The organism is Rhizobium sp. BR 314 (assembly GCF_047445805.1).
GTDB classification, from domain to species: Bacteria; Pseudomonadota; Alphaproteobacteria; order Rhizobiales; family Rhizobiaceae; genus Rhizobium; species Rhizobium lusitanum_B.
Window position 1 is genome coordinate 57,672 of the sequence record NZ_JARWLA010000008.1, and the last position, 54,889, is coordinate 112,560.

General features: G+C 60.9%; 58 protein-coding genes and 2 pseudogenes (2 of these 60 only partly in view). 20 read left to right on the forward strand and 40 right to left on the reverse strand.

The annotated features are described in order from the left end of the window. Positions 1 to 537, reverse strand: partial view of a GlxA family transcriptional regulator gene (locus tag QD461_RS13255; protein WP_414088182.1) — the 5' portion only. It extends 462 nt beyond the left edge of the window; the window shows 537 of its 999 coding nt (coding positions 1-537); it begins with the start codon at positions 535 to 537; its stop codon lies beyond the left edge, outside the window. Next, complete coding sequence (locus tag QD461_RS13260) at positions 534 to 1,103, reverse strand: cysteine hydrolase family protein (RefSeq protein WP_414088183.1); 570 nt, start codon at positions 1,101 to 1,103, stop codon at positions 534 to 536. Before QD461_RS13260 ends, QD461_RS13255 begins: the two co-directional genes overlap by 4 nt. 317 nt (positions 1,104 to 1,420) lie before the next feature. Here QD461_RS13260 and QD461_RS13265 point away from each other — a divergent pair, with 317 nt between their 5' ends. Continuing rightward, positions 1,421 to 2,407 carry a Gfo/Idh/MocA family protein gene (locus QD461_RS13265; protein ID WP_414088184.1) on the forward strand — a complete coding sequence of 329 codons (987 nt, stop codon included), beginning with the start codon at positions 1,421 to 1,423 and terminating at the stop codon, positions 2,405 to 2,407. 64 nt (positions 2,408 to 2,471) lie between these two features. On the opposite strand, the gene QD461_RS13270 is transcribed toward QD461_RS13265, so the two are convergent. Together QD461_RS13270 and QD461_RS13275 are read right to left on the reverse strand one after the other, a co-directional pair. Continuing rightward, entirely contained in the window at positions 2,472 to 2,858 is a 387-nt protein-coding gene (locus QD461_RS13270; protein WP_414088185.1) for a GtrA family protein, read from the reverse strand. Next, positions 2,855 to 3,868, reverse strand: coding sequence for a glycosyltransferase (locus QD461_RS13275; RefSeq protein ID WP_414088186.1), 1,014 nt, complete (start codon positions 3,866 to 3,868; stop codon positions 2,855 to 2,857). The genes QD461_RS13270 and QD461_RS13275 overlap by 4 nt, the downstream gene beginning before the upstream one ends. A 240-nt stretch (positions 3,869 to 4,108) precedes the next feature. Between QD461_RS13275 and QD461_RS13280 the strand changes: the two genes are divergently transcribed. Continuing rightward, entirely contained in the window at positions 4,109 to 5,938 is a 1,830-nt protein-coding gene (locus QD461_RS13280) for a hypothetical protein (RefSeq protein WP_414088187.1), read from the forward strand. A gap of 78 nt (positions 5,939 to 6,016) precedes the next feature. On the opposite strand, the gene QD461_RS13285 is transcribed toward QD461_RS13280, so the two are convergent. Then, a complete protein-coding gene (locus QD461_RS13285) occupies positions 6,017 to 6,247 on the reverse strand; it encodes a homogentisate export protein (RefSeq protein ID WP_414088188.1) in 231 nt (76 codons plus the stop codon). A gap of 235 nt (positions 6,248 to 6,482) precedes the next feature. Here QD461_RS13285 and xseA point away from each other — a divergent pair, with 235 nt between their 5' ends. The 3 genes from xseA (at position 6,483) to QD461_RS13300 (ending at position 9,333) form a co-directional block, all read left to right on the forward strand. Then, a complete protein-coding gene (xseA, locus tag QD461_RS13290; RefSeq protein ID WP_414088189.1) occupies positions 6,483 to 8,099 on the forward strand; it encodes an exodeoxyribonuclease VII large subunit in 1,617 nt (538 codons plus the stop codon). Beyond that, positions 8,099 to 8,692: an NAD(P)H-dependent oxidoreductase gene (locus tag QD461_RS13295; RefSeq protein ID WP_414088190.1), complete on the forward strand. Its 594-nt coding sequence runs from the start codon at positions 8,099 to 8,101 to the stop codon at positions 8,690 to 8,692. Before xseA ends, QD461_RS13295 begins: the two co-directional genes overlap by 1 nt. 218 nt (positions 8,693 to 8,910) lie before the next feature. After that, the gene (locus tag QD461_RS13300; protein WP_414088191.1) at positions 8,911 to 9,333 is read left to right on the forward strand and encodes a VOC family protein; all 423 of its coding nucleotides are present in this window, start codon (positions 8,911 to 8,913) and stop codon (positions 9,331 to 9,333) included. 60 nt (positions 9,334 to 9,393) lie between these two features. Here QD461_RS13300 and QD461_RS13305 read toward each other — a convergent pair whose 3' ends face one another. The 3 genes from QD461_RS13305 to QD461_RS13315 all read right to left on the reverse strand — a co-directional run bounded on the left by QD461_RS13305 (position 9,394) and on the right by QD461_RS13315 (position 11,580). Beyond that, on the reverse strand, positions 9,394 to 10,647 hold the full coding sequence (locus QD461_RS13305) for an aminopeptidase (protein ID WP_414088192.1): 1,254 nt from the start codon (positions 10,645 to 10,647) through the stop codon (positions 9,394 to 9,396). A gap of 93 nt (positions 10,648 to 10,740) precedes the next feature. Beyond that, entirely contained in the window at positions 10,741 to 11,214 is a 474-nt protein-coding gene (ybaK, locus tag QD461_RS13310) for a Cys-tRNA(Pro) deacylase (protein ID WP_199089700.1), read from the reverse strand. Positions 11,215 to 11,223: 9 nt separating this feature from the next. Continuing rightward, entirely contained in the window at positions 11,224 to 11,580 is a 357-nt protein-coding gene (locus tag QD461_RS13315) for an ArsC family reductase (protein ID WP_414088193.1), read from the reverse strand. 152 nt (positions 11,581 to 11,732) lie between these two features. Here QD461_RS13315 and QD461_RS13320 point away from each other — a divergent pair, with 152 nt between their 5' ends. Continuing rightward, positions 11,733 to 12,254 carry a MarR family winged helix-turn-helix transcriptional regulator gene (locus QD461_RS13320; protein WP_414088194.1) on the forward strand — a complete coding sequence of 174 codons (522 nt, stop codon included), beginning with the start codon at positions 11,733 to 11,735 and terminating at the stop codon, positions 12,252 to 12,254. Positions 12,255 to 12,386: 132 nt separating this feature from the next. Beyond that, positions 12,387 to 12,539: a hypothetical protein gene (locus QD461_RS13325; RefSeq protein ID WP_414088195.1), complete on the forward strand. Its 153-nt coding sequence runs from the start codon at positions 12,387 to 12,389 to the stop codon at positions 12,537 to 12,539. A gap of 5 nt (positions 12,540 to 12,544) precedes the next feature. Here QD461_RS13325 and QD461_RS13330 read toward each other — a convergent pair whose 3' ends face one another. The 3 genes from QD461_RS13330 to QD461_RS13340 form a co-directional block, all read right to left on the reverse strand. Then, positions 12,545 to 13,606 (reverse strand): succinylglutamate desuccinylase/aspartoacylase family protein, encoded by a 1,062-nt coding sequence (locus QD461_RS13330; RefSeq protein ID WP_414088196.1) that lies wholly within the window; start codon positions 13,604 to 13,606, stop codon positions 12,545 to 12,547. Between the two features lie 95 nt (positions 13,607 to 13,701). Continuing rightward, positions 13,702 to 14,883 carry an MFS transporter gene (locus QD461_RS13335; RefSeq protein WP_414088197.1) on the reverse strand — a complete coding sequence of 394 codons (1,182 nt, stop codon included), beginning with the start codon at positions 14,881 to 14,883 and terminating at the stop codon, positions 13,702 to 13,704. A 262-nt stretch (positions 14,884 to 15,145) separates the two neighbouring features. Beyond that, positions 15,146 to 16,120, reverse strand: a complete 975-nt coding sequence (locus tag QD461_RS13340) for a quinone oxidoreductase family protein (protein ID WP_414088198.1) — start codon at positions 16,118 to 16,120, stop codon at positions 15,146 to 15,148. Positions 16,121 to 16,211: 91 nt separating this feature from the next. Here QD461_RS13340 and QD461_RS13345 point away from each other — a divergent pair, with 91 nt between their 5' ends. Continuing rightward, entirely contained in the window at positions 16,212 to 17,093 is an 882-nt protein-coding gene (locus QD461_RS13345; RefSeq protein ID WP_414088199.1) for a LysR family transcriptional regulator, read from the forward strand. 90 nt (positions 17,094 to 17,183) lie between these two features. After that, positions 17,184 to 18,827, forward strand: coding sequence for a SulP family inorganic anion transporter (locus QD461_RS13350; protein ID WP_414088200.1), 1,644 nt, complete (start codon positions 17,184 to 17,186; stop codon positions 18,825 to 18,827). A gap of 7 nt (positions 18,828 to 18,834) precedes the next feature. Here the strand turns inward: QD461_RS13350 and QD461_RS13355 are convergent, their stop codons facing one another. Next, positions 18,835 to 19,482, reverse strand: coding sequence for a 2'-5' RNA ligase family protein (locus tag QD461_RS13355; protein WP_414088201.1), 648 nt, complete (start codon positions 19,480 to 19,482; stop codon positions 18,835 to 18,837). A gap of 189 nt (positions 19,483 to 19,671) precedes the next feature. Between QD461_RS13355 and QD461_RS13360 the strand changes: the two genes are divergently transcribed. Continuing rightward, positions 19,672 to 19,809 (forward strand): hypothetical protein, encoded by a 138-nt coding sequence (locus QD461_RS13360; protein WP_414088202.1) that lies wholly within the window; start codon positions 19,672 to 19,674, stop codon positions 19,807 to 19,809. A gap of 137 nt (positions 19,810 to 19,946) precedes the next feature. Next, positions 19,947 to 20,510 (forward strand): methylated-DNA--[protein]-cysteine S-methyltransferase, encoded by a 564-nt coding sequence (locus QD461_RS13365; RefSeq protein ID WP_414088203.1) that lies wholly within the window; start codon positions 19,947 to 19,949, stop codon positions 20,508 to 20,510. 30 nt (positions 20,511 to 20,540) lie between these two features. Here QD461_RS13365 and QD461_RS13370 read toward each other — a convergent pair whose 3' ends face one another. The 3 genes from QD461_RS13370 to QD461_RS13380 all read right to left on the reverse strand — a co-directional run bounded on the left by QD461_RS13370 (position 20,541) and on the right by QD461_RS13380 (position 22,172). Then, positions 20,541 to 21,092, reverse strand: a complete 552-nt coding sequence (locus tag QD461_RS13370; RefSeq protein WP_414088204.1) for a GNAT family N-acetyltransferase — start codon at positions 21,090 to 21,092, stop codon at positions 20,541 to 20,543. An 18-nt stretch (positions 21,093 to 21,110) separates the two neighbouring features. Then, positions 21,111 to 21,485 carry a DUF4180 domain-containing protein gene (locus QD461_RS13375; RefSeq protein WP_414088205.1) on the reverse strand — a complete coding sequence of 125 codons (375 nt, stop codon included), beginning with the start codon at positions 21,483 to 21,485 and terminating at the stop codon, positions 21,111 to 21,113. 72 nt (positions 21,486 to 21,557) lie between these two features. Beyond that, a complete protein-coding gene (locus QD461_RS13380; protein ID WP_414088206.1) occupies positions 21,558 to 22,172 on the reverse strand; it encodes a TetR/AcrR family transcriptional regulator in 615 nt (204 codons plus the stop codon). 54 nt (positions 22,173 to 22,226) lie between these two features. On the opposite strand from QD461_RS13380, the gene QD461_RS13385 reads away from it, so the two are divergent. Further along, entirely contained in the window at positions 22,227 to 22,763 is a 537-nt protein-coding gene (locus QD461_RS13385; protein ID WP_414088305.1) for a DUF6622 family protein, read from the forward strand. Positions 22,764 to 22,775: 12 nt separating this feature from the next. Here QD461_RS13385 and QD461_RS13390 read toward each other — a convergent pair whose 3' ends face one another. Beyond that, on the reverse strand, positions 22,776 to 23,252 hold the full coding sequence (locus tag QD461_RS13390; protein ID WP_414088207.1) for a MarR family winged helix-turn-helix transcriptional regulator: 477 nt from the start codon (positions 23,250 to 23,252) through the stop codon (positions 22,776 to 22,778). A gap of 65 nt (positions 23,253 to 23,317) precedes the next feature. Here QD461_RS13390 and QD461_RS13395 point away from each other — a divergent pair, with 65 nt between their 5' ends. Beyond that, positions 23,318 to 23,866, forward strand: coding sequence for an NADPH-dependent FMN reductase (locus tag QD461_RS13395; protein WP_414088208.1), 549 nt, complete (start codon positions 23,318 to 23,320; stop codon positions 23,864 to 23,866). 196 nt (positions 23,867 to 24,062) lie between these two features. Here the strand turns inward: QD461_RS13395 and mug are convergent. The 15 genes and pseudogenes from mug to QD461_RS13470 all read right to left on the reverse strand — a co-directional run bounded on the left by mug (position 24,063) and on the right by QD461_RS13470 (position 41,049). Continuing rightward, a pseudogene (gene mug, locus QD461_RS13400) lies at positions 24,063 to 24,561 on the reverse strand (G/U mismatch-specific DNA glycosylase). A 115-nt stretch (positions 24,562 to 24,676) separates the two neighbouring features. After that, entirely contained in the window at positions 24,677 to 26,656 is a 1,980-nt protein-coding gene (locus tag QD461_RS13405; protein ID WP_414088209.1) for an oleate hydratase, read from the reverse strand. A gap of 235 nt (positions 26,657 to 26,891) precedes the next feature. Further along, on the reverse strand, positions 26,892 to 27,518 hold the full coding sequence (locus tag QD461_RS13410; RefSeq protein WP_414088210.1) for a dihydrofolate reductase family protein: 627 nt from the start codon (positions 27,516 to 27,518) through the stop codon (positions 26,892 to 26,894). Between the two features lie 188 nt (positions 27,519 to 27,706). Continuing rightward, positions 27,707 to 29,269 carry a glutamine-hydrolyzing GMP synthase gene (gene guaA / locus QD461_RS13415; RefSeq protein WP_414088211.1) on the reverse strand — a complete coding sequence of 521 codons (1,563 nt, stop codon included), beginning with the start codon at positions 29,267 to 29,269 and terminating at the stop codon, positions 27,707 to 27,709. A gap of 103 nt (positions 29,270 to 29,372) precedes the next feature. Then, the gene (locus QD461_RS13420; protein ID WP_414088212.1) at positions 29,373 to 30,014 is read right to left on the reverse strand and encodes a 5'-methylthioadenosine/S-adenosylhomocysteine nucleosidase; all 642 of its coding nucleotides are present in this window, start codon (positions 30,012 to 30,014) and stop codon (positions 29,373 to 29,375) included. Then, a complete protein-coding gene (locus tag QD461_RS13425) occupies positions 30,011 to 30,460 on the reverse strand; it encodes a PaaI family thioesterase (RefSeq protein WP_184706304.1) in 450 nt (149 codons plus the stop codon). The genes QD461_RS13420 and QD461_RS13425 overlap by 4 nt, the downstream gene beginning before the upstream one ends. 124 nt (positions 30,461 to 30,584) lie before the next feature. Beyond that, positions 30,585 to 31,673 carry a DUF1513 domain-containing protein gene (locus QD461_RS13430; RefSeq protein WP_414088213.1) on the reverse strand — a complete coding sequence of 363 codons (1,089 nt, stop codon included), beginning with the start codon at positions 31,671 to 31,673 and terminating at the stop codon, positions 30,585 to 30,587. A gap of 5 nt (positions 31,674 to 31,678) precedes the next feature. Further along, on the reverse strand, positions 31,679 to 32,788 hold the full coding sequence (locus tag QD461_RS13435) for an imelysin family protein (RefSeq protein WP_414088214.1): 1,110 nt from the start codon (positions 32,786 to 32,788) through the stop codon (positions 31,679 to 31,681). Beyond that, positions 32,788 to 34,347: a di-heme oxidoredictase family protein gene (locus tag QD461_RS13440; RefSeq protein ID WP_414088215.1), complete on the reverse strand. Its 1,560-nt coding sequence runs from the start codon at positions 34,345 to 34,347 to the stop codon at positions 32,788 to 32,790. Before QD461_RS13440 ends, QD461_RS13435 begins: the two co-directional genes overlap by 1 nt. Positions 34,348 to 34,392: 45 nt before the next feature. Beyond that, a complete protein-coding gene (locus QD461_RS13445) occupies positions 34,393 to 35,679 on the reverse strand; it encodes an imelysin family protein (RefSeq protein ID WP_414088216.1) in 1,287 nt (428 codons plus the stop codon). A 263-nt stretch (positions 35,680 to 35,942) separates the two neighbouring features. Next, complete coding sequence (locus tag QD461_RS13450) at positions 35,943 to 37,232, reverse strand: RsmB/NOP family class I SAM-dependent RNA methyltransferase (protein WP_414088217.1); 1,290 nt, start codon at positions 37,230 to 37,232, stop codon at positions 35,943 to 35,945. 214 nt (positions 37,233 to 37,446) lie between these two features. Further along, the gene (locus QD461_RS13455; RefSeq protein WP_414088218.1) at positions 37,447 to 37,815 is read right to left on the reverse strand and encodes a septal ring lytic transglycosylase RlpA family protein; all 369 of its coding nucleotides are present in this window, start codon (positions 37,813 to 37,815) and stop codon (positions 37,447 to 37,449) included. A gap of 397 nt (positions 37,816 to 38,212) precedes the next feature. After that, positions 38,213 to 39,085, reverse strand: coding sequence for an SDR family oxidoreductase (locus tag QD461_RS13460; RefSeq protein WP_414088219.1), 873 nt, complete (start codon positions 39,083 to 39,085; stop codon positions 38,213 to 38,215). Continuing rightward, entirely contained in the window at positions 39,085 to 40,242 is a 1,158-nt protein-coding gene (gene queG, locus QD461_RS13465) for a tRNA epoxyqueuosine(34) reductase QueG (RefSeq protein WP_414088220.1), read from the reverse strand. Before queG ends, QD461_RS13460 begins: the two co-directional genes overlap by 1 nt. A gap of 114 nt (positions 40,243 to 40,356) precedes the next feature. Continuing rightward, positions 40,357 to 41,049, reverse strand: a complete 693-nt coding sequence (locus tag QD461_RS13470; RefSeq protein ID WP_184706319.1) for a glutathione S-transferase family protein — start codon at positions 41,047 to 41,049, stop codon at positions 40,357 to 40,359. A gap of 149 nt (positions 41,050 to 41,198) precedes the next feature. Here QD461_RS13470 and QD461_RS13475 point away from each other — a divergent pair, with 149 nt between their 5' ends. Further along, the gene (locus QD461_RS13475; RefSeq protein WP_414088221.1) at positions 41,199 to 41,996 is read left to right on the forward strand and encodes an undecaprenyl-diphosphate phosphatase; all 798 of its coding nucleotides are present in this window, start codon (positions 41,199 to 41,201) and stop codon (positions 41,994 to 41,996) included. 69 nt (positions 41,997 to 42,065) lie between these two features. On the opposite strand, the gene QD461_RS13480 is transcribed toward QD461_RS13475, so the two are convergent. The 7 genes from QD461_RS13480 to dnaN all read right to left on the reverse strand — a co-directional run bounded on the left by QD461_RS13480 (position 42,066) and on the right by dnaN (position 47,194). Then, on the reverse strand, positions 42,066 to 42,227 hold the full coding sequence (locus QD461_RS13480; protein WP_037149170.1) for a hypothetical protein: 162 nt from the start codon (positions 42,225 to 42,227) through the stop codon (positions 42,066 to 42,068). A gap of 287 nt (positions 42,228 to 42,514) precedes the next feature. Continuing rightward, on the reverse strand, positions 42,515 to 43,495 hold the full coding sequence (locus QD461_RS13485; protein ID WP_414088222.1) for a complex I NDUFA9 subunit family protein: 981 nt from the start codon (positions 43,493 to 43,495) through the stop codon (positions 42,515 to 42,517). A 111-nt stretch (positions 43,496 to 43,606) separates the two neighbouring features. Beyond that, positions 43,607 to 43,894: a DUF1330 domain-containing protein gene (locus tag QD461_RS13490; RefSeq protein ID WP_199096487.1), complete on the reverse strand. Its 288-nt coding sequence runs from the start codon at positions 43,892 to 43,894 to the stop codon at positions 43,607 to 43,609. 28 nt (positions 43,895 to 43,922) lie between these two features. Then, entirely contained in the window at positions 43,923 to 44,615 is a 693-nt protein-coding gene (gene pyrF, locus QD461_RS13495; RefSeq protein WP_414088223.1) for an orotidine-5'-phosphate decarboxylase, read from the reverse strand. Between the two features lies 1 nt (position 44,616). Further along, positions 44,617 to 45,204 carry a histidine phosphatase family protein gene (locus tag QD461_RS13500; protein ID WP_414088224.1) on the reverse strand — a complete coding sequence of 196 codons (588 nt, stop codon included), beginning with the start codon at positions 45,202 to 45,204 and terminating at the stop codon, positions 44,617 to 44,619. A gap of 8 nt (positions 45,205 to 45,212) precedes the next feature. Then, positions 45,213 to 45,806: a phospholipid N-methyltransferase PmtA gene (pmtA, locus tag QD461_RS13505; protein WP_184706331.1), complete on the reverse strand. Its 594-nt coding sequence runs from the start codon at positions 45,804 to 45,806 to the stop codon at positions 45,213 to 45,215. Between the two features lie 269 nt (positions 45,807 to 46,075). Further along, a complete protein-coding gene (gene dnaN, locus QD461_RS13510) occupies positions 46,076 to 47,194 on the reverse strand; it encodes a DNA polymerase III subunit beta (protein ID WP_414088225.1) in 1,119 nt (372 codons plus the stop codon). 252 nt (positions 47,195 to 47,446) lie between these two features. Here dnaN and rsmI point away from each other — a divergent pair, with 252 nt between their 5' ends. The 6 genes and pseudogenes from rsmI to QD461_RS13540 all read left to right on the forward strand — a co-directional run bounded on the left by rsmI (position 47,447) and on the right by QD461_RS13540 (position 53,206). Further along, a complete protein-coding gene (rsmI, locus tag QD461_RS13515; protein ID WP_414088226.1) occupies positions 47,447 to 48,355 on the forward strand; it encodes a 16S rRNA (cytidine(1402)-2'-O)-methyltransferase in 909 nt (302 codons plus the stop codon). Further along, on the forward strand, positions 48,348 to 48,728 hold the full coding sequence (locus QD461_RS13520) for a YraN family protein (protein ID WP_414088227.1): 381 nt from the start codon (positions 48,348 to 48,350) through the stop codon (positions 48,726 to 48,728). The genes rsmI and QD461_RS13520 overlap by 8 nt, the downstream gene beginning before the upstream one ends. Positions 48,729 to 48,829: 101 nt before the next feature. Further along, on the forward strand, positions 48,830 to 49,825 hold the full coding sequence (locus tag QD461_RS13525; protein ID WP_414088228.1) for an endonuclease/exonuclease/phosphatase family protein: 996 nt from the start codon (positions 48,830 to 48,832) through the stop codon (positions 49,823 to 49,825). Positions 49,826 to 49,924: 99 nt separating this feature from the next. After that, positions 49,925 to 50,428, forward strand: coding sequence for a cupin domain-containing protein (locus QD461_RS13530; protein ID WP_414088229.1), 504 nt, complete (start codon positions 49,925 to 49,927; stop codon positions 50,426 to 50,428). A gap of 111 nt (positions 50,429 to 50,539) precedes the next feature. Beyond that, positions 50,540 to 51,487, forward strand: a complete 948-nt coding sequence (gene gshB, locus QD461_RS13535) for a glutathione synthase (protein ID WP_414088230.1) — start codon at positions 50,540 to 50,542, stop codon at positions 51,485 to 51,487. A gap of 188 nt (positions 51,488 to 51,675) precedes the next feature. Continuing rightward, positions 51,676 to 53,206, forward strand: a pseudogene (locus tag QD461_RS13540) (YifB family Mg chelatase-like AAA ATPase). Positions 53,207 to 53,273: 67 nt separating this feature from the next. Here the strand turns inward: QD461_RS13540 and cysK are convergent. Continuing rightward, a complete protein-coding gene (gene cysK / locus QD461_RS13545; RefSeq protein ID WP_184706347.1) occupies positions 53,274 to 54,242 on the reverse strand; it encodes a cysteine synthase A in 969 nt (322 codons plus the stop codon). Positions 54,243 to 54,376: 134 nt separating this feature from the next. Continuing rightward, positions 54,377 to 54,889 carry the 3' portion of a LysE family translocator gene (locus QD461_RS13550; protein ID WP_414088231.1) on the reverse strand. 105 nt of this gene lie beyond the right edge of the window, so only the last 513 of its 618 coding nucleotides appear in the window; its start codon lies off the right edge, out of view — the gene reads right to left on this strand; it ends in the stop codon at positions 54,377 to 54,379.

Here is a 54,889-nt window from a genome sequence, read left to right on the forward strand (position 1 = left end):
GCCTGTGGTGATGCCGGCACTGGAATAGCGATCGCGATCCTCGACATAGAGCCGGTTGTCGAGAACCCTGGCAGTCGGCGCATGTTCCCTGACCTCGTCGAGGCAGGCGGCATGCGTGGTGCAGGCATAGCCGTCCATCAGGCCCGCACGGGCGGCGAGCACAGCTCCCGAGCAAACGGTGACGAGGGTGATGCCCGGCCGGATCGCGCCTCTCAGCCAGGTCGAAAGCCTGGCGAGCTCAGGCTCTATATCTTCGGCATCGTCAGGCGGCGTGACATTGCCGGACAGGATGACATAGGCGCCATCGGGAATGTGATCCGGAAGCGGCTTCAGATCGGCAAGCATCAGCCCCACCGAGGTGGTTTGCGACGGCTGAGCGGCGATGAAACGATAATCGAACAGGACATCGTCCTGTTCGATATTGGCGCGGCGCAACACCTCCACCGGCCCCGCCACGTCCATCAGCAGCGTATAGGGCGGCAGAAGCACGTAGACGGGAATGATCCGCCGATAGGGGCGTCGGTCGCCTTGTGTCATGCGGCACTCCGGATCGATGCGCCGGCGAGAGCCTCCTCGACCGTTGCGATGCGGGCAAAACGGCCGGCCAGCACCAGCTCGCTGCGCCTCTTGATATCGTCGACGCTGAAAACGGTGCCCGAAGCATGCGTCATCGGGAAGGTTAGCGTCGCCTCGGTGACGTAGTCGACCTCATAGCCGAGATCGGATGCGTGCCGGGTCGTGGTTTCGCAGCATTGCTCGGTGCGAATGCCGGAGACGATGACCTTGCGGATGCCGTTGGCCACCAGCCAGACATCGAGGCCGGAGCCGACGAGGGCCGAATGACGGCGCTTGTGAAACACGGCATCGGCCTCGAGCGAGATTTCGTCGAGCTTGCGCACATAGCCGCTCTTCAGGCTGAAATGCGCGTCGCTATCCTCGACGTGGAAAATCTGGACGACGGGAAAGCCTTTCGCCTTGGCTCCGTCGATCAGCGCCTGCAGGCGGTTGGTGAATTCAGGCAGGTCGTCGGCTCGCCAGTAGGGGCGCTGACGAAAGGATTCCTGAACATCGATGACGAGTAGCGCGGTATCCATATGGGACATTTTCGTATCTCCTGAGCTTGAAGGATAGCCGAAACTAGGTTCACCTTGAAAGCTTCGAAAGCCATCTGGCAGACAGAAAGGGGACAAATACGGCCACAACGCATGCACTGTTGCGCAGCCATGTTTGCCTGCGCTTTCAGCGCAAGGCGTTGCGCCTTGGCCTATGGCCGAATAAGATTGTCGCCGGTTTCGTCCAAAGCGGAATGGCCTCGTTTCGCTTTACCCACCGTGTTCACAAATGGATCCCGCCGGATGTGCAGCATCGCGAATATCGCCATGCGACCCTCCGCTTCGGGTGATACTTCAGGAGAGACATCATGCTGCGTTTCGGAATTCTATCGACGGCGAAGATCGGCCGCGACGTGGTGGTGCCGGCCATTCAGGATGCGGAGAATTGCGTCGTCACCGCAATCGCCAGCCGCGATCTCGGTCGCGCCCGGCAGATGGCGGATCGCTTCTCCGTGCCGCATGCTTTCGGCTCCTATGAGGAGATGCTCGCCTCCGACAAGATCGACGCCGTCTATATTCCCTTGCCGACTTCGCAGCATGCCGAATGGACCATCAAGGCGGCCGATGCCGGCAAGCATGTACTCTGCGAAAAGCCCATCGTGCTGAAGGCCGAGCAAATCGACAGTCTGATCGCTGCTCGCGACCGCAACAAGGTCGTGGTGACGGAAGCCTACATGCTCACCTATACTCCGCTTTGGCGGAAGGTTCGTTCGCTGCTTGCCGACGGCGCCATCGGCCGCCTGCGCCATGTCCAGGGCGTCTTCACCTATTTCAACCGGGATGCCGGCAACATGCGCAATATCCCGGCGCTTGGCGGCGGCGGTCTGCCCGATATCGGCGTCTACCCGACGATCGGCACTCGTTTCGTCACGGGCCGCGAACCCCTACGCGTTCAGGCGACGACCGAGCGCGACCCGGAATTCGGCACCGATATCTATTCCAGCGTCAAGGCCGATTTCGGAGACTTCGATCTCAGCTTCTACGTCTCGACGCAGATGGCGAACCGGCAGGCCATGGTCTTCCACGGCACCGAAGGCTTCATCGAGGTGAAGTCGCCCTTCAACGCCGACAGGTATGGCGCGGAAGAGCTGGAGCTGACCAATCGCAATCATCTGGAATCGCAGATATTCCGTTTTCCCGACAGCCGGCAGTACAGGCGCGAGGCGGAAGCGTTTGCTTCGGCAGCATTGGGCCAGGGCGCGGAAATCGTGTCGCTGGAGAGCTCGAAGCTCAACCAGAAGGTCATCGACGCCATTTACCGCGCCAGCGAAAAGGATGGTTGGGAGCCGGTCTGAAGCACTTCAAGGAAAGTGCTCGACACTTTTCCGTCCGGATACGTCGAAATAAGAGGACCGCGTCTCAGGGATTTTGCCGGTGGCGGAAGACGAAGCGTGAATAGCCGAAGAAGCTGAACGCCGTCGCCGCCGCCGAGGCAAGAGTCAGGGCTATGATTGGTCGAAGCGACGGCGCGGACATCAGGAGCGAGCTGAACAGGCCATAATTCAGCAGAGCTGATGTCAGTCCGACCGAACCGTAGCGGAAACCTTCCGCCGCCAGCGACCGGTTGGAGCGGCCGAAGGTGAAGTTGCGGTTAAGCACCCAGGTGGCGAGCAGCGCACTCGGGATGGAAATGGCCCGGCCGACGAAGGGGCCGAAGGGCGTGAACCAGAGCATGAGATGCAGCACGCCGGCATCGACCACGAAACCGACGCCGCCGGCGATCAGGAAGCGAAAGAGCTTCTTCATGCGGCTTTCGCCCTTTTCTTCCGGCTTGCCGGCTTTTCGAGTTCCGCCATGTAGACCGTCCGTTCATCGCCAGCCTCACGTGACGACGGTTTGGCGAGGCTCATGTAATGGATGCGCAGCTGTTCGGCGCGTGCGCGTGCGACCGAGTCGAGGATGAGGCCGGCCGTAAACAGCATACAGGCAATCATCGCCAGTGCCATGGCGAGGATCCAGCTCGGCAGACGGGACACCATCCCTGTTTCGAAAAATTCGATGAAGACAGGAATCGAGAAGCCGATGCTCATTTCGACGCAAATGACGCAGAGAAGGCCGAAGAAGGCGAAAGGCCGCGTTTCCTTCATCAGCATGGCGAACATCCAGAGGATCTTGCCACCGTCCCGGAAGGTGGAGAGCTTCGAGTGCGAGCCTTCCGGCCGCCGACCGTAATCGAGTTCCAGTTCGCTGACGGGCAGTTTCAGCCGCGAGGCGTGAACCGACATTTCCGTCTCGATCTCGAAACCGCCCGACACGGCGGGAAAGCTCTTGACGAAACGGCGCGAGAAGGCGCGATAGCCGGAGAAGATGTCCGTGAAGTCGGCGCCGAAGATCGAACGGTAGAGCCAGTTGAAAATTCGGTTGCCGAAGGCATGGCCCTGTCGGCCGGCGTCGTTATGAACGTTGCGCCGGGTGCCGACGACCATATCGGATCCCTCGGTCAAAAGCGTGCGGATCAGCTCCTCGGCGTCCTCTGGAGCATAGGTGCCGTCGCCATCGGCCATCAGATAGATATCGGCTTCGATGTCGGCGAACATGCGGCGCACCACATGACCCTTGCCCTGTCGGCGTTCACGCACCACGTTCGCGCCCGCAAGCATGGCCTGAAGCGCCGTGCCATCGGTGGAATTATTGTCATAGACATAGATGCTGGCTTGCGGAATGGTTTCGCGAAAACCGCGCACGACATTTCCGATCGTGGCTGCTTCGTTATAGCAGGGCAGCAGGACGGCGATGTTCAGCTTCTCATTCCACATGATCTTGGCCGCTTCCTAGGCGTGATATCAAGTTGTAACCCGATGGACGATCCGGACGAGAGCTTATCGCGCTGCCTGTTAATAAGACCCTATGGTTGCGAAGGAAAAATGGCCGGAGATTGCGTCGGAAAAAACATTATCGTGATGACGATCGCGGCCGATACGAGCTTTACTTTTTTTTGATGGGCGGCCGATACTGTGATCCCTCGAGCATTCTTCAAGTCCGGGGTTTATCCGTATATGACGCAGACGCTGACAATGTCGCCCGAAGCAGCGCCTGCACCAGGCAGGAAAGTGTCCACGCGCTGGTCGCACCCTGTTCTTGTGCCTTTGATCTATTGCATTCTGCTCATCGTTGCCCAGCTCGTCATTCACCGCAACCTTGCCGACTATGTCGGCCCCGACAATGACGATGCCATGCGCCTGGTCGAGGTGCGCGATTTCCTCGCGGGTCAGGGCTGGTTCGACATGATGCAATATCGGCTTGGCCTCGATGGCGGAACGCTGATGCATTGGTCGCGCTTCATCGATCTGCCGATTGCAGGTCTTATTCTCTTCTTCCGGATGTTCTTCTCGCCCGAAGGAGCCGAGGCGGCGGCACTGACCGTCTGGCCGCTGATGCTGATCGTGCCGTTGATGGCCTTCATGGGCCTCGCGGGCCGCCGCATTGCCGGCGTCGAAGGTATGCACTTCTCGCTGCTGCTGACCGCGCTCTTCGTCGTGCTCTCGCCGCGCTTCGTACCGGGATCCATCGATCACGACAATGTCCAGCTCGGTCTTGTCGCGTTGGCCGTCGCCATGCTGGTCGACGAAAGCTATAAGCCCCGCAATTTCGCCATCGCTGCCGTTGCTCTTGCCATCCAGCTCGGCATTGGCGCGGAAACGACGCCTTTCGTGGCCTTCGCCTGCGTGGCTGTCGCCTGCCTTTGGGCGTGGGATGGTGAGCTGTTCGCGCCGGCCGCAAAGGCTTTTGCGTTGACGTTGACGATTGCCGTCAGCGTCGCCTTTTTCTCGCTCGTGCCGCCGCGCTTCTATTCGATGGTCACCTGCGACAATCTCTCGCTCGGTTTCTACGGCATAATCAGCGCCGGCTGCGTCGGGCTGTTGTTGTCGGCGGTTTTCGCCAGCCGCATGTCGCGGCCCTGGCGCCTGGCGGTGCTTGCCGCCAATGGCGCATTTGTCTTGGCAACGACGGTTGCACTCGCGCCGCAATGCCTGCGCAATCCGCTTGCCGATCTGGATCCGATGCTGATGGATCTCTGGCTGAGCCGTGTAACGGAGGCGCAGTCGATCGTCTCCATCATCCATCGGCAGCCGGAGACGCTGGGCGCATTCTATGCGACAAGTTTGATCGCGATGATCGTCTGCGCGGTCCGCATACTGCGCGGCGAGCGGGCGCGCTTGCACACGGTTCTCATCGCTCTGATCGCCATCAATTGGATCATCACGCTCGTGCAGGTCCGCGGCGCGGAATTCGCCAATCTGCTGGCCATCCCGCCATTGGCGCTTTTGCTTGCGGAGCTGCGCCGGATTTCGGTGGCAGACACCAAGAACGTCCGGGCATCCCTGATCTATGTGGTTGCGGCACTGGTCTCGGTACCGGCGGTATGGGCCGTAGGCGGCACGCTGGCGTTCAAAGGTGTTGCTAACGCCTTTGTGGCGCCCAAGGCCGAGGAAACGGTGGATTGCGCGTCGAAGGGGGCGCTGACGCCCATCGCCGGTCTTGAGCCTGGCGTGATTGCAGCCTCCTCCAACATGGGGGCGCCGCTTCTGCGCTTCACGCCGCACCGCACGCTCTCCGGTCCCTATCATCGCGATCCCGATGGGATGCTGGCCGAGCTCAATATCGGACTTGCTCAACCGCCTGAGGCGGAAGCGCTGTTGCGCAAGGCGCATGTGACGCTGGTGGCCTTCTGCAAGGGAGATCCGCAGGTACAGCTATTGTCCGAGCGCAATCCCAAAGGGCTGTATGGCCGACTGAGTGCCGGCGATGTGCCTGCCTATCTGGAGCCGATGCCAGCCTCGCCCAAGTCGGACGTTCGGTTTTTCCGTTTCAAGCCGCAGGGTTGAGCAGGGGCAATTCCCAGAAAAGTATTCAGCGGCTTTCCAGCGGAACGGCCCGGAGAGCCTCGGAAGCGCGGATCCGCGTCAGGCGCGGCGGCGGTGTTCCATCACGTCGGCTGTCACGAGATAGCCGATGAAGCCTAGGTTGTAGCCGCCGAGTGCCATGAACAAAGTGGTTAGCGGCGGCGGAGTGACCGAAATCGCGACGGCCGCCATGAAGGCTATGCTCATCAGTGCCACGCCGAGCAAAGCGCAGACGGTCGAGCGCTGCAGGCCGGCGGCAATTCCGATGATCGTGGCGGTCGCGAATATCATCGCTCCATATCCTCTTTACCAAGAACCAGTTTGCACAGCTTTACGCCCGGATGGCTAAAAAAGCCTTTGTCCGTAGGGTTAACGCTTGCTGAAGTAATAAGCTCCGCGCGTTTATGGCGCACGCAACGGTCACCTGCGGTTCGAAACCACATGCGGTGCTTCCTTCGATCGATTCCGACGGAAGGAATGATGACCCGGGCTCCGCATTTTCCACGACTTGAGCTAGAAAGAAGCCATGAGCAGCTTTTTTGACAATGATTCGCCCTCGAACCTGACGGAATATTCCGTTTCGGAATTGTCCGGATCGATCAAGCGCACCGTCGAGAATGCGTTCGATCAGGTGCGCGTGCGCGGGGAAATCTCCGGCTATCGCGGGCCGCATTCATCGGGCCATGCCTATTTCTCTCTGAAGGACGACCGGTCCCGCATCGACGCGGTCATCTGGAAAGGTAGCTTTTCCAAGCTGAAATTCCGCCCTGAAGAGGGGATGGAGGTTATCGCGACCGGCAAGGTGACAACCTTCCCGGGCTCGTCGAAATATCAGATCGTCATCGAAAGCCTGGAGCCGGCCGGCGCCGGCGCGTTGATGGCGCTACTGGAGGAGCGCAAGCGCAAGCTCGGTGCCGAAGGCCTTTTCGATGCCGAGCGCAAGCGCAGGCTGCCCTTCATGCCGAAGGTGATCGGCGTTGTGACCTCGCCGACCGGCGCCGTCATCCGCGATATCCTGCACCGCATCTCCGATCGCTTCCCCGTGCATGTGCTGGTTTGGCCGGTCAAGGTGCAGGGGGAGGGCTCGGGTGACGAGGTGGCGAACGCCATTCGCGGCTTTAACGAGTTTGAGCCTGGCGGCCGGATCCCGCGTCCGGACGTGCTGATCGTTGCCCGCGGCGGCGGTAGCCTCGAAGATCTCTGGAGTTTCAACGACGAGGCCGTCGTTCGTGCTGCTGCTGCAAGTGAAATTCCGCTGATCTCGGCCGTGGGGCACGAGACGGACTGGACTTTGATCGACTACGCTGCCGACGTGCGCGCTCCGACGCCGACGGGTGCCGCCGAAATGGCCGTGCCTGTCAAAGCGGAACTTGAGGCGCAGCTTGCAAGCCTCGCCGCCCGGCTGCAGGGCGGAGTGGGTAGGCAGATGGATCAACGGCGGCAGGCGGTGCGCGCGTTGCTGCGCGCCCTGCCGTCGCTCGATCAGATCCTCGCTTTGCCGCGCCGCCGCTTCGATGAGGCAGCCGCCGGCCTCGGCCGCGGCTTGGAGCTGAACACGCTGAACAAGCGCCGATCCTTCGAGCGCATGGCCTCGCAGCTGCGGCCGGATATCCTGTCTAACCGGATTGCCGAGCGCCGCCAGCAGCTCAATGAGCGGATGACCCGGGCGGAGCGCACCATCGAGCGCATGCTCGACCGTTCGCGTGCCCGTATCGAACGAGCCGATGCCGTCTTCGCCACGCTGCCCTCGCGCCTCGAAGCGCAAACGGGTCGCGCCCGCGATCGTCTCGGCAATCTCGCCCGCCAGGCCGATACTGCCATCCGCCACCAGCTGACCCGCGCGCGCAGTGAACTGGTGGCACAGGAGCGTATCCTACAGTCTCTTTCCTACAAGAACGTCCTGAAGCGCGGCTATGCCGTCGTGCGTGATGAAGACGATCGCCCGGTTTCGCTGGCAGCAGCGCTTTCGACGGGTGCGGCCATCTCGATCGAATTCGCGGACGGCCGAATCGGTGCGGTCACGGGCGATGCTGCCATCCCTCCGCCTTCGTCCACGCCGCCATCAGGCACATCGCCTTCGAAGAAGCGTGCCGTCAAGCCGGCAGAGGCTACCGCCCCACCGAAGCAGGGAAGCCTGTTCTGATGCGCGTCCTGCTCGTTTTGGCTCACCCTCTTGAGGATAGCTATGCCGCGGCCGTAGCGAAGGTTGCGCAGGAAGCGCTTGTCGCCGGAGGGCACGAGGTCGACCTGCTAGATCTCTATCGCGAGGGCTTCGACCCGCGCCTGTCGCAGGCTGAGCGAGGCGGCTATTTCGATCAGCCCTATGATACGTCAGGTGTCGACGATATCGTCGCACGATTACGCGCTGCCGAAGGGTTGATCCTGGTTTTTCCGCAATGGTGGTTCAATTTTCCAGCCATTCTCAAGGGCTTCTTCGATCGCGCATTTGCGCCTGATGTCGCCTTCACCCATGATCCCGCGGGCGGTCGCATCGTGCCCAGGCTCACCAATATCCGCCTCTTCTGGGCGTTGACGACCACCGGCTCGCCCTGGTGGATCGTGCATCTCTACATGGGCAATCCGGTGCGGCGTCTGCTGAAACGCGGCATTGCCGCCTTCTGCGCCAAGCGGCTGAATTTCCGCATGTTGGCGCTCCACGACATGGATCGCGTCACCGTTGCCGGGCGGAAGGCGCATCTCGCGCGCATCAGGAAAGCGCTGGCGAGTATCCGATAGGAACTTCGAGACACACCACGGCGATGCGCAATGAGTCGACGTCATGGCGGACATCTTGATTCCACTTTCCAAATCTGAGAAGCTCGCGCCGTCTGAAACAGGTTAGGTTGGTGCGGTTGGCCCAACCCCCGCGTTCTGCGGGTCCTTCCACTACTTCGGTAGCGGCCCAAGACCCTCAACGGCTCGCAATCTCGCGAGGCGAACGAAAGGGCTTGGTTATGCAACAGCAGATTTCCGTTATCACCATCGGTGTTCTCGATCTCGATCGGTCCAAACGCTTCTATGCAGAAGGGTTCGGCTGGACGCCCGTCTTCGAGAATGAGGAGATCGTCTTCTACCAGATGAACGGCTTCGTTCTCGGCACCTTCAAGCTCTCGTCGCTGGAGCAGGATATGGGTCGATCAGGCCTGAAATCGCCCGGCGCCTTTTCGCTGGCGCATAATGTCGCGAGGCGTGAGGATGTCGACGCCGTCATGGATCAACTGGTGCTGGCAGGCGGGAGCATGCTTCGCAAGGCCGATGCACCACCGCATGGCGGCTTCCGCGGCTATGTGGCCGATCCGGACGATCACGCCTGGGAAATCGCCTGGAATCCCTTCTGGCCGATCGATGAAAACGGCCTGGTGACGTTTGGCATCTAAATGCAAGAAAGCGGGCTCATGGCCCGCTTTCTCTTCTCTGAGATTGCCGTCAGTTATGGCTCAGGCCCATTCGCCCTTGCGCATGACGGGCACGCGCGAGCCATCGGCATTGATGCCGTCGATATCGATCTTGTCGGAACCGATCATCCAGTCGATGTGGATCAGGCTGGAATTGCCGCCCTGCGCCTTGATCTGCTCCTGGCTGAGCTTGGCACCGTCAATGAAGCACTTGGAATAGCACTGGCCAAGCGCGATGTGGCAGGAGGCATTTTCGTCGAAAAGCGTGTTGTAGAACAGGATGCCGCTTGCCGAAATCGGCGAGGAATGCGGCACCAGCGCCACTTCGCCAAGCCGGCGGGCGCCTTCGTCGGTGTCGAGCACCTTGTTCAGCACTTCCTCGCCGCGCGTCGCCTTGGCCTCGATGATCCGGCCACCTTCGAAGCGCACCTGGATATTGTCGATCAGCGTGCCCTGGTGCGACAGCGGCTTGGTGGAGGAGACATGACCTTCGACACGCAGCGCATGCGGCGTGGTGAAAACCTCTTCCGTCGGAATGTTCGGGTTACAGGTGATGCCGTTCTTGGCGGTGGAAGAGCCGCCATGCCATTCATGACCGTCGGCAAGCCCAACCGTCAGATCGGTGCCCGGTCCCTGGAAATGCAGGGCGGCGAAGCGCTGACCGTTCATCCAGGCCGAACGCTTGTGCAGATTGGCATTGTGCTCCGCCCACGCAGCGACCGGATCTTCGACATCGACGCGCGAGGCCGAGAAGATCGCCTTGGCGAGCTTGGCGACGGCAATCGCTTCCGGATCGTTCGGGAAGACCAGCTTCGCCCAGGAGGGGTTCGGATAGGAGACGATGTTCCAGTTGGTGTCGAAATTCGAGATCTTTTCGAGCGCCGGCTTGTATGCGGCCGAGTTGGCGCGGTTGGCGCGCGCCACCTTGTTCGGATCCTGGCTCGATAGCAGCATCGGGTTGTCGCCGGAAATCGCGAGTCGCGCCGTGTTGTTGGAGAAGGCCTTGGCCATGCCCTCATAAAGCCAGTTCGCTGCGCGGTCGAAGCTCGCATCATGGCCGTATTCGTAGCGGGCGAGTGTCGTTTCCTCATCCGAATAGAAAGTGGAGACGAGGCCGGCGCCTGCCTTGTAGGCTTCGCGCGTGATCAATCGCACCAGCGGCATCGCGGCAACCGGCGCCGTCATCAGCAGATCCTGCCCGGCCTGCAGCTGCAACCCGACCTTTACGGCCACTTCCGCAAGCTTTTCCAGCTTGGCGTGATCGACGGGATGATTGTTGGGGGAAGCTGATGTCATGGCAAAACCTGCTTGGCTGATATCGAAGATGGTCTGAAGACTTAGACCGGTTTGCGGCGAAATTGAAGGCGCTTTGTCCGACCTTGAAGATCCTCAGGCAATCAGCGGCGCAGCCTTGGCCTTGAGCGCCGTCAAGGCATCCTGTGGGCTGAGGCGCACCTGCAGACCGCGCTGGCCGCCGTTGATATAGACATAGGCCTCGGTCATAGCCTGCGCCTCAATCGCTGTCGGCACGATCTTCTTCTGGCCGAAGGGGCTGATGCCGCCGACATGATATCCCGTCAGACGCTCTGCATCGACCGGCTTCATCATGGCGGCAGACTTGCCGCCGAAGGCCGCGGCGAGCTTCTTCATGCTGACTTCGTGGTCGGACGGCACGACGACGCAGACCGGCTTGCCATCCACCTCAGCCATCAGCGTCTTCAGGACGCGATGCGGCTCCTCGCCGAGCGCCTCTGCTGCCTGCAGGCCGACGCGTTCCGCATTCGGATCGTAATCATAGGCATGTACGGTGAAGGCGACTTTCGCCTGGGTCAGCACTTGCGTCGCGCGGGTGGTTTTGGACATGGCTTGCCTCTAAGCGGTCTTGCCGAATGCGGCCGCATAAACTTCGGGCTTGAAGCCGATGAGCAATTTGCCACTCGCTTCCAGCACCGGGCGCTTGATCATCGAAGGCTGCGCCATCATCAAAGCAATGGCCTTGTCCTTGGAAAGATCAGTGCGATCCGCTTCCGGCAAAGCCTTGAAGGTGGTGCCGGCGCGGTTGAGCACGATTTCCCAGCCGGCTTCCTTCGTCCAACCTTCGAGATGCTCCCGGTCTATGCCGACAGCCTTGTAGTCGTGGAAATTATAGGCGATGCCGTGGCCTTCCAGCCATGTGCGGGCCTTCTTCATCGTGTCGCAGTTCTTGATGCCGTAAATGGTAATCGTCATGGCGAATCCGTCTCTTGCTGTCCGACAGGGCATAGCATGCGAGCAAAGCCGGTTGAAAGCCGGACGAAGGCCGAAGCGGTTCTCTCGTCCATTGCAGTCACCGCCCATAATCCTGTAAATATGCAGCGTGCATATTTATGGCGCGGGTGAGCATGGCGACGGACAAGGAAACACTACGGCTGGAAAACCTCTTCGGCGCCATGAGCCTCGCTCTGGTGGACAAGATGGAAAGGGCCTTTGCCGATGAGACAGGCCTCGGCCCAAGCGCCGTTGCCGCCATCATCCAGATCGGCTCCGAGCCGGGTCTGACGATCGAGACATTGCGCCGAATGATCGGGCTCTCCCATTCCGCCACCGTGCGCCTCGTCGATCAGCTGGTGGCGTCCGATCTCGTGTTGCGTGCCGGAGGCATCGAAGGCGACAAGCGCGCCCGCTCGCTGCAGCTGACACTGGCCGGGCAGGTATTGTTTGACAAAAGCCTCACCGCTCGCCGCGTCGTTATCGAGCGCGCTTTCAAAACGCTCAAGCCCGAAGAGACCGAGCAGCTCGGCCGTCTGGTGGAGAAGTTGTTGCCGGCTTTGGTCGATCTCGGCGACGATCAAGATGTGGTCTGCCGCGTTTGCGATCAGGGTGTTTGCGATCAGGATCGCTGCCCCATCGCCTTCATGTCCTAATCCATGCGGAACTGCCTTGACGGGTTTCGAATATATATGCACTATGCATGCATATATCTGTGAGGGGCACAATTTGCACTTCTTAATGGTCTGAACACCGCCTGCATCGCTTCGATCGGAGGCATGATCTCAATGGAAAATCGTTCGATTCTTGCCCGGCTACCGGGCAGGGCGCGCGCGGCATTTGTCGGCGCGCTGGAATATATCCGCCGCCTTGGCACTCTTCTTCGGGAGGCAGCGGCGATCGCCTTTACCCTGCGCTGCAAGGTGATTGACCGCCGCTAACCACGTCAGTCTTCCAGCGTGCCCGGCTTGCGGGCGACAGAGCTTGGCTTGTCGGAGCCGATCTTCATCAGGTCGCCGCGCCGGCGCACGAGCCGATCCGAGACGCGGGTGACGATGAGGCCGGGTTGCGGCGCGCGAACCTCGATGGTTCCCTCAACCATTCCGGGGGCGGTGATGATTGTCGCCAGCAGATCGCCTTCCACGACGCGCTCACCGATGTTGCGATGGAAGAGCACCGTGCCCGCCTGCGGCGCGCGGATCATCTCGACATTGTCGAGCGGCACCGCAGGTCCGTTAAAGGCTGCGAGATGAACGCTGTCGTCGCGCACTGCGCCGCGCATAGCGAGGAAGCGCCAGAGCCCCTCCGCGTCTTGCTTGGCCATTTCAGGGTAAACATCGCGCGTGCCGCGCAGTTCGACCGTCACCGACAGCTTGCCCGGCAGCCCGGCCTTTTTCTCACCAGGCACTTCGTATTTCCAGGCAAAGCTGACGGCTTCCTCGAATGCCGAGCTTTCTCCATCCGAAAGCAGCACCGCGTCCATTTTCAGGGCTGCGGCGAGATCGGAAGCCTCGGGCCAGAATGCCTCGTCGATATAGGCATATTGCAGGGATTCGTCGTCGCAATGGAGATCGATCACCAGATCGGCGCCGAGCGCCATATGGATCAGCTGGCGCTTCAGCCGGTCGACCGCGGAATAGCGCTCGAGGTTTTCGACCAGCAGTTCGCGATCGCGCAGCGAGATCAGCGGGAAGTCACGGTTGAAATTCGTGCGCGATCCCAGATCGAAGCGGCCCTGCATCTCACCGAAATGCGATTGCGCTGCCCCGATCGGATTGGCGTGCGGCACCACGATGATGTCGCTCAGGATGGCACCTTCGATTTCCGCCTGCCGCAGTCTCTCGCAGAGGAAATGGACGAGCGCCGTCCCCGGCAGTTCACCGGCATGAAGCGCAGCTTGGATGTAGATCTTCGGCGCACCGGCATCCTTGCCGGCGAAATGCAGAACCGGCAGTCGCCACGCAATGCCTGGAGTATCGCCCTCGATGACGATTTCGGTGATATCCATATAAGGGCCTCCTCATGATGATGATCGGAGACCCATATCAAGCCATCGCTGCCTTCCGCAACCATTGCGGCCGCTTGACCGCATGGAGCGGCCGGTCAGGGGCCGCGATGCCTGCGCAGACCGAGACTGAGGAGAAGGCTGAGCAGCACGGCGCCGATGCCGAGCGAAAAGGGGGCGGCATAGCCGAGATGATCGGCGGCAATTCCGGCGATCGGGCCGGTTGCGCCGAGCGAAACATCGAGGAAGATCGAGTATAGGCCGAGCGCGACGCCGCGGTTCTGCGGCGGGATGCGCTCCATCGCCTCATTGCCGAGCGCCGGGAAGACGGGTGCGAAGCCTGCGCCGGCGAGCGCCGCGCCAATGATGGCGACCGTCGGTGAGGGCGAAAGTGCCAGCAATGCCAGGCCGATCACTTCCACGATGAGTGAAATACGCACCAGCGGCAGGCCGCCGAACCGGGCAACGGCTTGCGCAAGGCCGAGACGAACGCCCATGAAGGCAAGACCGAAGGCGCTGAGCGCGAAGGAAGCGCCCTCCCAGCCGCGGCTGTGGAAGAACAGGGCGACAAAGGCCATCACCACGCCGAAACCGCTGGAGGCGAGGGCAAGCGCAACACCGAAAGGCGCCACGCGGCTCAGTACCTGGCCGGTACCGATACCCTTTTCCTTCACACCCGGCACGGGCGGACGGCTCTGCGCCAGCATCAGCCCGGCGATGGCAAGCAGCACCGTGACTGCGCCGATGGAAGCGAAACCGTACTGCCCCTGCAGCCATGCGCCGAAGGGAGCGGCGAGCGCTATACCGCCGTAAGTGGCGATGCCATTCCAGGAGATGATACGAACGGTCTCGCGCGATCCCATCAGGCCGATTGCCCAGGTGATCGCCGCCGTGCTGACCCAGCTTTCGCCGATCCCGAGCGCCAATCGCCCCGCAAGCAATAGGGCGAGGCTTGCCGCCGGGACTTGAACCGTGAAAGTCGAAGCGATCGTCAGCGCGCCCGAGAGCCCGTAGGCGAGGAAGCCGAGAAGCACGGAGCGACGCGGCCCATACTGATCGCAGAGGCGACCGACATGCGCGCGGCTGATGATGGTTGCCACATATTGTGTGCTGACGGCGATGCCCGCCCAGACGACGCCGAAGCCGAGGCCGCTGTCGACATAGGTCGGCAGTACGGCTAGCGGAAGGCCGATGGCGATATAGCCAAAGAATGTCAGTGCAACGATGGAAATGAGGGCAAGGGTCGAATTGGACCGGATGGTCTGGGAGGCAGTGTTCACGGGATGTCGCCTGCGGACACCGGCGGGAGCGATGCCCAAACTGATTTCACGAAGGAACGAGATTTCGTATTGGATAGAGCTGACGGCGATAGCCCGAATGGCGGCGCCTCGCCTTGTGTAAGGCGTATCAGGCAAATGCTGGCGGGGTCAACGAATTGCTGCCTTGCAGCAAAAGTCATTGACGATGTGAGGCTAATATGCGTCAGACCTGAAACATCTTCCTTAGAGCGGAGCTGAGGTGCAACCCCCGCTCGAATGACACTCACATCATCAAGACGACGCTTGCCGTCGTACGGCCGGCTTCGAGATCCGCATGTGCTCGCGCCGCATCCCTCAGCTCGTATTCGGCGCCGATCGGATTGATCAGCCCGGCCAGCAGGTGCTCCATCAGGGCCGCGGTACCTTGCCGGTAGAGTTCCGGATCGTTGGCATAGGTCAGCACGCTCGGGCGAGACAGGGCAATGGCGCGGGGAGCAGTCAGCTCCTCGATCTCGATCGGCGGAATGGGACCGGCGGCCTGGCCGAGGCTGGCAACCATGCCGAAGGGGCGCACGGCGGCAAACGTCTGCGACAGCATCGTTCCGCCGATCCCATCGACGGCCAAGTGGACGCCGCGACGATCGGCGATGCGGCGGGTTTCTTCCACCCAATCTTCGGACGTGTGCAGAAGAACGATGTCAGCTCCGGCCTCATAGGCAAAACCGGCCTTGGCTTCGGAGCCGACCGTGGAGATGACGTTCGCGCCGATCCGCTTGGCAAGGCGCGTAACGAGCTGGCCGAGGCCGCCTGCGCCGGCATGAACCAGCACCCATTCGCCCGCTTTTAGCGGATAGACCTTTTGCAGCACCATATGGGCGGTAAGTCCGCGCAGCATCGTGCTGCCGGCCACCCGTTCGCTGACGCCATCAGGCAGTTTCACGAGCCGCGAGATGGATAGCGTGCGCACCTCGGCGTAGCTGCCGAGCGGATGGCCGATATAGGCGACGCGGTCGCCGACCTTCAGCTCGCCGCCGCCGGGGCCGAGTGCCTCGACCACGCCGGCACCTTCGAAGCCGAGCACGCTTTGGCCGGGCGGCAATGGGTAAAGTCCGGAGCGAACATAGATATCGACGAAATTGACGCCCGAGATGCTCTGGCGGATCCGGGCTTGACCCGGGCCGGGCTCTGTCGCGGGGAGATCGACGGCTTTCATGGCCTCGGGTCCGCCGGGGCCGGTAATGGCAATCGCTAGGGGCATCGAGAAGTCTCCTTTCAGGAGATCTTTGACCATAAACCCCGGCCTGAATAAATTCGGTATGAACTCACCGTACCTGTGCAATAATGCACGGATGATCGATTGGCAGGACCTCCTCCATTTCGCCGCACTTGCCCGAACGGGCTCGCTGTCTGCAGCGGCGCGCGAGCTTGGCGTCGACCATGCCACGGTCGGCCGGCGGATTGCCGCATTGGAGCGGTCGCTGGATTTGCGCCTGATCGATCGGCGGCCGCGTACCTCTCCGCTGACTGCCGATGGCCGCGCCATAGCCGAGCTGGTGGCCGGCATGGAGGAAAATGTCGAAGCCATCAGGCGCTATTCCAAGAGCGCCGTCGCCGGGCTTTCCGCCGCGGTCAAGGTCAGCGCGCCGCCATCGATCGCCGCGCATCTTCTCGCTCCGAAAGCGGCGTTGTTTCGCGCCGAGCATCCGGATATCACCCTGACCATTGCCGGCGTCACCCGCCGGGCCGCGCTCAACTACGGTGAGGCCGATATCGCGGTGCGCATGACGCGGCCGGAGGAGAGCGACCTGCTGGTGCGGCGCATCGGCGTCATGCGCTTCGGCCTCTATGCTGTCCCCGCAGTGGCGCAGATGCCCGATAGCGACTGGGCCTTCATCGGCTATGATTCGGCGATGGAGCATCTGACCCAGCAAACCTGGCTGCGCAGCCTGCTCGAAGGCCGCCCAATCGTCTTTCGCGCCACCGATGTCTTCGGCCAGCTCGAGGCTGCCCGTGCCGGTCTCGGCGTCGTGGCGCTTCCGGCCTTTCTCGGCGATGGCGAGGTGGGACTGACGCGTCTACCGGCAGCAATCCCGTCTCCCGCGCGGGACATCTGGCTCGTCACCTATCCCGATCTGCGCCGCTCGCCGGCAATCCGTGCGGTCATGGACTTCGTCACAGAGATGATCGGCCGCGGCTGCCCGCTGCGCGACAGCGTCGATGCTGCTTCCTAAATCGTCGTTTTCAGGACCTATTTTGTTGTTGCAGCGTAGCGGCGAATCTCTATCCATAGATGGATGGGCCATACTTACGGTCGGTGATCGATGACGAAGCTGGGCAGTTGGTTCGTAGTAGACAAGGCGGATCTGGTCGCCGGCATATCGGTTGCCGGGCTGATGCTGCCGGAAGCGGTGGCTTACGCCGGCATTGCCGGGCTGCCGCCGCATCGAGCCATCCTTGCCGGTATCGCCGGATGTCTGATCTATACCATATTCGGCCGCAGCCGCTTCGCTATCATTTCCCCGACATCCTCCTCCGCCGCCATTCTTGCCGCGACGCTGGCGGTCGTGCCGGGCGATGTCACCGTCAAGACGGGGCTTGCCACCGTCGCAGTCGCGCTTGCGGGGGCCCTCTTTGTGGTCGCTGCCCTGTTGCGCTTGGGCGGCATCACCGGTTTCATCTCACGGCCGGTGCTGCGAGGCTTCGCGTTGGGGCTGGCGATCACAATCATTCTCCACCAGCTGCCTATCCTTGTGGGGGTGCCTGTGCAGGGCTCGAACATCTTCACCTATGCGGCGGCGCTATTCGGCGCGATCCTGCAATGGAACCCGATCAGCGTTGCCGTCGGCGTTGTGGCGCTGACGGCATTGCTGCTGCTCAAGCGCATCCCCAGCATTCCCGGCGCCTTCCTGGTGCTCGCGGTCGGCATTTTCGCCTCATACCTGTTTGGCCTTGAGGCGCACGGCGTCAAGCTCGTCGGCACCATAGAAATACTGCCGCAATGGCCGTCGCTGCCCGATGCCGGCTGGACGTCTTATTCGCGGCTGGTCCAGTTTACGGTACCGCTTGTCCTCATCCTTTTTGCCGAATCCTGGGGCACCATGCGAGCTCTGGCGCTGCGCTACGGCGAAACGCTGGAGGTCAATCGCGAACTCGGCGCGCTCGGTGCCGCCAACATCGCCAGCGCGCTCGTCCAAGGTATGCCGGTTGGCGCTGGCTTTTCAGCAGGTTTCGCCAGCGAGGCAGCCGGCGCAAAGACACGGGCTACCACCGTATTCGCCGCCATTGGCCTTGCCATCCTGATCGCCTGCGCCGGACCGCTGGTGGCGCTCTTGCCCGAGCCGGTGCTTGCAGCCGTGGTGATTGCGGCGCTCACCCATGCGCTCGATCCAAGCCCCATTCTGCGCCTGCGTCGTCTGCATCGCGATTTCTACGTGGCGCTAGGCGCTGCGATCGGTGTGCTGATCTTTGGCGTGCTGAACGGCATGCTGCTGGCAATTGCACTGTCGCTGGCGGCCATGATGCATCGTCTGGCGTCGCCCTATGTCGCCCGTCTGGGGAGGCTTGGCGACAGCCACAACTTCGTTGATGTCAGCCGCCATGACGAGGCATCCGAGACCGCTGGTATCGCCGTCTGGCGCCCCGGCGAGACGCTGTTTTTCGGCAATGCCGACACGATCTTCGGCGAGATTCTGTCACGCAGCCATAGCGAGGCAGGGATGCGTGCCGTCGTCCTCAGCCTGGAAGAGAGCTTTGACCTCGACAGCACCGCGATGGACGCCCTGATGGAGTTCGATGGCGCCATGCGCCGCACCGGTATCCGTCTACAGTTCGCCCGCGTGCATGATCGCGTTCGCGACCTGATGACCGTCGCTGGAGTAGCCGATGTCGCCAATCGCTGCAGCTTCAGCGTCGATGATGCCGTGGCGGCGGTGAAGTCGACACTTGAAGCCTCTCCCAAATCGTAAGCAAAGGCTACGATAGAGGCCATTCCCAAATATGGCCGTGCTCGCTATCGCCTTGAAAGCTATTGACTAGCATAAGACTCCTGACAATCCACCTGATGGGCCGCTCCAACATGGATTCTGGTAGAACACGGCCACAGTAGAATAGAGTCATATGTGGCTCATAGGATTCAGGGGCTTCAGTGTCAAAACCGGCGCACTGCAAAGCGGCATACAGTTCTCGACGCAGCATCTTCAGTTCCTCGTTTCCCCGCCTACGCCAGAGCACATACTGGTGATTACCGCGCCCACCGAAGGTGGCGACGCAATCATATACAAGTTCGAATGAGGACATGTAGATGGTAGATGCCGCGTCCATGGCAGCGACGATCGCCTCTTCCCGAGCGCGATGCGCAACGTCTAAGGGGTAGATGGTCGTATGATAGAGATCATACTGCCTTGGTTCGCGCCGCAATCCGTTTCGTCGGCTCTGGTCCCATGTCATTTCCGCCGTTAGCTTGGCGATTTTGGAGGTTGGTAGCGCCGCAAAATAGAGAGCTTGGCCATGCTTCGGCATGTTTCTGCCTTTACGCTTTATGGGCATCCCCCCTAGATCGAGGGACATCTGGTCGCTGTGATACAAAAAATTGTTCAAAGCCGATTTGGCTTTGCCTCCCATTATTTTTGACACTTCTAATGTTTATCTTTGATAGACTCTAAAATCAAGAACGAAACATGAACATTATCGGAGGTGTACGTTGCAAACCATGCATCTCATTGGAAGAGCGGCCGAATAAAAAGTCGGTCTGACCTGTTCACTCCAAGCTCGGGTCTTCATGCCCGTCGTCAGCAACAGGGAGTGACAATCATGCACACCAGATCTGTCTTTACGGTCCTCTTCCTCGTTTTCATCGGCCTTGGTGTCGCGTCCTGCACTACCTCGGGCGATCACAATTCCGGCGGCGGCATGACGCTGAACGCACCTCCGACCGGCGGCGGATATTGATTTCAGGATTGTCGTTATCTGAGCGTCGCTCCATCACCGTCAAAACGGTGGCAATTCCTGTTCTTCGCAAGAATCGGGTTGAATTCGTCGTGCCTGAGGACGATTTTCATGACAAGTGGAAACACAGGGGCTTTGTCATGAGCGAGGCAAGACAGCATTACTTGATTTTCGAAACCGCCGGCGGCTTCTGCGGCATCGCTTGGAACGATGTCGGCGTCTTGCGCTTTCAACTGCCGACAAAGGATGCAAACTCGACCGAGCGACTGCTCTTGCGCCGCTTGCCAAATGCGCAGCCCGGCACGCCGGTGCCCGAGATCGCGGAGGTGGTTGCGCAGGTGAAGCGCTATTTCGCAGGCGAGGAGATCGACTTCTCAGGCGTTACGCTCGACCTCGGCGAACAGGATGATTTCTTCAAGCGGATATACGATGCCGCCCGGCAGGTCGGCTGGGGTCACACGACCACCTATGGAACGCTCGCCAAGCAGCTTGGCGCCGGCCCGGAAGCTGCGCGCGATGTCGGCCAGGCCATGGCGAAGAACCCCGTCGCGCTGATCATTCCCTGTCATCGCGTTCTGGCCGCAGGCGGCAAGATCGGCGGTTTCTCCGCGCCGGGTGGCTCGAATTCCAAGGCACGCATGCTGGAGCTAGAAGGCGTTCAGCTTGCACCGCCAAAGCCGGTCCAGCAATCGCTAGAGTTCTAAGCTACAGTCCAGTCCAGGGATGCGGCGAGCCTAGTCTTGCGCTGGTCGGCGAGCCCGGGAAAACAATAGCGTATCCTTGTCGTTGAGGCGCACCGGTGTCGGATCGCGGTAACCGGCCTTTTCCGCAACGCGGATCGAGGCCTTGTTTTCAGGCGAGATCAGACAGACGCTTCGCTCGAAGCGAGGCTGCCCATCCAGCCACGCGGTGGCGGCGGTCAGGGCCTCCGTCGCAAAGCCCTTGCCATGCGCCCATGCCGCCATCGCCCAGCCGGCCTCGGGAATGCTGCGGATCGACGGCTCCATGACCCGGTGAAAATCCGCAAAGCCAAGATCCCCGACATAGCGGCCGGAGGATTTCTCTCGGATTGCCCAGTAGCCATGGCCGAGAAGCGGCCAAAGGCCATGATATGACAGCATCCGCATCCAGGATTCTCTCGACGTCGATACCAGGTTGCCAAAGATATGCTTCACGACCATCGGGTCGCTCCACATGGCCGCAAGCGGCCCGAAATCATCGAGCGTATGTCCGGTGAGCAGGAGGCGTTCGGTTTCGAGTGATGGAGGGGAGGTTATCGGTTTCATGCAAGCCGTTCTTTCAGCCTAGTTTTGAGAGGTCTGCTGCAGCCGTTCGGCCAGTGCTTCTTCGTTGGGCAGGAACCAGACTTCGCGCCCCTTGTTCGCCTCATAGACGAAATCCCTGAGGGCGTCGCTATCGGCAACCCATCGCGAGATATCGCCGATGATGGCAAGCCGGCAACGATAATTGACGAATTTCTGGATGATGCCGCCGGCGATACGGGTCGAAAGCCGGAAGAACTCATCGCTCAGCCGCGACACGGGAATGGCGATCATGCCCGCCTCAGCGTCCCATGCGGCACTGAGCCAATCGTTCACATCTTTCTCGCTGGCCAGTATCGGTCCATTTTCATCGCCGATGACAACCTTGTAGCCGGATAAGTTTTTGACTGCGTGCATGCTGCTCAACTTTTCTTTCTGTTGGGAAATATGGAATTGTTCTCGTGTCATGTCGATAGGGGGAAGCTGGCATCAGGCACTGTCGGTTCTCTCCGCCGATGTCGGAAGACCCTTGCCGGAAAGCTGCAGCACCGCCGCCACCAGCGCATCGGGATCTGCGCCCGGATCGAATTGTCCGTCGATCATCAGGAGCGCGAGGCCGTGCGTCAGCGACCAGAGGAATAGCGCTGCCGTGCCGATCTCCTCAGCCGGCAGGCGCCGGGACAATCCATCCTTGAGCACCTCGTAGGCTTGAGAGCGCAACGCGCGTATCCTGTCGTTGGCTGCGAAAGCGCCCCTGAAGCCTTCGCCGAACATCAGCCTATAGAGGCCCGGATTGTCACGCGCAAAGGCGATATAGGCCATCCCCGCCGGCGCAAGCTGACCGTTTGCATTGCTTGGCGCGGCCTGAAGGCGCTCCGCCAGTTCCGCGAAACCCTGCTCGGCAAGTGCCACAGCAATGTCGTCCAGTCCGGAAAAGTGATGATAGGCGGCCGGTGCGGAAACGCCGACGCGGCGGGCGATCTCCCGAATGCTGAGCGCACTCGGTCCACCCTCTTCCAGCAGCACACGGCCCGCCTCGAGAAGTGCGTTTCGCAAATTCCCATGATGATAGCGCGCCGATCGCCCGTTTTCTGCTGTCGTCAACTTACTCGTCTCCAATCTTTACGACGTTAAGATTATCGGCTAGTTCTGTGTCGGCTGCAATCCTGCCGTTACGGAGTTCCGGCGATGTCTCATATTCCGGCCTATGTCTACTGCCTGTTTCTACTGCTGTTTTGGATGGGCATTTCGCGATGCTTGCCGCGCACCATCCGGGTTGAACGCCTCGCTATAATGCCAGCCCTGATGGCAATACTCGGTTGTCGCGGCTTTGAGGGACTTTTCTCGCAGCCCACGATGTTTGATCTGCTCGCGGCAGCCTTGGGACTATGCGCCGGCATGGGAATCGGCTGGCATCATGTCAGAACCTGGAACATCGGTGTTGATAGAGAGCGGGCATCGCTCTCCTTGCCTGGCGACGTCATGATGCTGGTGATCATCCTTGCGACCTTCGCCTTCGAATTCCTGCTGCATGCCGCAGCGGAAACCCATGCCATCTGGTTCTCCGCTCCCGCGGTGCCGCTGGTTGCGGCAGCAATATGGGCCGGTTTTATCGGCATGTCCGTCGGCAGAAATCTGCATCTCTTTTCGCGTTACATAAATGTTCCTGTGGAGCCTGTCGACCAGGCGGGCTAGAGCGCCTCGGGCTCAACCACGCTCCTTGTCGCTTTCCGCCAACGGCAGTTCGCTGAGCCCGTCTGCGAAGCGGCGCAAAAGCCGCGTGAGCGACTGTCGATCCTCGTCGGTCCACGCGGCGAGGACCTGCGTCAGGGCACGCCTGCGCGCCTCGCGCACTGCCCTGAAACGCTCGTTGCCCTCCTCGGTAATCTCGGCAATCGACCGACGCCTGTCTTCGGTATCGGGGCTGCGGGTCACGAGGCCGAGACTGTCGAGCCGCGCCAGTTGACGGCTGACGGTCGTATAGTCCCGACCGACCTGTTCCGCGAGTTCGGCGACACCGAGCGGTCCCTGCATTCCGAGACGGGCGAGCAGGGGAAACAGCGCGCGATCGAGTTCCACGCCCGCGGCCCTGAGCAGGGCCTCGTCGCGCTGCGGCGCATTCAGGAAATTGACGATATCAAGCAGGCCGCCGGCGAGCTCATCGAGAATATGTGTATTTTGCACCTTTACAGATCCCGCTCCTTCAATTTAAGTGTATTATACACATAATAAGAGAGAGCGCCATGCCCATGCAGTCCAGAATCCTTGTCATTGTCGGCAGCATAAGGCCGAACCGCATATGCCCGATCGTGGCCGAATGGGTGACATCCGTCGGCCGCGCAATTTTGCCTGCCGAGTTCGAGATCGTCGATCTTCGGGACTGGCCCTTGCCTATGGATGGCGAGCCCAGCATCCCGGCAACGGGAGACTATCGCACCGATCTCACCAAGGCGTGGAGCGAGAAGATTGCCACCGGCGATGCCTTTGTCTTCGTCAGCCCCCAATATAATTGGGGCTATCCGGCCGTACTGAAGAATGCGCTCGATCACCTCTATCGGGAGTGGGCAGGCAAACCGGCCATGATCGTCACCTATGGCGGCCATGGTGGCAATAAGTGCGCGACCCAGCTTCATCAGGTGCTGACCGGATTGAAGATGAAGCCGCTCGAAACCATGCCTGGTTTCACCCTATCGCGCAGCTTTATCGAGGCGAACACGGGGGCACTGGACCCAGCAGCGGAATTCGCCGAGGGACGCGCGACGCTCGAACAGGCTTTTGGCGAATTGGGCAGCAACTGAGCGGGCACTTCGCGCCGCATCAATTTTCATATCCGATCGTTGCTGCATTGTTGTTGTGGAATATCGGGCTTCGATCGGCCGCTGGCCGATACTAATGGAACAATGGCTGCGCGTGATGGTCGGCTCGGCCAGTAGAGGGGTGACTGTTCCGTCGGTCGCCGGCTTGCAAGCATTGGTCTAGAAGGGCTGGTTACCTTTAGCGATCGATCGCTAACTTCAGTTCGCGATAACATTCCGTTAGCTTTGCCAGATCGAAAGCCCGGTTGAGGCCACTCGGGTTGGGTAAGATCCAGATCGCGGTGCCCGCAAAGCCTTCCGGCTGGCTGCCCCATTCAATATCGGCCCGAGGGCTGATGGCGGCATAGGCCGCCTTGCCCAGAAATGCGAGATTGCCCGGCGTAAGCTTTCGGATCTTCTCCTCGAGCACAGGAGCGGCAGCAATATAGTCACTCCTCTTCAGTTCACTGGCGCTTTTGGTCGGACGGGCGACCGCAGATGTCAGGCCGAGGCTATATTGCAGCATCTCCAGCTCTTCCTCCGCCCGCAGCAGGCGAGGGGTGAAGCCAGCAAGATGCAGCACCCGCCAGAAGCGGTTGCTGCCGGTTGGAAAAGTTGTGGCCGTCGCGCTGCGCCGTCAGGGCCGGGTTCAATCCGCAAAAGATGACGGAAAGGCGGGGCGCAAGGATCTCCACCAACCCGCCTGTCGACCACGCACCTTCGAGCGGCGCATTCGTCGGTTCGAGAGAGGTGTCATCGTGCATATCGAATGTCCGTGCGCAGACCTGAACGAAGCAGCTTRAACCCCGCCCGTCAGCGTCTGCTGCGCGATATCAGATTTTCCCTGACCTTCTCAAGCCAATCGATAACCCGCCCGACCGCTTGCCCTCCCACGCCAAAGAGTTCCGCAAGTTCGCTTTCGGCCTTCTCGCGTATCGAGGTCTCGTGATCCGGCAGCGGCGGCAGGATATGCGCGAAGTAGGTCTTGTCCAACAGCCGATGAAGCAGGCGCTCGCCCGGAAAGGGCTCGTCATTGTTGAGCGCCCGCGCCGCCTTGAGAAGGGTACGGATATCATACTGGACGGGGCTGATGTCGGGCACCTGTTTACGCAGGCCCAAAAGCGTATACACGCCCACGCGCGCGGTGCGGATCGAACTGTCCATGGTGAAGATGATGTCGTTCGACGTTTCCACGAACTGGCCCATCAGCGCTAGGTTGGTGCATCCGGCCGGCACGACGTGCGGTCTGTCGCCTGCGGCGCGCGGCATGAACATGGCGGTGATATAGGGCATAAGCGCAAGGCGCGCCTTGGTATTGGCGACGACTGCGTCGAGCTGACCCTCTATCCCCAGATGATAGCAAAGCTCGGCAATGATCTCCCGACCGGTGCATGCCGGCATTGGCTTCTTGATGTAGTTGCCGTCCTTGTCCATGAGCAGCGCGTAGACCCAGACGACAAGCACATCGTCGGGCTGCTCTGGAAAATGCGGCTGACGATTGCAGGTGAAGCTGAGCACCCAGTTGGAATCGGTAAAGGTGAGGATGCCGCCGGTCACGGTCTTCCCCGAATAGGGATCGTTGACCGAAAGCTCCTTCAGCTTTTCCACGAAGGGCGAAGGCTTGCAGGTCAGTGTGACCGACTCCCACATCGATTTTTCGGTATCGCCATAGAACTTCTCCGGCTTTCCGAAGATCGGCGATTTCTTCGCGAGGTTTTTCCAAAGCGCCCAGTCGCTGGTCTCGCCCGGTTCGTGCTGTCCGCGCTGAAGCACCGGCGCCGTTTCCATGTCGCCATAGGCGGTGCCTTCCGTCATGGATCCCGTGAGCGCGAACACCACGTCGTTCGGCCCAACGGCGATGGTCTGATCCTTGCCACCGATATCGGCGCGGATCGCCGTTACAGTGCGCGCATTGCCGTCGACGGTCATGTCGAGGTCATAGGCGCGGGTGTCGAACTGAACCTTGACCCCACGCTCCTGAAGGTGCCGGACGAGCGGGCGCACGAAGCTGTCATACTGATTATATTTGGGAAAGATCAGCGCCGACATGTCCTTGAGCCCATCGAGCGCATCCAGGAAGCGGTGCATGTAGAGCTTCATCTCGAGTAGGCTCTGCCAGTTCTCGAAAGCAAACATCGAGCGCCAGAGATACCAGAAATTGGTTTCGAGGAAGCCGGGGCTGAAATATTGCTCGATGGTGATGTCGTCGAGGTCTTCCTTGCGTTTCAGCAGCAGCCGGATCAGCTCCCATTGCTGCGAGCGCGTGAGGCCGAGGGTGGAGAAATCACGGATCTCGCCGCGCCTGTGCATCAGCCGGGCTTTCGAGAAGTTGGGGTCGTTGTCGTTGACCAGCCGGTATTCGTCGAGAACGCTGTAGCCCTCGGGCAGTTCGAGCGCCTGTACATCCTGGAACATGTCCCAGAGGTTATCATAGTTCCAGTTCATCTCGCGGCCGCCGCGGATGATATAGCCTTCCTCGGGGCTACCCGCGCCGTCGAGCGAGCCGCCCTCGATGTCGATCGTGTCGAGGATGGTAATGTCCTCTCCGGCCATGCGGCCGTCGCGGATCAGATAAAATGCTGCAGCAAGACCGGCGATGCCACTGCCGATGATCCAGGCCTTGCGCCCCGCTACGTCATTCCCTGGCACCGGGCGGTTCCGCATGTAAGCGCCCATCATATCCGGCGGCGGCAGGGTATTTTCCGGGTGATGATGCCAGTAGCCTGAGGTGACGTCGTTCTCAACCGTGAATGTCTTGCTGGCATTCTGGCCGGAGTCTGGCAAGCGTGTCATGGAAACCTCCAGTCTGTCGACGATGTCTGTGGGTCAAGGCACCGGTCCGACCTTTGGCCGGACGTGTATCGCCTTCCAACATATACCGCAGGGAGTATTAGTGCATGACAGGAATGAGGCAAGGCTCATCCCTTCAGAGACAGTGCGACTGCGACGATCTATCTCTCATTGCCTTTGCCCGGCATGCCGCGTCAATGGTTGCCTTGTTGCCGGCAGCAGAACCTTGGGCGGGCGATCAAGCCGGCCTGTAGATCTGCGCCACCGCACCTCCTGAAAAGGCCCTGGAACTTTCCAGCTTGAGGCGCAGCGGCGCGGCGAGCTCGGAAAACACAGGCACCCCCTTGCCCAGTGCCACGGGATGCACCAGCAGGACGAACTGGTCGACCAGTCCCTCGGTGATGAGGCTGCGCGCGAAACTCGCTCCGCCATGGGCGATGATCGGCTTGCCTTCCTGGGATTTCAGGGCGGCGACTTCTTCGGCGAGATCGCCGCTTGCGACATAGGCCTCTAGCCAGCTCCCAGCACCGGGCTGCAGTTTCGGCGAGCGGACATCGGCAGGAGTATGAGCTTGATCGACCGCCGCCATCGTCTCGCCTGCCAGGATCGCTTGTCCCTGTCGTGAGAAGACCGCCTTCGGGATCTCGTTCATCGGCGGCGCGAACATGTCGGTCGCAGTCGGCCACCAGCCAGCCATACCCAGGAAGGTGCGGCTGCCCATGATGTGAAGGCTGGCGTTCCACAGCGCTTCAACGGACCAGGTCTTCGCTTCCAGATCGGTGCCGAACATCCATTTGTTCGCGCCTTCCAGATCGCTCACGAAGCCGTCGATCGACATCGACATTTTCAAGATCAGCTCTCTCACCGCTCGCTCCTCGTTTCGGTTCTATTCCGAGGACGGACGGGATCGATGATTTCCGACAGCTTGTGATGATTTTCTAAGGCAATTCCGGAAAAAGCGCGCGGCAGCTTTCCATCGGGATTTGCAGGAAGTAAGACGCCGGAACGGTTCTCAAATTCCGTGAGGAACTGAACCGCTCCGGCAAACTAAGCTTATTCCCATTCGATCGTGCCGGGTGGCTTCGACGTAACGTCGTAAACCACACGGTTGATGCCGCGGACTTCGTTGATGATGCGGGTCGCGGCGCGGCCGAGGAATTCCATGTCGTAGTGATAGAAATCCGCGGTCATGCCGTCGACGGAGGTAACTGCGCGCAGTGCACAGACGAACTCGTATGTGCGGCCGTCGCCCATGACGCCGACGGTCTGGACCGGAAGCAACACGGCGAATGCCTGCCAGATCGCATCGTAGAGGCCGGCCTTGCGGATCTCATCGAGATAGATGGCATCGGCTTCGCGCAGGATTTCCAGCTTCTCGCGGGTGATGCCGCCTGGGCAGCGGATCGCGAGACCCGGACCTGGGAAGGGGTGGCGACCGATGAAGCTGTCGGGCAGGCCGAGCTCCTTGCCGAGCACGCGCACTTCGTCCTTGAAGAGTTCGCGCAACGGCTCCACGAGCTGCATCTTCATGCGCTCCGGCAGGCCGCCGACATTGTGGTGCGACTTGATGGTGACCGAGGGGCCGCCGGTGAAGGAAACGCTCTCGATGACATCGGGATAAAGCGTGCCCTGGCCGAGGAAGTCGGCGCCGCCGAGCTTCTTGGCTTCTTCCTCGAAGGTCTCGATGAAGAGGCGGCCGATGATCTTGCGCTTGGTCTCGGGGTCGGAAACACCCTCCAGCTCGCCGATGAAGCGGTCGGAGGCATCGACATGCAGCAGATGCAGATTGTAGTGCTCGCGGAACATGGCGACGACGTTGGCCGCCTCGTCCTTGCGCATCAGGCCGTGGTCGACGAGGATGCAGGTCAGCTGGTCGCCAACCGCCTCGTGGATCAAAAGCGCGGCGACGGAGGAGTCGACGCCGCCGGAGAGAGCGCAGATGACGCGCTTGTCGCCAACCTGATCGCGGATCGCCTGCACCGCCTTGGCGCGATAGGCGGACATCGACCAGTCGCCCTTGATACCGGCGATGTTATGGATGAAGTTGCTGATGAGCTTGGCGCCGTCGGGCGTATGCACGACTTCCGGATGGAACTGCACGCCGTAATATTTGCGCGCCTCGTCGGCGACGAAGGCATAAGGCGCGTTCGAGGACGTGGCGACGACTTCGAAGCCTTCCGGCAGCAAGGTGACACGGTCGCCGTGGCTCATCCAAACCTGATGGCGCGAACCGCTCGACCAGAGGCCTTCGAAGAGGGCGCAGTCCTTGTCGACTTCGAGGAAGGCGCGGCCGAATTCGCGGTGATGGCCGCTCTCGACCTTGCCGCCGAGCTGCATGCACATGGTCTGCTGGCCGTAGCAGATGCCGAAGACCGGGATGCCGCTGTCGAAGATGATCTGCGGCGCTCGGGGCGAGCCCTCGTCCACGGTCGAGGCCGGGCCGCCGGAAAGGATCACGGCTTTCGGCTGCAGCCGCTTGAAACCGGCTTCGGCGGATTGGAAGGGGACGATTTCGCAGTAGACGCCGGCTTCGCGCACGCGCCGTGCGATGAGCTGCGTAACCTGGCTGCCAAAATCGACGATGAGAACGGTGTCTGGATGTGCTGTCTGGGTCATGGCGAGCCTTTAATGAAAAGCGCTTTCACTGGCAATCGGGCAAATCGAGCCGGAGCCGATTTTATTGTCCCGATTGTCCTAGCAATGCTTGATTTCCAGTCTATCAGAACCAAAATACGCCGTCTTCCAGCGCGGTAAACAGGCTGTCTACGGCATAGGACAGTTTGCGATCGATCACATGCAGATATTCGGTCCAGTCGGAAATGCGCTGTAATTCGACCTGGCCGTCGGAAATCCCGCGCAGTCCGATCAGGGGCCGGCCGTAGGCCTGGCAGGCCCGCAGCACGGCAAAGGTTTCCATGTCCACCATGTCAGTGCCGATGCGCTCATAGGCCTCCGTGCCGGAGACGATGTTGGCGCCCGTCGAAAGGCTACCCTCAGCGATGGCGGGAATACGCAGCGGCAATTCGATTGTCGCCGGCAGGTCGAGGAAGGGTGTCCGGCCCTTTTCGAAACCCAGCGGCGAAGCATCCATGTCGCGATAGGAAACGGATGTGACCTGATAGACCTCCGTCTGCTCCAGACTGGCGGAGCCGGCCGAACCGAGCGAAACCACGAGATCCGGCAGGTCGTCCTGGGCTTCTAGCTGGGCGAAGGTGCGGGTGAGCGCGATAGCCGCTTCGACGGGACCGACGCCCGTCATCAGCGGATCGATGCGCGAGCGCAGGAAGGGCCCGTATTCCGCCTCTGCCGCCATCACGAACAGGATCGACTTGCCCGAGACGCGCTTCAATTCGAACTTCATCCGCTAATTCCCTCTCTGCCCCGGATGACCATCATCGTTCCTGTCATCGAGGCAATCAGCTTGGCCGGCCCGTCGCCGATCGCATAGCCGCGGCCGTCCGCCACGATGATCGTCGTGCCCGGCTTGGTGACGTCGCCTCGAAACAGGAAGCGCTCGCCACGCCCTGGCGACATCAGATTGATTTTGAACTCGATTGTCAGGATCGATGCCGAGGGGTCGATAACGCTATAGGCGGCGAAGCCGCAGGCCGAATCCAGCGCGGCAGCGATGATGCCCGCATGCAGGATGCCGTGTTGCTGCGTCAGCTTCACATCGAAAGGCAGCTCGATTTCGACCGTACCGTGTTCGACGCGTGTGAGTTCCGCCCCGATCGTCGCCATCGCCGCTTGCCGGTCGAAGCTCGTCCGGATGCGCGTCCGAAAGTCGCTGCTGTCTGCCCCTGTCATGCCGTCCCCTTTCGCGGGTGCGAAATTGGCATGGAGCAGCCGTTTGGACAAGGGACATCTACTGCGAAAGGCAACCTTTTGAGTGTCGTCGCTCTATCTCTTCAGGTATCGAAGGCGATCCTGTCTAGGCTGGCCGCTTGATCCGCACGATATGCTGATCCCAGGCGACATCGCTGCGTTCGCCCAGAAAATCGCCGCGGTAGGACGATACGGCAAATCCGTGGTTGGCGGGCGCTATGCCGGCGGCGTCTGGCACGCTTTCGAGCTTGAGGACCTTGCCGGTCTTCGCGTCGAGCGTCACCGAGGTGCCTTCGACCGGCGACGTCACGCCGACGAGGTTTTTAGCGCGATTGACGGCGATGGCGCCGACATAGTTGCCGAGCGCACGGGTCGTGTCGTCGGGCAGGGCAACAAATGTAAGGTCTTCGCCTTTTGCGAAATGGCCGACAAGCGGCGGCAGGTCGTTGCGGGGGCCCTCATACTGGCAGGCGAACCAGACCCGGCCGCTGGCATCGATGTCGACATGCCGGGTCGAGACCTGGGCATATTGAGCCGGCAGCGTGTGCTTCTCGATCAGCTGTCCGCTCGAGGCATCGATCAGCGTCAGCGACGGTTGCATGTGGTCGCGGTTGAGCTTGGTGCGGCCGAAATCCGGATGAGTCTCGATGCCGCCATTGGCGACGATGAGGAACCTGCCGTCGTCGGAGACGGTCATGTCATGCGGGCCGACGCCATAGGTCTCGTATTCGCCGATACGAGCAAAGCGGTTGCTGTTGTCATAGAGCCCGATGATGCCGCGATTGTTGTCGAAATCGTTCTCGCTGGCATAGAGCAGTCTGCCGTCGGGCGAAAACGTGCCGTGCCCGTAGAAATGTCGGCCCTCTTTGGCACTTACGACGATCGGGTCCTCCTTATTCCAAGGATCGAAAATCATCGCATAGGTGCCGGGCCGGCGCGCGAAGGCAACCGTCTTGCCGGTGGCCTTCGAGAAGGCCATGCCATGGGCGCGGGCCGGAAGAGCGACCTGATTGATGATGCGGCCTTGTTCCGTCACCGTCGCGACGGCAAACGAACCGTCTGCTCTCCGGATGCCCGAGGCGTAGACGGCATCGGCCCGCTCCAGCGCCATCAATGCGCCGGGCTTGAGCGCGGAGAGGAAGGTCAGTCCCGCAGCTTTGACAAAGGCTCTCCGATCGATGAGGCCGCTTTGCATGGAACTCAGTCTCCGTCTGCGAAGGAGAAGCCGGCCGAAAGCCCGATGGCGACGCCGTATTCATCGCTGAAGCCGGTGGCGAGATCGCGGCTGGCAGAAAGAAGCTTGTCGATCTTGGCCCGCTCGGCGTCGTTGCCGATGGCCGCTTCGATATCCGGGTTGATCGTCGTCGCCGTCATCGTCAGTTCGGCGAGCAGCTTGTCGATCTTGCCGGCGATATCGCGTTTGTCTGCCGGCAGCAGGCTGGCCATGTCGGCCTCTTCCCACAGCGTCTTCAAGCCTTCGATATTGCCGGCAAACGAGGTCCAGGTGTTGGCGGAGCGCCAATAGATCGCCATCTTCGGACGCGTTGCCGCAGCATCGCCCTTGTAGAAGGTCTCCAGCCGCTGGTCGCGGACGGTGGCTGCCCCATGCACCAGGATGCCGAGCAACGCCGTGACGGCTTCCTTGTTGTCCATGAAGTCACTGCTGGCGCTGCCCGGAAACTTCCATGATTTCTGCACGCCGTTCGGGGCGTCCCACTCGTCGGCAATCTCCTTGGCAGTCTTTTCGATGTTGCCGGCGACAGCCGCACCATAGCGGCAACGGAAGCTTTGCTTCTCCGTGGAAAGCACGTCCGAGCCATTGCCGTCGAGGACGTACTCCAGCGCCGTCATGCTCATGAGTGCCACGCTCTTGCCGGCCACGGCCTCGACGGTCGTGTCGTGTTCGTCCACCTTGGCGATCAATGCCTGCACCTGCTTGAGGCCGACGCCTTTGCGATCCGGATAGAACAGGATGTGCTCGAAGCGGTTCTTTTCGATGATCGGGCCGGTGTCGACGATCTCGATATGCGACCAGCTCTTGACCGTGTCGCCGAAGGCCGACTTGGCGCTCGCAAGCGTCGTGGTGCTGGGGGCCGCGCAAAGCGCCTTCATCGCGACGGTTAGTTTCGATGCGGAACTGTGCATGGCGCGGTAACCGGGGCGAATGACGTCGTCGACCGCCTTCTGCAGGACCCCCGGTACTGCCGCCTCGTTAAGGCCGGCGCCGTTGGCTTTCGCGTCCTCTGCATGGGCCGGTAGAGCCGAAACCGAAAGAAGAAGGCAGACGGCGAGGCTTTTCCAGTGGCGCATCAGAGAGACTCCAGAAAGTTGATGAGGGTTTGCCGATCGTGCTTGGACAGGTCGGCGAATGCGTTGCGGGCTTTTTCGGCCTCTCCTCCGTGCCAGAGGATGGCTTCTGTCAATGTGCGGGCGCGGCCGTCATGCAGATAGGCTTGCCGTCCGCTTACCGTCTGGGTCAGGCCTATACCCCAGAGCGGCGGCGTACGCCAATCGCGACCGGATGCCACGCCCACCTGCTGCCCATCCGACAGGTCTTCGCCCATGTCGTGCAGCAGGAAATCGGAATAGGGCCAGATCAGCTGGAAGGCCTGCGGGGAATCTTTGCCGTCGCTGCTCTTGATGCCGTCACGGGTTACGAATTTCGGCGTATGGCAGGAAGCGCAGCCGGAGCGATAGAACATCTCCTTGCCGTGGAGCACATCAGGAAAGCTCGCCTTGCGGCGGGCGGGCACGGCGAGATTTTCGGAATAGAAGGTCACGAGAGGCAGAACCGGATCCGGCGCCTCCGTATCGCCGAGCCGCTTTTGCACGCCGTTCGGCATGGAGAGGCAGCGCGGCTCCTTTGCCGTGCAGTCGCCATAGGGGTTTGGGCGGTCCGGCGTTGAAATGCCTATATCGACGGAAAAGGCGTCGGCCGCCTGATCGCGCACTGTCGCATTCTGCGCCTTCCAGCCGAAACGGCCGAGTGCAAGTTGCCCGGTGCGATGATCGCGGACGATCGCAGCCTTGCCATGGATACCGTCGCTGTTCTTGTCGTCCGGGTCGGCATTGGCAAGAATGTCGGCTTCCGGAATGGCCTCGATCAGGCCGAGGCCGATCATCGGCGGGGCGATACGGGGCGAAAGCGTGGTGGTCGGGTCCATCGGCCCGTAAGCAAGATCGGTCACGAAATAATTCGGCTTGCGCAGGGTAACGGTTTCACCATCGGCGAGCGTCGCTGTCTCTTCGCTATAGCTGACCGTCACCTTGCCCTCGGCGGCAAGGCCGGGCACGGCGAGATCTTGCAGCTGCGCGCCATAGGTCGAATCCGGAAAATTGAGCGCGCGAAAATCCTTGGCCGCCTGTTCCTCCTCCCGGGTCGCTGCCGGTCGCGCCAGCCTAAGCACCAGGGATGTGGCATCGGTCACCGTCTTTTCGAGCCCATGTCCGCGGCCATCGCGGAGGTGGCAGCTCTGGCAGGATCGGGCGTTGAACAGCGGCCCGAGCCCGTCGGAGGCCTGGGTGGAGGAAGGCGCGGAGACCCAGAGCTTGCGGAAAAGGGCGTTGCCGAGATGGAAATCCTGTCCCCGTTCCAGGCTGAGATTAGCCGAAGGCTTCGAGAAGATATCGCGGGTGACAGGATCGATCGAGGTCAGCGCACCGCCCTGCATCGCCTCATAGGACTCGGCCTTGGAAAAATCCGTTGTCGCGCGGGTGACGTCGCGCACCCGCGTCAGCTGCTCGGTGGAAAGGTCGGTCCGCGTGGTCGGAAAATCAAGGATGCCGGCCGCGGCAAGGGTGATGGAAAAAACCAAAAAAACCGCAGCGAAGGCGGGCAAAAGGGCGCGGTTGGCCTGAGTGTTTATCATGGTTGCCGAGGGTGCCAGCGCCTTGTCGCGCTGCCACCTCCCTCATTACTTCTTGAAGACCGTGTTAGGATTGTCCAGGCTTGCCGAACCTTCAAGCTTGATGGTGCCGAGATCGAGAGCGGCGATGACGCGCTGGATGCTCTTCGTCTGGTCGAGCAGGCCGTCGATCGCCTTCTGCACAGTGGCGTTGCCTTCCTTGTTGCCTTCGCCGATCATCTGGTCGTATTTCTCGACCGTCTCGCCGCGATGCACCAGCGCCTTCATGGCGTCGAGGGTGGCGTCGAGCTTGGCTTCCATTTCCTTGTCGAGCGCCGGATCCTTGGCCTTGACCAGATCGTGCAGCGACGGACCCGTCATCTTGGTGCCGTCGACGCGCGTATAATTGCCGGTATAGGCAGACGCGATACCGATGGCGTCGCCATTATGCTCGTTGTAGGTGTTGTCGGAGAAGCAATCCTGCTCTTCTTCCGGATCGTGCAGCAGCAGGCCGAGCTTCATGCGTTCGCCTGCAAGTTCGCCGTAGGAGAGCGAGCCCATGCCGGTCAGGATGGTGGTGAGGCCAGCCTTCAGATCCGCCTGGACGTTCTTGGTGGCTTCGCCTTCAGGCGCCCACTTCTCCGTCATATCCTTGAGATCGGCAACGAGCAGCGTCGACGCGGAACGCAGATATTCGGCGCGGCGGTCGCAATTGCCGTGCGTGCAATTCTTCAGATCGTAGTCGGTGGCGGGGCGTTCGCCGGCCCCTGGTCCCGTGCCGTGCAGATCCTGGCCCCAGAGCAGGAATTCGATGGCGTGGTAGCCGACGGCCACGTTGGCTTCGACGCCCCCGGCCTTGTGCAGCGTGCCCGACAGGAATTCCGGCGTCAGATGCGAGGCGTCGACATCCTTGCCGTTGATCTTGATCGTCTTGTTAGCAATGACGTTGGCGACATAAAGCGAGTTTTCGTCGCTCTCGGTGCCGTAGGAAGCATCGACGTAGTCAATCAGACCTTCGTCGAGCGGCCACGAGTTCACCTGGCCTTCCCAGTCATCGACGATGGGATTGCCGAAGCGATAGACTTCCGTCTGCGCATAGGGGACACGGGCCTTGACCCAGGCCGCGCGTGCCGCCTCCAGCGTCTTGTCGCTCGGGTTGGCAAGCAAAGCGTCGATTGCCTTGTCGAGCGCCTGTGCTGTCGTCAGCGCGTCCTGATATTTGGCATGTGCCAGGTCCGTATAATGCTTGAGAACGGCGGCCGGCTCGGGAGCGGCGGCGCGAGCGGGAAGGCCGGATGCGGCAGTCATGGCAACGGCCACCGCAAGTGCGGCGCCAAAATTGATTTTCACCTTCATGTTCCTCTCCTGTGACAGCGGGGGCACCGTCAAAACTTGGCAATTTGTGTCATGTATGAAAAATAAACTTGTGTCAAATGCTCTAGTTTGGAATTGTTTTAAGGCGAGTGACCCTTGGTTCCGGCTTCGCGGATAGGGGGATTTGCAGGAAAAGCAGCGCGCTGACGGTGCGCCACGTGCCGCATCTACATTGTCTCTGATTGCTGAAATAGCCTGCCCAATCGCAGTGCGGCGGCTCACCTAGCCGCCGCACTGCGGTGCACCTATGCCTTGCGCTGCAGGCGGCAGAAGAAGAAGCCGTCCGTGTCGGTGGAGGCGGGGGTCAGGGTGATGGTCTTGCCATCTGAAGAATGCGGGCGTGCCGTATCCTTGCCGAACAGCTTTTCCCAGGAGCTCAGTGTCTCCACGATTGCGAAATCGGGGTTCTGGCTGGCGAAGCGGGTGACTTGCGCCTCGTTTTCTTCGGGCAGGACCGAACAGGTGACGTAAAGCAGCGAGCCGCCGGGGCGGACGAATTCGCCAGCTTGAGCGAGGGCTTCCTGCTGCTGGCTGGTCCGCTCGTCGAGATTTTTCTGCGTCAGCCGCCATTTCGTATCCGGACGGCGGCGCCAGGTGCCGGTGCCGGTGCAAGGCGCGTCGACCAGAACCTTGTCGAACTTGCCGCGCAACGTCAGCAGACCGTTGCGTTCGTCATGAACCTGAACATTGCGGGTTCCGGCACGCTTCAGGCGTTCGATGATCGGTGCCAGCCGCCGGCGATCACTGTCATAGGCGTGGACCTGACCCTTGTTGTGCATGGCGGCCGACATGGCGAGCGTCTTGCCGCCGCCGCCGGCACAATAATCGAGCACCTGGTCGCCTTCTTCGGGCAAAACGAGATCGGCAACGATCTGCGAGCCTTCGTCCTGCACCTCGAACCAACCTTTCTGGAATGAAAGCTCGGCCGTGACGTTAGGAAGACGGGATGCGCCTTCACCGGCGGGAATGCGGATGCCGAAACGGGCGATTTTCGATGCCCGTGCGCCTGCGCGTTCCAACGCCTTCACCACCTTGGCGCGGTCGGCCTTGAGCGCGTTGGCGCGAAGGTCGAGCGTTGGGCGGTCGGAGAGCGCTTGTGCTTCGGCAAGCCAGCCGTCGCCGAAGGCGCGCTGGAAGGACGCTTCGACCCATTCGGGGATATCACCCTGGACGTGCACGGGCGCGTCCTCGAGTTTGCGGGCGGCAAAGCCGGCCAAGGTCTGTGTGCTCGGCGCCTCGGGAGCAAACTTATCGCCGTCTAGTTCGGCAGCGAGAGCTTCGGGCATCAGGCCCCATTGGCGAAAGAGGACTGCATGGGCAAGCGCTGAAGGACTGTCGTCTTCCATCAGCCAGGCGTGAGAAAGCCGCATGCGCAAGGCATCGTAGACGATGTTGCCGATCGCGGCCCTGTCGCCGGAGCCGGCAAAGCGATGGGCAAGGCCCCAATCCTTCAGGGCGTCGGCCACCGGTCGTTTGCGCGCTTCAATATCGGCAAGAACTTCGATGGCCCCCTGCAATCGGCCGCCCAGACGCATTCACTCTTCTCCTGCTTGCGCATGATCCCGAAACTCGGCGGAGTTTATCGGGAAACGGGATGCGCCGCCAACATATCGCTGACACTTCATCAATCCGCTCGAATGCCCTACATGGCGGCAGATTATTGAAGCGTCGCAATCGCGTGGTAGCCGCGATTGGCGGAGAGAGCAAGCGTTGAGCCGAAATGCCCTATGCTTCCGGCCTGATTGGCGATTACCTCGAGGCGACGACCTCGTAGCAGACCTTGGCGGTGCCGGAGGCAACCATGCCGATGTCCTGGGCTGCGGCGCGGGAAAGATCGAGAACACGTCCGCGAATGAAAGGCCCACGGTCGTTGATGCGAACGACGACGCTGCGGCCATTGTGCTTATTGGTGACCCGCAGGCGCGTGCCGAAGGCAAGCGAACGGTGGGCGGCAGTAAGATTTCTGGAACTCATACGTTCACCGGAAGCAGTCTTGGAGCTTCCTCCGTACCATGAAGCGCCTCCGCAGCCGGCGGATGCAAATGCTGGAGTCGAAACGACAGCAAAGGAGGCGGATATAGTTGCGGCGATTGCCAAAGAACGTGCGACTTTCTTCAAACCGTTTTTTCCCTCAAGCTATTGAACTTGCGCCCTAGGCAGGCGGTGGGGCTTAAATCCGGCCAAAAATGGCAAAAAAGTGCCACTGTCGATCACGGAATGTTACAGAATGTAACATTCGTGAATCACAGCAAATACTGTGACTATTCAATGGATTTGCTCGGTTATGGAAAAAACCTAATAAAATCAGTTAAAAGTGGAACGATTTTTCCTGCGGACATGCCGGAATGTCTGGGATCACGATTCTCTGGAAAATAATTTTGCGACAACGCCATAATTGCTGCCGCATTTGTGCAATTTTAGAGGTCATTAACCATAATTGCGGGGAAAATTGAACTAGGTAGCCCCGCCTGGTAGGAATTTTCATGCAATTTAATGAGGGTTAGTGGCGTATCTTTCAGCCCAGCCAGCGTCCCGAGGACCACAGTTCCGCAAGCGACATGCGATACTCCGGGTAGCGGAAGGCAAAGCCCAACGCGCGCAATTTCGCGTTCGAGACACGCTTGTTTTCGCCGTAAAAGGAACGTGCCATCGGGGTTAGCTCAGCCGCTTCGAAGGGTTGTTCCGGCGGCGGCTCGATGCCCATGAGGCGGGCGGCTTCAGCGACCACATCCTGCGGCGGCGCAGGTTCGTCATCGGTCACATTATATATGCCGCCAAGTTTGCGCTCGGACAGGAAGCGGGCGCAGGCGCCGATATCTTCGACGCGAATGCGATTGAAGACCTGGTTCGCCTTGATGAGGCGGCGGGCCGTTCCCTTGTCCAGATTGCAGAAGGCATTGCGGCCCGGGCCATAGATGCCGGAAAGCCTGAGAACGGAAACCGGCAGGTCAAGCCGGATACCGACGCGCAGCCAGCCATCTTCCGCCTCGACACGCTCGACGGAGCGGTCGGCGACCGGATGCAATGAAGTCTGCTCGCTGACCCATGCGCCCTTATGGTCGCCATAGACGCCAACCGTTGAGAGGTAGCAGACCCATTCCAGCTTCGGCATAAGCGCCTTCAGATTGAGCTGCGCCAGCCGCAGCAGCGGATCGCCCGATTTGCCCGGTGCGATCGACTGCACCAGGTGGGTTGCGGATGCCATCACTTCGGCCAGAGCCGGATCGAGCGTCTCGCCGTCGAAGACAAAAGCCTCTATGCCTTCCTTCGCCAGCAATGCGACCTTCTCGGCGGAACGGGTCGTGCCGGTAATGCTCACACCGGGGCTGGCAAATGCCTTGGCGATGGCCGTTCCCGAATAGCCACAGCCGAAAATCATCACATGCATCACAACACCCCTGCCAGTTTCCATTCCGCGCGAACCTCTTCGTCCGCTTCCTCGTGCCTTTGTGCCGCAAATGCACGGAACTCGCCAGCCGTCATTAGCCGCGACAACGCCCAGACTGCCATTCCCCGCACGACAGGCGATGGATCGCCAGCCAATTCGCGACATTTCTCTATGAGGGACCGTTCACCGGAATTGCCAGCCGCGATGAGGACATTGCGGATAAACCGATCCCGGCCGATACGCTTGACCGGCGAGCCGCTGAAGAAGGTGCGGAAGGTCGGATCGTCGAGATCGAGCAGAAAGGCGATCGATGGCTCCTTGAGATCCTCGCGCGCGACGAGCTTCATCTCCGAGGCAGCACTTGCGAACTTGTTCCAGGGGCAAGCGGCCAGACAATCGTCGCAGCCGTAGATGCGATTGCCGATCTTCGGCCGAAGTTCCGGGTCGATCGGCCCTTTGTGTTCTATTGTGAGATAAGAGATGCAGCGACGCGCATCGAGTTGATAGGGCGCAGGGAAGGCCGCTGTGGGGCAGGCGTCGAGGCAGGCGCGACAGGAGCCGCAATGGTCGATCTCGGGTGCGTCCGGCTCCAGATCGGCCGTGGTGAACATCGAGCCGAGAAATAGCCAGGATCCGAAAGCGCGGCTGACGAGATTGGTGTGCTTGCCCTGCCAGCCGAGGCCGGCAGCGCCGGCGAGCGGCTTCTCCATGACTGGCGCCGTATCGACGAAAACTTTGACATCTTCTTTCGACCGCGCCGCAAAGCGGGTCGCGATCTCCTTCAGCCGTCCTTTGATGATGTCATGATAATCGCGATTGCGAGCGTAAACGGAAATGGCTGCCTTGTCGGGCTTTTCCAGAATGCCGCGAGGATCTTCGTCGGGACCGTAGTTGAGGCCAAAGACTGCGATGGAGCGTGTCTCGCTCCACAGAACACGAGGGTCGGCCCGCCGGTCACGCGTTTCCTCCATCCAGCCCATCGTGCCGTGATGGCCTTTGTCGAGGAACTCTCCGAGCCGGACGACAGCCTCCGGGATGGCGTCCGGTCGTGTGATGCGACAGAGATCGAAGCCTTGCGCCCGCGCTTCCTCGCGCAGGAAGGCGGTCAGCGCGCTTCGCCGCTTTCCGGCTTTTTCCGTTTCACGATCCTCGGGCATGACAAGCCCTCGTTAGAGCAATTCCAGCAAAAGTGTGCAGCGGTTTTGCGTCCGGAATTGCGTGAAAACCAAGAGACAGAGCAATTTCGCGACACCGCTCAAAACGAAAAGGCTCTAGAAATCCAGATCGGCGTAGTGTGAAACCGGGGTGACGCCGCGCACACGCTCAGCCAGGATCGGCCGGAAGGACGGGCGCGACTTCAGCCGCTGGTACCATTCCTTGGCAATCGGGGATTCCGTCCAGTCGATCTCTCCGAGATAGTCCAGCACGGAAATCGAAGCGGCGGCTGCCAGATCGGCGTAGCTCAGCCGGTCGCCTGCGAGCCACTGCCGGGAGCCGGCAAGCCAGGACAGATATTTCATATGCTGGCGGATATTGCCGCGCGCCATCCGCATCACCTTGGAGTCGGGCGCGCCGCCGCCTTGTTCGGCGGTCATCTGCAGTTTGAACACGCGCTCGCGCGTCAGTGGCCGCGTGACGTCCTGCTCCATCTTCTGCATGAACCATTCCGTCAGCCGGCGAATTTCGGCGCGCTGGAACGGATCTTCGGCCAGAAGGCGGCGGTCTCGCTTCAGGACGCCGTGGGTCTCGTCGAGATATTCGGAAATGACCGAGGCACCACAGAGCGCCCTCATGCTGTCATCGACGTAGACAGGGAGGGTGCCGGCAGGGTTAAGCGCCAGGAAGTCGCGGCGCTTTTCCCATGTCTGCTCATCGATCAGTTCCGTCTGATAACCATATTCGGTCAGGATCAGCCGGACGAACCGAGATGAAGATGACATTGGGTGATGATAAAGCGTCGGCATTGCTACTCGGGTGTTTCTGATTGGTGCTACGGAGTTTTTCGGGTCGCGATCTTGCGGCCTAGTCATGTGTCATGGGTTGAAGCTATAGGAGCTTGGCCTAGTTTGCACAAGCGAATCGGGCCGCCCTGCCGTTTGACAAAGGACACGATATGGCTGAACAAATTATTATCGCGTTGGTTTTGGGTCTTGTGGAGGGCCTTACGGAGTTCATTCCGGTTTCCTCCACCGGACATTTGATATTGCTCGGACATTTTCTCGGTTTCAAAGAAGCCGCAACTTTCGACGTTCTCATCCAGCTCGGTGCGATTCTCGCCATCCTGCTCGTTTATTTCAATCGGCTTGTCCAAATTGCCAAGGCGCTTCCCGTCAGCGTCAAGGCTCGCCACTTCGTTCTGGCCGTCCTCTTCAGCTTCCTGCCGGCGGCGGTGATCGGTGCTCTGGCGCATGATTTCATCAAGACGGTGCTGTTCGATTCGCCGAAGGTCGTCTGTATTTCGCTGATCCTCGGTGGCATCGTTCTGCTGATCGTTGACAGGATCCAATTCAAGCCGAAGTACACCAGCGCCTACGAGTTTTCCTGGCCGATGGCGGTGAAGATCGGTTTCTTCCAGTGCCTGGCTATGATTCCGGGCACGTCGCGCTCCGGTTCCACCATCGTCGGTGCGCTGCTGCTCGGCGCAGACAAGCGATCGGCTGCCGAGTTCTCATTCTTCCTGGCCATGCCCACCATGGCAGGCGCGTTTGCACTGGATCTGTGGAAGAGCCGTCACGATCTGAGCATGGACCAAGGGTTGCTGATCGTCATCGGCTTCGTCACCGCCTTCATCTCGGCGCTGTTCGTCGTGCGGGCCTTGCTCGACTTCGTCTCCCGCCGCGGCTACGCGCCTTTCGCGTGGTGGCGTATCGCCGTCGGCACCGTCGGCCTGATCGGACTTTACTTCGGCTGAAGCAAGTCGTCCGCTGACGCGATCCTGGAAACAATTAAGGCCGGTGAGAACCGGCCTTTTTCATGCCTATCAATTTGAAGAGGCGTTGATAGAGCCCGTCGTGCAGGGATCGACGCCGTAGGCCGGCGCACATTCGCCCTTCACCGAGGCGATGCTGCCGCGGGCGACGAAAGAGCCTGCGAGAATCACCAGTGCCGCGCACGCAAACAGAAGCGCGATAGACTTGCCCATCGAAAAATGCCTTTCCGCAGAAGTGTGAAGCGCGCCACGATCGGTTCGTTATGCAAGCTCGCGACGCGCGGCCTTGTTAGTCAGTGAAGTGAGCAATAGCAATAAATGTTCATATTAAATTTGACGTTAATGCCACTATTTCCGCAGTGCGTCTTTTAGGCAACGCTAAGCTGTGTGCGGCAGGGGTTCAACGGGTTCAGCGACGTCAAATTTTGTCTATCTGGACAATAAAAAACGCCGCTCGGCCGGGCCGGGCGGCGCTTGAATTTTTCGGGAGCTCCGAATCGTCAGGCTGCTTTGCCGGAGCCTGTGAACTGACCATGCGGGCGGTAGCGCACGAGGTAAGAGGGCAGCACGGAGACGAGAAGCGTCGGCAGCAGGCCGATACCCTTCAAGGTGCGTCCCTCGGCTTCAGCCTGCTTGGAAACTACATTGTCGCTCTTCAGCAGCGTGACCTGGTCGGCAGTGATCGGCGGCTTGACCAGCGGGATGAGGGAGGCGATCGAGCCGATCAGCGAGGCGAGGCCGAAGGGGATGGAAACGAGGGCCTTCCTCCGGCTGATGACCGAAAGTGTCGTCTCGAGACATTCACGGAAGGACAGGACTTCCGGGCCGCCCAGTTCGTAGGTCGTGCCGGCCTTCAGCTTGCCGTCGACGCTGCGGGCAACGGCTTCCGCGATGTCTTCGACGTAAACGGGCTGGAACTTCGTCTTGCCGCCGCCGATCAGCGGCAGGAAGGGGGCCGTGCGCGACATGTCGGCAAACTTGTTGAAGAACTCGTCTTCGGGTCCAAAAACGATCGATGGGCGCAGGATCACGACGTCAGGCTTGATTGACAGGATGGCCGTCTCTGCGCGAGCCTTGGTGCGGGCATAGGCGGAAGGTGATTTGGCATCCGCGCCGAGCGCCGAAATATGCGTCAGCGATGCACCGACGCTGCGTGCGGCTTCCGCGATGGCCTTGGCGCCGAATTCCTGCACGGCGTCAAAGGTGTTGCGGCCGCTTTCGGCCAGGATACCCACGCAATTGACGACATGCTGTGCGCCTTCGGCTGCGCGGTCGATGGAGTTGCGGTACCGCACATTGGCCTGAACGATCGAAATCTGGCCGAGATTGCCGAGCGGGATCAGGAAACCCGCAAGATCGGGGCGGCGCACGGCAACACGGATGCGATAGCCGCGCTTGGCGAGCGCACGCACGACGTGCCGTCCGATGAAGCCTGATCCTCCGAACACGGTCACGAGCGGCGGGAGGTTGGACAGGGTCATGGCAGGCTCCTCGAAAGGCTTTGATTGGGCTTATATGGTTTCGTCTTAGCCGATCCGAGCGCCGAGGTGAAGTGCAATCACGCTGCGTTGCAGCGTCGCGTTTCGAAGGGGTCAAACCCCTTCGACGACGACCATTTCCGCGTCCGCGACCTGCTGGCGGATTTTGGCGGCGATCTGGTATTCCGGCGAGTTGTAGCAATCGACGGCGTGCTGCAGTGACGGGAACTCGATGACGACGTTGCGCCCGCGCGCCGGCCCCTCAAGCGGCGTGAAAGCGCCACCACGGGCGAGGAAATTCGCGCCATATTTCTCGAAGGCGGGCTTGGCGGCTGCGACGTAGTCTTTGTAATGCTCCGCGTCGCGCACATCCACGCGTGCGATCCAGTATCCCTTCGGCATATGTTCCTCCCTGCTTCTTGGTGTATTCTCAGATTGCGGCGTCGATCTCGGCGAGGATGGCGCGAGCGGCCTCCTTCGGATCGGCGGCCTTGACGATCGGCCGGGCGACGACGAGATGGCTCGAACCAGCCTTGATGGCCGCAGCCGGGGTCATTACCCGCTTCTGGTCGCCCTTGTCGCTGCCGGCCGGCCGGATGCCGGGGGTCACCAGCGCCATGTCGGGGCCGATGATCTTGCGCACCGCGGCTGATTCCTCGGCCGAACAGACAATACCGCCCATGCCGGCCAGATGTGCCTGCTCGGCCCGGCGCAGGACTAGCGTGTGCGGATCGTACTCATAGCCGGCGGCGATCAGGTCTTCTTCGTCCATGGAGGTGAGCACGGTCACACCGAGCAGGCAGAGGTCGGAGCCCTTGGCCGCTTCGACTGCCGCCTTCATCGCCTTCGGATAGGCGTGTAGCGTCAGCATCGACATGCCCATCTTGACGATGTTCTCGACGCCGGAGGCCACCGTGTTGTCGATGTCGAGCAGCTTCATGTCGAGGAAGATCTTCTTGCCGCTGGCGGCGAGATCGCGCGCAAATTCCAGGCCGCCGGCAAAGGCGAGCTGGTAGCCGATCTTGTAATAGAGAATGTCGTCGCCGAGGGCGCCGACCACTTTCTCGGCCTCCTGAAGGTTTGGAACATCCAGTCCAACGATCAAGCGGTCGCGTGCGGTCATCTCAAGCCCATCCCATCCAGTCTTCCATGGGTGTCCAGTCGCACGAGACGGCGCGCTTCGCAAGATCGAAACAGAAAAGATTGCCCCCGCCCGGCGGCTGGTCGCCCTGGCGCGCGATCGGCTTTCCCTCAAGGTGGCATTTCAGCAGCGTACCGACGCCGCCGTGTCCGACGAAGGCGATCGGCAGCCGCGGGTCGTGCCGCGCAAGCACGGCTTCGACATTGGAGACGATCCTTGCCTGCGCATCGATGGCGCGCTCCCAGCCTTTGAAGCTCTCATGCGGATTGGCAAAGAACCAGTCCGCTGCGTTTTCGAACTCGGGCGGGGCCAGGAAGCCCGTGGCGCTGCGGTCGTTCTCGTGCATGGTCTCGATGATCTCGACGGACGCACCGCTCGTCGCCGCCAGAATTTCGGCTGTTTCTATCGCCTTGCGTTCGCCGCTGGAGACGATTAGCCCAAGCTTATAGGCCCAGGGATGGATCGCCGCCGCGCGCGCCCTTGCCGCACCCACCTCGGAAAGCCCCCATTCCGGCACGGGAACGTCCGGATCAATCCGCACCTGCGGGTGCGTAATATAAAGCGCATACATGGATTGTCTCAGCCGCGGCTGTAAACCCAGAGCTGGGCCGGCGGAATATTGCGGACAATGAAATCGAAATGGCGGATGTGGTAGCGATCAGGCTTGGCGATGATCGGCGACACCGGGCCATAGGAAATCTGCACGAAGGGACGACCCGCGGGCATGCGATCCAGCAGGCTTTCGAGCAGCGCCACACGCGCCTTCATCGGGAAATTGAGGAGAGGAATGCCCGAGACGACGGAGTCGAAGGTCTGGCCGCGCAGTACGCCAAGCGTCTTGTCCAGATCGAAGGCGTCACCATTGATGAAATGGACGCCGGGATAGAGTTTGACGAGGTGATTGTAGAAGTCGGTCGAGTATTCGATGGCGACCAGGTTCTTCGGCTCGACGCCGCGTCCGAGGATCGCCTTGGTGATGGCGCCCGTACCCGGCCCAAGTTCCAGCACAGGCAGCCCGGATTGGGTGTTGATGACGCTCGCCATTTTGCGGGCGGTGATCGAGGAAGTCGGCGCAATCGAACCGACAGTCTTCGGCCCTTGCATCATGCCCTTGAAGAAACGGATCTCCTCATCGAATTTCTTGCCAAGCCGTTCCTTAAGACGCAGCGCCATGCCTTCCCCCTAGATGTTACGGTCACGACTTACATACAGCTTCTCTAAAATCTTGCAATGCGATGACGCAATAACAAGAGAAAATGTCGCAATCCGAAAAGAACCAAATAAAAGCGCCCTCGCGGTAAAGAAACGCATGAAAGGGCGCTTTGGTTTCCCTGGATCCGGTTGATTTTACGTCTGTTCGACCTGAAATCATCCGGATCTTGAAGCAAAAAAGCAGAGCACGATGTCGTCCGAAAACCGCTGACAGCTTTCGGCATCATGCTCTAGACGCGCATCGGCATCAGCACATAGAGCGCATCGTCGCCGGCCGTGTCGCGAATGAGCGTCGGCGAGCCGGCATCGGCCAGCAGGAACACGGCAGAATCGCCGGAGAGCTGTGCGGTGATGTCGAGCAGGTACTTGGCGTTGAAGCCGATTTCCATCGGGTCCATCTCATAGCCGACAGCGACTTCTTCCGTTGCACTTCCCGAATCTGGGTTGTTGACCGTCAGCAGCAGCTGGCCGTCGGACAAAGCGAGCTTCACGGCGCGGCCGCGCTCGGAAGAGATCGTCGAGACGCGGTCGACGGCCTGCGCGAAGGTCTGGCAATCGACGCGCATTTCCTTGTCGTTGTTGGTCGGAATGACGCGCTGATAGTCCGGGAAGGTGCCGTCGATCAGCTTCGAGGTCATGACGATCGAGCCGATCGTCAGGCGGATCTTTGCATCGGAAACTTCGACAGTGACGATCGTGTCCGGAGAATCCACCAGCTTCTGCAGCTCGCCGACCGTCTTGCGCGGAATGATGATGCCGGGCATGCCCTCGGAGCCGGAGGGGGCGCTGACATCGGCGCGGGCGAGGCGGTGGCCGTCGGTGGCAACGGCGCGAAGCTTGAGATCGCCGTCGCTTTCAATCGTGTGGAAGAAGATGCCGTTCAGGTAGTAGCGCGTCTCTTCGGTGGAAATCGCAAACTGCGTGCGGTCGATCAGCATCTTCAGATCGGCGGCCTTCAGCTTGAAGGAATGGCTGAAACTGCCGGCGGTCAGATCCGGGAAATCGGATTCCGGCAGGCATTGCAGCGAAAACTTGGAGCGGCCGGAGGCGACCGTCATCGAGCTGCCGTCGGTATTGGTGGCAAGCAGCACTTCCGAGCCGTCGGACAGCTTGCGCACAATGTCGTAGAGCAGATGCGCGGGAACCGTGGTGGCACCGGCCTGCTCGACATTGGCAGGCGTCGCCTCGGTGATTTCGAGGTCGAGGTCGGTCGCCTTCATGTCGAGGCTGGTGCCTTCGGCCTTCAGCAGAACGTTGGACAGGATCGGGATCGTATTGCGACGCTCGACCACGCGATGCACGTGGTTCAGCGACTTCAGGAGGTTTGACCGCTCAATTGTAATACGCATGGATGCTACCGCTTTCGACCGTGACTTGCCGGGCAGCCCGAGGCGCCCGAGCGACATGTTTTCGGACGAGGCCCGAAAGATTGGACAGGCAACTTGGCAGACTTCTCCATCTGAATGCAAGAGGCATGGATCAATTGCCAAGGACCAATTCGACATTTCGTCGACAATGCTCCACAGGAATTGCACCGCTCTTGCCGTCCGTGCGCGCCTCGCCCATAAAGGCTGCCTATTTCAAACGAATTCAGGGCAGGCATGAGCGAAGAGCAATCCAGCGGCGGGACGCGGAGTTTCCGCCTGCACAACAATCAGATTCCGGCCCGTCCCCTTGAGCCGGCGCTCTATCTCGTCGCCACGCCGATCGGCAATCTCGGCGATATCACGCTGAGGGCGCTGGAAACGCTGGCCGGCGCCGACGTTCTCGCCTGCGAGGACACGCGCGTCACCCGCGTCCTGCTCGATCGCTACGGCATCCAGAACAAGCCCTATGCCTACCATGAGCACAATGCCGATGAGGCCGGTCCACGTTTGCTGCAGGCCCTGGAGGCCGGCCGGTCCGTGGCGCTGGTGTCGGATGCGGGCACGCCGCTCGTCTCCGATCCCGGCTACCGGCTGGCCGTGCAGGCGATCGAGGCTGGGTACAAGGTCGTGCCCATTCCAGGTGCCTCCGCGCCGCTCGCTGCTCTCGTGGGTTCCGGCCTGCCGAACGATGCTTTCTTCTTCGCCGGTTTTCTGCCCGCCAAGGACAAGGGCAAGCGCGATCGGCTGGCAGAGCTGGCAGCCGTGCCTGCAACCCTCATCTTCTTTGAATCGCCACATCGCATCGCCGCCACGCTTGCTGCTGCTGCCGATGTGCTGGGCGGCGAGCGCACAGGCGCCGTCTGCCGCGAACTGACCAAGACCTTTGAGGAGTTCCGGAGAGGTACGCTCTCCGAACTCGCCGTCTTCTACGATGCCGTTGACAACGTGAAAGGCGAAATCGTGCTGCTTGTCGGCCCACCAGCGGAGAGTGTCGCAGCGGAGGCCGATGTCGACGCCATTCTGACCGATCTTGCGGGCACGATGCCGACGGCAAAGGCGGCGGCCGAGGCCGCGCGCCTGACCGGCCTGCCGCGCAAGGAACTCTACCAGCGTCTGCTCGACATGAAGGAGCGCCATGCCTGATCCGGGGTCAGAGGCGGGCGAAAGACTGAGGCGGCAAAAGGCATGGCGACGCGGCCATGTCGCCGAATATCTCGCCGCAGCCTTCCTGATGCTCACGGGCTATCGCATCCTGGCTATTCGCCATCGCACCAAGCTTGGCGAAATCGATATCGTTGCCCGCAAGGGTGATCTTGCCGTCTTCGTCGAGGTCAAATCGCGGCGCGGCGCACAGGAGGCGATCGACACCGCTTCCTTCTCCTCTCAGAGGCGCATCCGAGCCGCAAGCGACCTCTGGCTTGCCCGCCAGACGGATTTTGCCCGCCTCTCGCAACGCTATGACATTGTCGCCATGCTGCCCGGCCGCTGGCCCCAGCATTTTCCCGTTGCTTTTTAGGTCGTCGTAACAGGGCCGTCACACAATCAGCCTATTGCCGGGCGACCAGCGCCTGCGATTTCTCCGCCTGCGCTCCTCATTTCGTTTCGACAGGCCCACCCATGATCCGCAACACCGTTTCCGCTTTCACCGTGCCCTCGCAGGAGGAGCGCAAGAGCTTCGTTTCGCTCGAAAAGATCCCCGCCGTTCATGCCGAAAAGCTCGCGTCACTCGCTTGCTTGAATACGGTGCGTATCGGTGGGCAGGAAGCCAAGGAGGGAGCTTTATCCTTCCCCTTTACGGCCGCCGCCTGGAATCTCGAGCGCTGCCTGTTCCCCGAGGAAAGTGCCGCCAAGCTGCGCGCCACGAGTGCGCCGCTTGTCCTGCTATCGGAAATGGATCTGGGTATGGCCCGTACCGAGCAGCGAGACCCCACAGCCGTCATCGCCGGCGAACTTGGCATGAACTACGCCTATGGCGTCGAATTCCTCGAACTCAGCCTCGGGTCGGAAATCGAACGCTCCTACTGCCGCGATGACTTCAACGAAAAAGGCTTTCACGGCAACGCACTCATGGCCTCCGTGGCCCTGAAGGATGCATTCATGATCCGTCTACCGGGCGAAGCCGTCTGGTTCAACGACAGCAACGAACAGCCGCGCATTGGCGATCGCTGCGCTGTCGGCGCCATCGTCGAGACGGATGCCGGTCCGATGGTTGCCGTTTCCGTTCACCTCGAAAGCGTCGCGACCGCTGCCTATCGCGAGCAGCAGATGGCGGCGCTCATCGATGCCGTGGAAGCGTTTGCTCCCGGTTTGCCGATCCTGATCGGCGGCGACCTCAATACAGGCAACCACACCGGCGGCGATTTCTCGACCGATACGCTGTTCGCCATGGCCGAGGGCCGCAGTTTCGAATGTCATGGCGGCCCGCTCGATCAAACGAGCACACGCCCGAGCCTGATTACGCGCTTTCCGGACCGTGCCATGAAGCTCGACTGGTTCATCACCCGTGGTCTGAAGATCGGTGAGAACCACCTTGTTTCCTCCCTCAATGACCAGGGCAAGCCGCTGTCCGATCACGATATCATTGTCTGCACAATCGAAGGTTTCTCTGCCTGATCGCTGCAATCGTTAAAATGCGCTGCATTTCATGAACCGCGCCGTTACCCCTTCCATGCGATGACATCTTGGACGCGCATGGAATCTTTGGGGGATTGTATGGTCTTGAAACTGATGTTGGCGAGCATGGCGGCCTTCGCCGCGCGTGCCGTTCCAGTTGTCGTCGCGACGCCGCCGTCACGGAACTTCGTGGCGGGTGCCAGCGACGAAATGGAAATGAAGCCGTCGCCGATCGAGCGGTCGTGGATCCTGTCGGGCAATCCGGTTGCCCGCATCGCCGAGCATTCGCGCGGCCAGGACGATGCCGCCATTACGGCGCTGTGGGATTGCACGGCGGGCGAGTTCCGCTGGTATTTCGGCTGGGACGAAACAGTTATGATCCTCGAAGGCGAGGTGCATATCACCACGGAAGATGGCGTCGAGCGCACGCTGAGCGCCGGCGATGTCGCCTATTTTGCCGGCGGCACCTGGGCGACGTGGCGTATCGATCGCTACCTGCGCAAGGTCGCCTTCTGCCGCAAGCCGTTCCCGAAGCCTTTGACCATGGCTTATCGTCTGCGCAACTTCGTCCGTCAGGGCGGCGCACAGGGCATTGCCGCCTGAGGGCGGCCGGCCCCCCGGCGAGAGAGGCCGCTGACAGAAGTCCTTGAATAGCCGTTGCGTTTGGAGGCGGGCCGACCTACATCTGTCCGCAAATTCGAGCGAGGGCTGACTATGGCTGGTATCAAGAATGTTGCGGTCCAGATGGACCATGTCCGGAGCATCAATATCGCGGGCGACTCGACCTTCGCTATGAGCCTCGAGGCGCAGAACCGCGGCTACAAGCTCTTCCACTATACGCCGGAGCGGCTGAGCATGCGCGACGGCAAGGTCTATGCCTCAGTCGAGCCGATGATCCTGCGCGACGTCAAGGGCGATCACTTCGAGCTCGGCGAGTCGGAGCGTGTCGATCTCTCGACCATGGACGTGGTACTGCTGCGTCAGGACCCGCCATTCGACATGGCCTATATCACCTCGACGCATCTCCTGGAGCGCATCCACCCGAGGACGCTCGTCGTCAACGATCCGGCCTGGGTGCGCAATTCGCCGGAAAAGATTTTCGTCACCGAATTTGCCGATCTCATGCCGAAGACGCTGATCACCCGAGATGCCGCCGAAATCCGCCGTTTCCGCGAGGAGATGGGCGACATCATCCTGAAGCCGCTCTACGGCAATGGAGGCGCCGGTGTGTTCCACTCGACGCGTGACGATCGCAATCTCTCGTCGCTGCTTGAGATGTTCGGCCAGCTATTCCGGGAGCCTTTCATCGCCCAGCAATATCTGCCTGATGTCCGCAAGGGCGATAAGCGCATCATCCTCGTCGATGGCGAGCCAGTCGGCGCGATCAACCGCGTGCCGGCCGAGCATGACGCCCGTTCCAACATGCATGTTGGCGGCCGCGCCGAAGCCACCGAACTGACGGCACGCGAACAGGAAATCTGCGCTCGCATCGGCCCGGCACTGAAGGCACGCGGCTTCCTGCTCGTCGGCATCGATGTCATCGGCGACTACATGACCGAGATCAACGTCACTTCGCCAACGGGTCTTCGCGAAGTGAAGCGCTTCGGCGGCGCCGATATCGCGAGCCTGCTTTGGGATGCGATCGAATCCAAGCGGGCTTGATCGGCAACTCCCATCGCGCTTTCCAGCTGGACAATAATGCGCACTCAGTCATGTTGATGATTTCGGCAAGACTGAGAGATTTCTGTTCGCTTATCGTTCTCGTTTCATTCTTTGTCCTGTGCCAGATTGCAACCCGAAGTTTGTTGATCGAGGCACGTAACGGCAAACTCGTCGGATGAGGGCGGGGGATGGTAGCGCGCGTCAGCACGGTTGCGTTTCAAGGCATTGAAGGCGTACCCGTCGAAGTGCAGGTGATGATCGCGCCGGGCAAGGTGCTGATGCATATTGTCGGCCTGCCCGACAAGGCTGTGGCCGAAAGCCGGGAGCGGGTTCAGGCGGCATTGCACGCCTCCGGCCTTGCGTTGCCGCCAAAGAAGGTCACGGTCAATCTCGCGCCGGCTGATCTGCCCAAGGAGGGTAGCCAATTCGATCTCGCAATAGCGCTCGGTCTGATGGCGGCGCTCGGCGCTATTCCCGCCGATGCTCTGTCCTCCTATACTGTCATCGGCGAACTCAATCTTGACGGCACGATTGTGCCCGTTGCCGGCGCGCTTCCTGCTGCGATTGCCGCCAATGCCATGGGCAAAGGGCTGATCTGTCCTGCCGAAAGCGGGCCGGAAGCTGCCTGGGCCGGCAAGGAGATCGATATTCTGGCGCCGCGTAGCCTGATCGCGCTCGCCAATCATTTCCGCGGCACACAGGTCCTATCACGGCCGGAACCATCGGTCCGCGCCAATACTCCAGTCTGCCCGATCTTACCGATATCAAGGGGCAGGAAAGCGCCAAGCGCGCCCTGGAAGTGGCGGCCGCCGGCGAGCATAATCTGTTGTTCGTAGGGCCGCCCGGTTCTGGGAAGTCGATGCTCGCCTCGCGGCTGCCGTCGATCTTGCCGCCTTTGTCGACGAATGAGTGCTGGAAGTGGCAATGATCCATTCGATCGCTGGCCAGCTTTCCGGGGGCAAGCTCTCCGACCGGCGGCCCTATCGCGCGCCGCATCACTCAGCCACCATGGCCGCGCTTGTTGGAGGCGGCCTTCGCGCCCGACCCGGCGAGGTCTCGCTTGCCCATCACGGCATTCTGTTCCTCGACGAACTGCCGGAGTTTTCACCGCAGGCGCTCGATGCGCTACGCCAACCCTTGGAAACCGGTGAATGCGTCATTGCGAGAGCAAACCATTGCGTCGCCTATCCGGCTGGTATCCAGCTCATGGCGGCGATGAACCGGTGCCGCTGCGGCATGGCCGGCGAACCGGGGCACACCTATGCCCGAGGTCCGCGCTGCGCCTCGGATTATCAAGGCCGCATTTCCGGTCCCTTGCTCGATCGTATCGATATCCGCATCGACCTGCCGGCGGTGTCAGCCGCGGATCTCATCCGGCCAACAACCTCAGAAAGCAGTGTCGATGTCGCACTCCGCGTCGCTCGTGCTCGCGAACGGCAGCGCGAACGTTTCGAAAGGGCCGGTATGAAGGATGTCAGCACCAACGCCCGCTGCTCGACATCGATGATCGAAACCATTGCTGAACCGGATGCCGCGGGCTTGCAATTGCTGCGCGAAGCTGCCGAGAAGATGAAATTCTCGGCCCGCGGCTATCACCGCATCCTGAAGGTCGCACCCACGCTTGCCGATCTCGATGATAAGCCGACGGTCGGGCGTATCCACCTTGCCGAAGCCATTTCCTACCGCATCGCGGGTGAACGGCTCATCGCACATGCCTGAAACCAAGGAGCGGGCATAAGAAAGGGCGCCACAGCGCCCTTTTCCAAAATCGTCAGGTGCGGGCTTGTCAGCCACCAAGACCCTCGAACAGTGCTGTCGAGAGATAGCGCTCGGCGAAGGAGGGGATGATGACGACGATGGTCTTGCCTTCGTTTTCTGGGCGCTGGCCGACTTTGATAGCCGCCGTCAGGGCTGCGCCCGAGGAGATCCCGACTGGCACACCCTCGAGTTTGGCCACGAGGCGTGCCTGCTGGAAAGCCTCGTCATTGCTGACGGTGATCACCTCGTCATAGACGTGGGTGTCGAGGATCTTCGGTGCGAAACCGGCGCCGATGCCCTGGATCTTGTGCGGGCCAGGATTGCCGCCCGAGAGAACCGGCGAATCCGCCGGCTCGACGGCGATGACCTTGACGTCGGCCTTGCGGGCTTTCAGCACCTGACCGACGCCGGTGATCGTACCGCCGGTGCCGATGCCGGAAACAAAGATATCGACCTTGCCTTCGGTGTCGTTCCAGATTTCTTCGGCGGTCGTCTTGCGATGGATTTCCGGATTGGCCGGGTTTTCGAACTGCTGCGGAATAATCGCATCCGGCAGTGTCGAGGCCAGCTCTTCCGCCTTGGCGATCGCGCCCTTCATGCCTTTCGGCCCTTCGGTCAGCACCAGTTCGGCGCCGAGCAGTGCCAGCATCTTGCGGCGCTCGACCGACATGGTCTCCGGCATGGTCAGGATCAGCTTGTAACCCTTGGCGGCGGCGGCGAAGGCGAGCGCGATGCCGGTATTGCCCGAGGTCGGCTCGATCAGCACCGTCCGGCCGGGGGCGATCTTGCCCTGGGACTCCAGGCTTTCGATCATGGCGACGCCGATACGGTCTTTCACGGACGCGATCGGATTGAAGAACTCGAGCTTCGCCAGGAGGTTGGCCTTGACGCCCTTTTCCTTTGCCAGCTTGTCGAGACGGATGATCGGCGTGTCGCCGATGGTCTCGGTGATCGAGGCATAAACGCGGCCGCGGCCTGGTTTGCGGGTGTCGGACATGGGTTTCTCCCTACATGTGAATTGTGCTGCGACAATAGGAGCAAACGCCGGCGGAAACCAGAGTGCACGCGCGCACACTGTTTGTTGCAGCTGAGAAAAGAATCTCTTCTCTCGCTGTTTCAGAGAATGTTTTTTCAGGCCGCCCGTACGGCAATAAACGCGGCCGTACTGGCGAGAATGCTGGCTGCGACCCTGTTCAATATCCGCAGGGCTATCGGCTTCTTGAGGAAGGCCCGAGCTCGAGACGCGAGCAGCATGTAGGGGACGAGGGCGATGAGCGGCACGACGACGGTTGCGGCGATTAGCATTACATATTCGCGCGCACCGATATGATCGATGTCGATCAGTGTCGGCACGAGCGCGATATAGAAGAGCATGGCCTTTGGATTGCCGAGCGTCACCAGCAGGCCTGAGAGGAAGGACATGCCGGCGCCATTGGGCTTTCTTGCCGATATATCGGCTACCAGCAGGCCGGCGGTCCAGAGCTTCCAGGCGATATAGCCGAGATAGAGGGCACCGGCGATCTTTATGACGATGAAGACCTCGGCGAAGGCCTGTGCTACGACGGCGAGGCCGAGGATGACGGCCGTCAGGTAAATGGTGTCGCCGAGCACCAGGCCGAGGCCCATGAAGAAGGTCTCGCGAAA

Coding starts and splice junctions, on each gene's coding strand:
- QD461_RS13260 (WP_414088183.1), bottom strand. CDS start 1,103: ATGTCCCATATGGATACCGCGCTACTCGTCATCGATGTTCAGGAATCC.
- QD461_RS13265 (WP_414088184.1), top strand. CDS start 1,421: ATGCTGCGTTTCGGAATTCTATCGACGGCGAAGATCGGCCGCGACGTG.
- QD461_RS13270 (WP_414088185.1), bottom strand. CDS start 2,858: ATGAAGAAGCTCTTTCGCTTCCTGATCGCCGGCGGCGTCGGTTTCGTG.
- QD461_RS13275 (WP_414088186.1), bottom strand. CDS start 3,868: ATGTGGAATGAGAAGCTGAACATCGCCGTCCTGCTGCCCTGCTATAAC.
- QD461_RS13280 (WP_414088187.1), top strand. CDS start 4,109: ATGACGCAGACGCTGACAATGTCGCCCGAAGCAGCGCCTGCACCAGGC.
- QD461_RS13285 (WP_414088188.1), bottom strand. CDS start 6,247: ATGATATTCGCGACCGCCACGATCATCGGAATTGCCGCCGGCCTGCAG.
- xseA (WP_414088189.1), top strand. CDS start 6,483: ATGAGCAGCTTTTTTGACAATGATTCGCCCTCGAACCTGACGGAATAT.
- QD461_RS13295 (WP_414088190.1), top strand. CDS start 8,099: ATGCGCGTCCTGCTCGTTTTGGCTCACCCTCTTGAGGATAGCTATGCC.
- QD461_RS13300 (WP_414088191.1), top strand. CDS start 8,911: ATGCAACAGCAGATTTCCGTTATCACCATCGGTGTTCTCGATCTCGAT.
- QD461_RS13305 (WP_414088192.1), bottom strand. CDS start 10,647: ATGACATCAGCTTCCCCCAACAATCATCCCGTCGATCACGCCAAGCTG.
- ybaK (WP_199089700.1), bottom strand. CDS start 11,214: ATGTCCAAAACCACCCGCGCGACGCAAGTGCTGACCCAGGCGAAAGTC.
- QD461_RS13315 (WP_414088193.1), bottom strand. CDS start 11,580: ATGACGATTACCATTTACGGCATCAAGAACTGCGACACGATGAAGAAG.
- QD461_RS13320 (WP_414088194.1), top strand. CDS start 11,733: ATGGCGACGGACAAGGAAACACTACGGCTGGAAAACCTCTTCGGCGCC.
- QD461_RS13325 (WP_414088195.1), top strand. CDS start 12,387: ATGGAAAATCGTTCGATTCTTGCCCGGCTACCGGGCAGGGCGCGCGCG.
- QD461_RS13330 (WP_414088196.1), bottom strand. CDS start 13,606: ATGGATATCACCGAAATCGTCATCGAGGGCGATACTCCAGGCATTGCG.
- QD461_RS13340 (WP_414088198.1), bottom strand. CDS start 16,120: ATGCCCCTAGCGATTGCCATTACCGGCCCCGGCGGACCCGAGGCCATG.
- QD461_RS13345 (WP_414088199.1), top strand. CDS start 16,212: ATGATCGATTGGCAGGACCTCCTCCATTTCGCCGCACTTGCCCGAACG.
- QD461_RS13350 (WP_414088200.1), top strand. CDS start 17,184: ATGACGAAGCTGGGCAGTTGGTTCGTAGTAGACAAGGCGGATCTGGTC.
- QD461_RS13355 (WP_414088201.1), bottom strand. CDS start 19,482: ATGGGAGGCAAAGCCAAATCGGCTTTGAACAATTTTTTGTATCACAGC.
- QD461_RS13360 (WP_414088202.1), top strand. CDS start 19,672: ATGCACACCAGATCTGTCTTTACGGTCCTCTTCCTCGTTTTCATCGGC.
- QD461_RS13365 (WP_414088203.1), top strand. CDS start 19,947: ATGAGCGAGGCAAGACAGCATTACTTGATTTTCGAAACCGCCGGCGGC.
- QD461_RS13370 (WP_414088204.1), bottom strand. CDS start 21,092: ATGAAACCGATAACCTCCCCTCCATCACTCGAAACCGAACGCCTCCTG.
- QD461_RS13375 (WP_414088205.1), bottom strand. CDS start 21,485: ATGCACGCAGTCAAAAACTTATCCGGCTACAAGGTTGTCATCGGCGAT.
- QD461_RS13395 (WP_414088208.1), top strand. CDS start 23,318: ATGCAGTCCAGAATCCTTGTCATTGTCGGCAGCATAAGGCCGAACCGC.
- QD461_RS13405 (WP_414088209.1), bottom strand. CDS start 26,656: ATGACACGCTTGCCAGACTCCGGCCAGAATGCCAGCAAGACATTCACG.
- guaA (WP_414088211.1), bottom strand. CDS start 29,269: ATGACCCAGACAGCACATCCAGACACCGTTCTCATCGTCGATTTTGGC.
- QD461_RS13420 (WP_414088212.1), bottom strand. CDS start 30,014: ATGAAGTTCGAATTGAAGCGCGTCTCGGGCAAGTCGATCCTGTTCGTG.
- QD461_RS13425 (WP_184706304.1), bottom strand. CDS start 30,460: ATGACAGGGGCAGACAGCAGCGACTTTCGGACGCGCATCCGGACGAGC.
- QD461_RS13430 (WP_414088213.1), bottom strand. CDS start 31,673: ATGCAAAGCGGCCTCATCGATCGGAGAGCCTTTGTCAAAGCTGCGGGA.
- QD461_RS13435 (WP_414088214.1), bottom strand. CDS start 32,788: ATGCGCCACTGGAAAAGCCTCGCCGTCTGCCTTCTTCTTTCGGTTTCG.
- QD461_RS13440 (WP_414088215.1), bottom strand. CDS start 34,347: ATGATAAACACTCAGGCCAACCGCGCCCTTTTGCCCGCCTTCGCTGCG.
- QD461_RS13445 (WP_414088216.1), bottom strand. CDS start 35,679: ATGAAGGTGAAAATCAATTTTGGCGCCGCACTTGCGGTGGCCGTTGCC.
- QD461_RS13450 (WP_414088217.1), bottom strand. CDS start 37,232: ATGCGTCTGGGCGGCCGATTGCAGGGGGCCATCGAAGTTCTTGCCGAT.
- QD461_RS13460 (WP_414088219.1), bottom strand. CDS start 39,085: ATGCATGTGATGATTTTCGGCTGTGGCTATTCGGGAACGGCCATCGCC.
- queG (WP_414088220.1), bottom strand. CDS start 40,242: ATGCCCGAGGATCGTGAAACGGAAAAAGCCGGAAAGCGGCGAAGCGCG.
- QD461_RS13470 (WP_184706319.1), bottom strand. CDS start 41,049: ATGCCGACGCTTTATCATCACCCAATGTCATCTTCATCTCGGTTCGTC.
- QD461_RS13475 (WP_414088221.1), top strand. CDS start 41,199: ATGGCTGAACAAATTATTATCGCGTTGGTTTTGGGTCTTGTGGAGGGC.
- QD461_RS13480 (WP_037149170.1), bottom strand. CDS start 42,227: ATGGGCAAGTCTATCGCGCTTCTGTTTGCGTGCGCGGCACTGGTGATT.
- QD461_RS13485 (WP_414088222.1), bottom strand. CDS start 43,495: ATGACCCTGTCCAACCTCCCGCCGCTCGTGACCGTGTTCGGAGGATCA.
- QD461_RS13490 (WP_199096487.1), bottom strand. CDS start 43,894: ATGCCGAAGGGATACTGGATCGCACGCGTGGATGTGCGCGACGCGGAG.
- pyrF (WP_414088223.1), bottom strand. CDS start 44,615: ATGACCGCACGCGACCGCTTGATCGTTGGACTGGATGTTCCAAACCTT.
- QD461_RS13500 (WP_414088224.1), bottom strand. CDS start 45,204: ATGTATGCGCTTTATATTACGCACCCGCAGGTGCGGATTGATCCGGAC.
- pmtA (WP_184706331.1), bottom strand. CDS start 45,806: ATGGCGCTGCGTCTTAAGGAACGGCTTGGCAAGAAATTCGATGAGGAG.
- dnaN (WP_414088225.1), bottom strand. CDS start 47,194: ATGCGTATTACAATTGAGCGGTCAAACCTCCTGAAGTCGCTGAACCAC.
- rsmI (WP_414088226.1), top strand. CDS start 47,447: ATGAGCGAAGAGCAATCCAGCGGCGGGACGCGGAGTTTCCGCCTGCAC.
- QD461_RS13520 (WP_414088227.1), top strand. CDS start 48,348: ATGCCTGATCCGGGGTCAGAGGCGGGCGAAAGACTGAGGCGGCAAAAG.
- QD461_RS13525 (WP_414088228.1), top strand. CDS start 48,830: ATGATCCGCAACACCGTTTCCGCTTTCACCGTGCCCTCGCAGGAGGAG.
- QD461_RS13530 (WP_414088229.1), top strand. CDS start 49,925: ATGGTCTTGAAACTGATGTTGGCGAGCATGGCGGCCTTCGCCGCGCGT.
- gshB (WP_414088230.1), top strand. CDS start 50,540: ATGGCTGGTATCAAGAATGTTGCGGTCCAGATGGACCATGTCCGGAGC.
- cysK (WP_184706347.1), bottom strand. CDS start 54,242: ATGTCCGACACCCGCAAACCAGGCCGCGGCCGCGTTTATGCCTCGATC.